48 protein-coding genes, 1 other RNA gene, 3 pseudogenes and 1 other annotated feature (1 of these 53 running past the window's edge) are annotated in these 57,671 nt (G+C 54.5%); of the genes and pseudogenes, 25 read left to right on the forward strand and 27 right to left on the reverse strand.

The window, feature by feature from the left end:
• Positions 1-380: 380 nt before the first annotated feature.
• The 3 genes from clpB to rluD all read right to left on the reverse strand — a co-directional run bounded on the left by clpB (position 381) and on the right by rluD (position 4,792).
• Positions 381-2,954, reverse strand: coding sequence for an ATP-dependent chaperone ClpB (clpB, locus tag AC0TNG_RS02765; protein ID WP_032646889.1), 2,574 nt, complete (start codon positions 2,952-2,954; stop codon positions 381-383).
• Between the two features lie 129 nt (positions 2,955-3,083).
• Positions 3,084-3,815 (reverse strand): purine nucleoside phosphorylase YfiH, encoded by a 732-nt coding sequence (yfiH, locus tag AC0TNG_RS02770; RefSeq protein ID WP_090418264.1) that lies wholly within the window; start codon positions 3,813-3,815, stop codon positions 3,084-3,086.
• Positions 3,812-4,792 carry a 23S rRNA pseudouridine(1911/1915/1917) synthase RluD gene (gene rluD, locus AC0TNG_RS02775; RefSeq protein WP_023308866.1) on the reverse strand — a complete coding sequence of 327 codons (981 nt, stop codon included), beginning with the start codon at positions 4,790-4,792 and terminating at the stop codon, positions 3,812-3,814. The genes yfiH and rluD overlap by 4 nt, the downstream gene beginning before the upstream one ends.
• 131 nt (positions 4,793-4,923) lie before the next feature.
• Here rluD and bamD point away from each other — a divergent pair, with 131 nt between their 5' ends.
• The 4 genes from bamD to pheA all read left to right on the forward strand — a co-directional run bounded on the left by bamD (position 4,924) and on the right by pheA (position 7,698).
• A complete protein-coding gene (bamD, locus tag AC0TNG_RS02780) occupies positions 4,924-5,661 on the forward strand; it encodes an outer membrane protein assembly factor BamD (protein WP_023308867.1) in 738 nt (245 codons plus the stop codon).
• Between the two features lie 268 nt (positions 5,662-5,929).
• On the forward strand, positions 5,930-6,271 hold the full coding sequence (gene raiA / locus AC0TNG_RS02785) for a ribosome-associated translation inhibitor RaiA (RefSeq protein ID WP_003863162.1): 342 nt from the start codon (positions 5,930-5,932) through the stop codon (positions 6,269-6,271).
• Between the two features lie 110 nt (positions 6,272-6,381).
• Positions 6,382-6,507 (forward strand) — a sequence feature (Phe leader region).
• On the forward strand, positions 6,383-6,430 hold the full coding sequence (gene pheL, locus AC0TNG_RS02790) for a pheA operon leader peptide PheL (protein WP_100249759.1): 48 nt from the start codon (positions 6,383-6,385) through the stop codon (positions 6,428-6,430). (Overlaps the previous feature by 48 nt.)
• Before the next feature lie 30 nt (positions 6,508-6,537).
• The gene (gene pheA, locus AC0TNG_RS02795) at positions 6,538-7,698 is read left to right on the forward strand and encodes a bifunctional chorismate mutase/prephenate dehydratase (RefSeq protein ID WP_267217538.1); all 1,161 of its coding nucleotides are present in this window, start codon (positions 6,538-6,540) and stop codon (positions 7,696-7,698) included.
• Here the strand turns inward: pheA and AC0TNG_RS02800 are convergent.
• The 3 genes from AC0TNG_RS02800 to aroF are packed head-to-tail and all read right to left on the reverse strand — an operon-like array spanning position 7,695 to position 10,831.
• The gene (locus AC0TNG_RS02800) at positions 7,695-8,567 is read right to left on the reverse strand and encodes an SMP-30/gluconolactonase/LRE family protein (protein ID WP_061714605.1); all 873 of its coding nucleotides are present in this window, start codon (positions 8,565-8,567) and stop codon (positions 7,695-7,697) included. The genes pheA and AC0TNG_RS02800 overlap by 4 nt on opposite strands.
• 60 nt (positions 8,568-8,627) lie before the next feature.
• Entirely contained in the window at positions 8,628-9,749 is a 1,122-nt protein-coding gene (gene tyrA / locus AC0TNG_RS02805; protein ID WP_024908344.1) for a bifunctional chorismate mutase/prephenate dehydrogenase, read from the reverse strand.
• Between the two features lie 11 nt (positions 9,750-9,760).
• Positions 9,761-10,831, reverse strand: a complete 1,071-nt coding sequence (aroF, locus tag AC0TNG_RS02810; protein ID WP_024908343.1) for a 3-deoxy-7-phosphoheptulonate synthase AroF — start codon at positions 10,829-10,831, stop codon at positions 9,761-9,763.
• A 214-nt stretch (positions 10,832-11,045) separates the two neighbouring features.
• On the opposite strand from aroF, the gene AC0TNG_RS02815 reads away from it, so the two are divergent.
• From AC0TNG_RS02815 to AC0TNG_RS02830, 4 genes are all read left to right on the forward strand, one after another.
• Positions 11,046-11,420, forward strand: coding sequence for a DUF2799 domain-containing protein (locus tag AC0TNG_RS02815; protein WP_024908342.1), 375 nt, complete (start codon positions 11,046-11,048; stop codon positions 11,418-11,420).
• Positions 11,421-11,558: 138 nt separating this feature from the next.
• Positions 11,559-12,110, forward strand: a complete 552-nt coding sequence (yfiR, locus tag AC0TNG_RS02820) for a regulatory sequestration protein YfiR (RefSeq protein WP_473713261.1) — start codon at positions 11,559-11,561, stop codon at positions 12,108-12,110.
• Positions 12,103-13,323: a diguanylate cyclase DgcN/YfiN gene (gene dgcN / locus AC0TNG_RS02825; RefSeq protein WP_024908340.1), complete on the forward strand. Its 1,221-nt coding sequence runs from the start codon at positions 12,103-12,105 to the stop codon at positions 13,321-13,323. The genes yfiR and dgcN overlap by 8 nt, the downstream gene beginning before the upstream one ends.
• Positions 13,324-13,335: 12 nt before the next feature.
• Positions 13,336-13,821, forward strand: coding sequence for an OmpA family protein (locus AC0TNG_RS02830; protein ID WP_473713262.1), 486 nt, complete (start codon positions 13,336-13,338; stop codon positions 13,819-13,821).
• A gap of 2 nt (positions 13,822-13,823) precedes the next feature.
• Here the strand turns inward: AC0TNG_RS02830 and AC0TNG_RS02835 are convergent, their stop codons facing one another.
• From AC0TNG_RS02835 to ffh, 7 genes are all read right to left on the reverse strand, one after another.
• Complete coding sequence (locus AC0TNG_RS02835) at positions 13,824-15,194, reverse strand: PepSY-associated TM helix domain-containing protein (RefSeq protein WP_473713263.1); 1,371 nt, start codon at positions 15,192-15,194, stop codon at positions 13,824-13,826.
• Positions 15,195-15,233: 39 nt separating this feature from the next.
• A complete protein-coding gene (locus AC0TNG_RS02840; protein ID WP_024908337.1) occupies positions 15,234-15,638 on the reverse strand; it encodes a DUF2946 domain-containing protein in 405 nt (134 codons plus the stop codon).
• A gap of 132 nt (positions 15,639-15,770) precedes the next feature.
• A complete protein-coding gene (gene rplS / locus AC0TNG_RS02845; protein WP_002914145.1) occupies positions 15,771-16,118 on the reverse strand; it encodes a 50S ribosomal protein L19 in 348 nt (115 codons plus the stop codon).
• Between the two features lie 43 nt (positions 16,119-16,161).
• A complete protein-coding gene (gene trmD / locus AC0TNG_RS02850) occupies positions 16,162-16,929 on the reverse strand; it encodes a tRNA (guanosine(37)-N1)-methyltransferase TrmD (protein ID WP_014832949.1) in 768 nt (255 codons plus the stop codon).
• Between the two features lie 31 nt (positions 16,930-16,960).
• On the reverse strand, positions 16,961-17,500 hold the full coding sequence (gene rimM, locus AC0TNG_RS02855) for a ribosome maturation factor RimM (protein ID WP_032645319.1): 540 nt from the start codon (positions 17,498-17,500) through the stop codon (positions 16,961-16,963).
• A 15-nt stretch (positions 17,501-17,515) separates the two neighbouring features.
• A complete protein-coding gene (gene rpsP / locus AC0TNG_RS02860) occupies positions 17,516-17,764 on the reverse strand; it encodes a 30S ribosomal protein S16 (protein ID WP_003863133.1) in 249 nt (82 codons plus the stop codon).
• 116 nt (positions 17,765-17,880) lie between these two features.
• A complete protein-coding gene (gene ffh, locus AC0TNG_RS02865) occupies positions 17,881-19,242 on the reverse strand; it encodes a signal recognition particle protein (RefSeq protein WP_014884878.1) in 1,362 nt (453 codons plus the stop codon).
• A gap of 166 nt (positions 19,243-19,408) precedes the next feature.
• On the opposite strand from ffh, the gene AC0TNG_RS02870 reads away from it, so the two are divergent.
• Both AC0TNG_RS02870 and AC0TNG_RS02875 read left to right on the forward strand, forming a co-directional pair.
• Positions 19,409-20,200, forward strand: coding sequence for a cytochrome C assembly family protein (locus tag AC0TNG_RS02870; RefSeq protein ID WP_032623031.1), 792 nt, complete (start codon positions 19,409-19,411; stop codon positions 20,198-20,200).
• An 18-nt stretch (positions 20,201-20,218) separates the two neighbouring features.
• The gene (locus AC0TNG_RS02875) at positions 20,219-21,505 is read left to right on the forward strand and encodes an HlyC/CorC family transporter (RefSeq protein ID WP_032640969.1); all 1,287 of its coding nucleotides are present in this window, start codon (positions 20,219-20,221) and stop codon (positions 21,503-21,505) included.
• Between the two features lie 53 nt (positions 21,506-21,558).
• Here the strand turns inward: AC0TNG_RS02875 and grpE are convergent, their stop codons facing one another.
• Positions 21,559-22,152: a nucleotide exchange factor GrpE gene (gene grpE / locus AC0TNG_RS02880; protein WP_048992685.1), complete on the reverse strand. Its 594-nt coding sequence runs from the start codon at positions 22,150-22,152 to the stop codon at positions 21,559-21,561.
• Between the two features lie 122 nt (positions 22,153-22,274).
• Here grpE and nadK point away from each other — a divergent pair, with 122 nt between their 5' ends.
• The 3 genes from nadK to bamE all read left to right on the forward strand — a co-directional run bounded on the left by nadK (position 22,275) and on the right by bamE (position 25,377).
• On the forward strand, positions 22,275-23,153 hold the full coding sequence (nadK, locus tag AC0TNG_RS02885; protein ID WP_008502500.1) for an NAD(+) kinase: 879 nt from the start codon (positions 22,275-22,277) through the stop codon (positions 23,151-23,153).
• Between the two features lie 85 nt (positions 23,154-23,238).
• On the forward strand, positions 23,239-24,900 hold the full coding sequence (gene recN / locus AC0TNG_RS02890) for a DNA repair protein RecN (RefSeq protein ID WP_473713264.1): 1,662 nt from the start codon (positions 23,239-23,241) through the stop codon (positions 24,898-24,900).
• Between the two features lie 138 nt (positions 24,901-25,038).
• Positions 25,039-25,377 carry an outer membrane protein assembly factor BamE gene (gene bamE, locus AC0TNG_RS02895; protein ID WP_023308883.1) on the forward strand — a complete coding sequence of 113 codons (339 nt, stop codon included), beginning with the start codon at positions 25,039-25,041 and terminating at the stop codon, positions 25,375-25,377.
• 103 nt (positions 25,378-25,480) lie between these two features.
• Here the strand turns inward: bamE and AC0TNG_RS02900 are convergent, their stop codons facing one another.
• Together AC0TNG_RS02900 and AC0TNG_RS02905 are read right to left on the reverse strand one after the other, a co-directional pair.
• On the reverse strand, positions 25,481-25,768 hold the full coding sequence (locus AC0TNG_RS02900; RefSeq protein WP_023308884.1) for an RnfH family protein: 288 nt from the start codon (positions 25,766-25,768) through the stop codon (positions 25,481-25,483).
• On the reverse strand, positions 25,758-26,195 hold the full coding sequence (locus AC0TNG_RS02905; RefSeq protein WP_473713265.1) for a type II toxin-antitoxin system RatA family toxin: 438 nt from the start codon (positions 26,193-26,195) through the stop codon (positions 25,758-25,760). The genes AC0TNG_RS02900 and AC0TNG_RS02905 overlap by 11 nt, the downstream gene beginning before the upstream one ends.
• A gap of 156 nt (positions 26,196-26,351) precedes the next feature.
• Here AC0TNG_RS02905 and smpB point away from each other — a divergent pair, with 156 nt between their 5' ends.
• From smpB to AC0TNG_RS02920, 3 genes and pseudogenes are all read left to right on the forward strand, one after another.
• Positions 26,352-26,834, forward strand: coding sequence for an SsrA-binding protein SmpB (smpB, locus tag AC0TNG_RS02910; RefSeq protein ID WP_473713266.1), 483 nt, complete (start codon positions 26,352-26,354; stop codon positions 26,832-26,834).
• Positions 26,835-26,923: 89 nt separating this feature from the next.
• Positions 26,924-27,287, forward strand: a transfer-messenger RNA (tmRNA) gene (gene ssrA, locus AC0TNG_RS02915).
• 194 nt (positions 27,288-27,481) lie between these two features.
• A pseudogene (locus tag AC0TNG_RS02920) lies at positions 27,482-28,679 on the forward strand (integrase domain-containing protein).
• Positions 28,680-28,826: 147 nt separating this feature from the next.
• Here the strand turns inward: AC0TNG_RS02920 and drt3b are convergent.
• From drt3b to AC0TNG_RS02935, 3 genes and pseudogenes are all read right to left on the reverse strand, one after another.
• A complete protein-coding gene (gene drt3b / locus AC0TNG_RS02925) occupies positions 28,827-30,779 on the reverse strand; it encodes an antiviral reverse transcriptase Drt3b (RefSeq protein WP_473713267.1) in 1,953 nt (650 codons plus the stop codon).
• A complete protein-coding gene (drt3a, locus tag AC0TNG_RS02930) occupies positions 30,772-32,034 on the reverse strand; it encodes an antiviral reverse transcriptase Drt3a (protein ID WP_473713268.1) in 1,263 nt (420 codons plus the stop codon). The genes drt3b and drt3a overlap by 8 nt, the downstream gene beginning before the upstream one ends.
• Before the next feature lie 268 nt (positions 32,035-32,302).
• Positions 32,303-32,878: pseudogene (locus tag AC0TNG_RS02935) on the reverse strand (phage polarity suppression protein).
• A gap of 435 nt (positions 32,879-33,313) precedes the next feature.
• On the opposite strand from AC0TNG_RS02935, the gene AC0TNG_RS02940 reads away from it, so the two are divergent.
• Positions 33,314-34,036, forward strand: coding sequence for a hypothetical protein (locus AC0TNG_RS02940; protein ID WP_473713269.1), 723 nt, complete (start codon positions 33,314-33,316; stop codon positions 34,034-34,036).
• A 2-nt stretch (positions 34,037-34,038) separates the two neighbouring features.
• The gene (locus AC0TNG_RS02945) at positions 34,039-34,506 is read left to right on the forward strand and encodes a hypothetical protein (RefSeq protein ID WP_473713270.1); all 468 of its coding nucleotides are present in this window, start codon (positions 34,039-34,041) and stop codon (positions 34,504-34,506) included.
• A 187-nt stretch (positions 34,507-34,693) separates the two neighbouring features.
• On the opposite strand, the gene AC0TNG_RS02950 is transcribed toward AC0TNG_RS02945, so the two are convergent.
• The 4 genes and pseudogenes from AC0TNG_RS02950 to AC0TNG_RS02965 form a co-directional block, all read right to left on the reverse strand.
• The gene (locus AC0TNG_RS02950) at positions 34,694-35,740 is read right to left on the reverse strand and encodes a bifunctional transcriptional activator/DNA repair enzyme AdaA (protein WP_473713271.1); all 1,047 of its coding nucleotides are present in this window, start codon (positions 35,738-35,740) and stop codon (positions 34,694-34,696) included.
• Positions 35,724-36,501: pseudogene (locus tag AC0TNG_RS02955) on the reverse strand (isocitrate lyase/PEP mutase family protein). The gene AC0TNG_RS02950 and the pseudogene AC0TNG_RS02955 overlap by 17 nt, the downstream one beginning before the upstream one ends.
• A gap of 126 nt (positions 36,502-36,627) precedes the next feature.
• Positions 36,628-37,419: a nucleotidyltransferase domain-containing protein gene (locus AC0TNG_RS02960; protein ID WP_473713272.1), complete on the reverse strand. Its 792-nt coding sequence runs from the start codon at positions 37,417-37,419 to the stop codon at positions 36,628-36,630.
• Positions 37,420-37,724: 305 nt separating this feature from the next.
• A complete protein-coding gene (locus tag AC0TNG_RS02965; RefSeq protein ID WP_024908324.1) occupies positions 37,725-38,039 on the reverse strand; it encodes a hypothetical protein in 315 nt (104 codons plus the stop codon).
• Between the two features lie 399 nt (positions 38,040-38,438).
• Here AC0TNG_RS02965 and AC0TNG_RS02970 point away from each other — a divergent pair, with 399 nt between their 5' ends.
• The 3 genes from AC0TNG_RS02970 to AC0TNG_RS02980 all read left to right on the forward strand — a co-directional run bounded on the left by AC0TNG_RS02970 (position 38,439) and on the right by AC0TNG_RS02980 (position 39,853).
• Positions 38,439-38,795: a hypothetical protein gene (locus AC0TNG_RS02970; protein ID WP_047348115.1), complete on the forward strand. Its 357-nt coding sequence runs from the start codon at positions 38,439-38,441 to the stop codon at positions 38,793-38,795.
• Positions 38,796-38,882: 87 nt separating this feature from the next.
• Positions 38,883-39,227, forward strand: a complete 345-nt coding sequence (locus AC0TNG_RS02975; RefSeq protein WP_024908323.1) for a cupin domain-containing protein — start codon at positions 38,883-38,885, stop codon at positions 39,225-39,227.
• 68 nt (positions 39,228-39,295) lie between these two features.
• Entirely contained in the window at positions 39,296-39,853 is a 558-nt protein-coding gene (locus AC0TNG_RS02980; protein ID WP_032645317.1) for a YceI family protein, read from the forward strand.
• Here AC0TNG_RS02980 and AC0TNG_RS02985 read toward each other — a convergent pair.
• From AC0TNG_RS02985 to AC0TNG_RS02995, 3 genes are read right to left on the reverse strand one after another with little or no spacing between them, the layout of a single operon-like run.
• A complete protein-coding gene (locus AC0TNG_RS02985) occupies positions 39,845-40,636 on the reverse strand; it encodes an anti-sigma factor family protein (protein WP_473713273.1) in 792 nt (263 codons plus the stop codon). The genes AC0TNG_RS02980 and AC0TNG_RS02985 overlap by 9 nt on opposite strands.
• Positions 40,633-41,163 carry a sigma-70 family RNA polymerase sigma factor gene (locus AC0TNG_RS02990; protein ID WP_473713274.1) on the reverse strand — a complete coding sequence of 177 codons (531 nt, stop codon included), beginning with the start codon at positions 41,161-41,163 and terminating at the stop codon, positions 40,633-40,635. Before AC0TNG_RS02990 ends, AC0TNG_RS02985 begins: the two co-directional genes overlap by 4 nt.
• Before the next feature lie 7 nt (positions 41,164-41,170).
• Entirely contained in the window at positions 41,171-41,698 is a 528-nt protein-coding gene (locus AC0TNG_RS02995; protein WP_024908319.1) for a tetratricopeptide repeat protein, read from the reverse strand.
• Positions 41,699-42,454: 756 nt separating this feature from the next.
• Between AC0TNG_RS02995 and AC0TNG_RS03000 the strand changes: the two genes are divergently transcribed.
• The 4 genes from AC0TNG_RS03000 to AC0TNG_RS03015 all read left to right on the forward strand — a co-directional run bounded on the left by AC0TNG_RS03000 (position 42,455) and on the right by AC0TNG_RS03015 (position 57,414).
• Positions 42,455-52,558 carry a BapA/Bap/LapF family large adhesin gene (locus AC0TNG_RS03000; RefSeq protein ID WP_473713275.1) on the forward strand — a complete coding sequence of 3,368 codons (10,104 nt, stop codon included), beginning with the start codon at positions 42,455-42,457 and terminating at the stop codon, positions 52,556-52,558.
• Between the two features lie 80 nt (positions 52,559-52,638).
• Positions 52,639-54,042: a TolC family outer membrane protein gene (locus AC0TNG_RS03005; protein WP_473713276.1), complete on the forward strand. Its 1,404-nt coding sequence runs from the start codon at positions 52,639-52,641 to the stop codon at positions 54,040-54,042.
• Positions 54,039-56,234: a type I secretion system permease/ATPase gene (locus AC0TNG_RS03010; RefSeq protein WP_024908316.1), complete on the forward strand. Its 2,196-nt coding sequence runs from the start codon at positions 54,039-54,041 to the stop codon at positions 56,232-56,234. The genes AC0TNG_RS03005 and AC0TNG_RS03010 overlap by 4 nt, the downstream gene beginning before the upstream one ends.
• Positions 56,235-56,244: 10 nt before the next feature.
• A complete protein-coding gene (locus AC0TNG_RS03015) occupies positions 56,245-57,414 on the forward strand; it encodes a beta-barrel domain-containing protein (RefSeq protein WP_152540067.1) in 1,170 nt (389 codons plus the stop codon).
• A gap of 48 nt (positions 57,415-57,462) precedes the next feature.
• On the opposite strand, the gene AC0TNG_RS03020 is transcribed toward AC0TNG_RS03015, so the two are convergent.
• Positions 57,463-57,671: the final stretch of an AraC family transcriptional regulator gene (locus AC0TNG_RS03020; RefSeq protein WP_473713277.1), read on the reverse strand. Its footprint extends 529 nt past the window's final position; 209 of the gene's 738 nt are visible here — the last part of the coding sequence; its start codon lies beyond the right edge, outside the window; the stop codon is at positions 57,463-57,465.

The raw sequence follows: 57,671 nt of genomic DNA on the forward strand, positions 1-57,671 counted from the left end.
ACTCAGAGACTTGGTATTCATTTATTGTCCGAAGACATTAAGAATCCATGTCACTTTGAGTGCCCACACAGATTGTCTGATAAATTGTTAAAGAGCAGTGCCGCTTCGTTTTCGCTGCGGCGCGGGGTGTGCATATTACGCCTTCCCGCTTCAGAGTCAAGCGTTTATTTTCGCTATTCTCTGCTGACCCGGCGGCGTGTGTGCCGTTGTTCCGTGTCAGTGGAGGCGCATTATAGGGAGTAATTCCGAACCTGCAAGGATAAAGTGAAATTTATTTACTGACTGCTCACTTTCCAGGCAAAACCGACTCCAGACCTCAATTTTCGCCTGGTTTTTAAACAAAAACGAGCCGCAAGCGGCTCGTTTTTGCGTTTTGTGACTTACTGCACTGCCACAATGCGATCGTCGTTGGCTTCCAGACGAATAACTTTGCCTGGAATCAACTCTCCGGAGAGGATCTGCTGCGCCAGTGGGTTTTCGATCTGCTGCTGGATAGCACGTTTCAATGGACGCGCACCGTAAACCGGATCGTAACCATTCTCGCTCAGCAGCTTCAGCGCCTCGTCGGAGATGTGAATTTCATACCCACGCTCTTCCAGACGTTTGTACAGACGCTGCAGCTGGATCTGCGCAATCGACGCAATGTGTTTCTCACCCAGAGGATGGAATACCACCACTTCATCAATACGGTTGATGAACTCAGGACGGAAGTTATGGCTCACCACACCGAGCACCAAATCCTTCATATGGCTGTAGTCCAGTTCACCGAAACGCTCCTGAATCAAATCAGAACCCAGGTTCGAGGTCATGATGACAACCGTATTACGGAAGTCGACCGTTCTCCCCTGCCCGTCGGTCAGACGCCCATCATCCAGCACCTGCAACAGGATGTTGAACACATCCGGGTGTGCTTTTTCCACTTCATCCAGCAGGATGACGGAATAAGGACGACGGCGAACCGCTTCCGTCAGGTAACCGCCTTCTTCATAACCGACATATCCCGGAGGCGCACCGACCAGACGTGAGACGGAGTGTTTCTCCATAAACTCGGACATGTCGATACGCACCATCGCGTCGTCGCTGTCGAACATAAAGTTAGCCAGCGCTTTACACAGCTCGGTTTTACCGACACCGGTCGGCCCCAGGAACAGGAACGAACCGATAGGACGATTAGGATCGGAAAGCCCCGCACGGCTACGGCGAATAGCGTTCGATACCGCCTCAACCGCTTCGTTTTGACCAATCACACGATTGTGGAGATCGTTCTCCATGCGCAGCAGTTTTTCACGCTCGCCTTCCAGCATGCGCGCCACCGGAATACCGGTCCAGCGAGCAAGCACTTCCGCGATTTCTGCATCCGTCACCTTATTACGTAACAGACGCATCGTTTTCCCTTCTGACTGCGTCGCTATCTCAAGCTGTTTTTCCAGCTCAGGAATTTTGCCGTACTGCAGTTCAGACATCCGCGCCAAATCGCCGACACGGCGAGCCTGCTCAATGGCAATTTTTGCCTGTTCGAGTTCAGCTTTGATGGTCTGCGTGCCAGAAAGGGATGCTTTCTCGGCTTTCCACTCTTCTTCCAGCTCAGAATACTGGCGCTCTTTATCGTCCAGTTCTTCATTGAGCATATCGAGGCGTTTCTTACTGGCTTCATCAGACTCTTTCTTCAGCGCCTGCTGTTCCAGCTTGAGCTGAATGATGCGTCGGTCAAGCCGGTCCAGCTCTTCCGGCTTCGAGTCAATTTGCATACGAATGCTCGACGCCGCTTCATCAATCAGGTCGATCGCTTTATCCGGCAGCTGACGGTCAGCAATATAACGATGCGAAAGCGTCGCCGCCGCAACGATGGCCGGGTCAGTGATCTGCACGTGGTGGTGCAGTTCATAGCGCTCTTTCAGACCACGCAGGATCGCGATGGTATCTTCAACGCTTGGTTCAGCAACAAACACTTTCTGGAAACGACGCTCAAGAGCAGCATCTTTCTCAATGTACTGACGATACTCATCCAGCGTAGTGGCACCGACGCAGTGAAGCTCACCGCGCGCCAGCGCAGGTTTCAGCATATTCCCGGCATCCATCGCGCCGTCTGCTTTACCCGCGCCGACCATGGTGTGCAGTTCATCGATAAACAGAATGACGTTGCCTTCCTGCTTCGCCAGGTCGTTAAGCACGCCTTTCAGGCGCTCTTCGAACTCGCCGCGGTATTTCGCACCGGCCACCAGCGCGCCCATGTCCAACGCCAGCACGCGGCGGCCCTTCAGGCCTTCCGGCACTTCACCGTTGACGATACGCTGCGCCAGCCCTTCAACAATGGCGGTTTTACCGACACCCGGTTCACCAATCAGCACCGGGTTGTTCTTGGTACGACGCTGCAGTACCTGAATGGTACGGCGGATTTCTTCATCACGGCCGATAACCGGGTCAAGTTTGCCCTGTTCAGCACGCTCGGTCAGATCGACCGTAAATTTCTTCAAAGCCTGACGTTGGTCTTCGGCTCCCTGATCGTTCACGCTTTCACCTCCGCGCATTTTCTCAATCGCCTGAGTCACATTGGCGGTGGTCGCACCGGCAGATTTCAGCAGGTCGGTCAAGGTACCGCGTGATTCAAGCGCCGCCAGAACAAATAGCTCTGACGAAATAAAGTTGTCCCCACGTTTTTGCGCCAGCTTGTCGCAAAGGTTCAGCACGCGCACCAGATCCTGCGACGGCTGAACGTCGCCGCCGGTCCCTTCGACCTGCGGCAAACGGCTCAGCGCCTGATCGATAGCGGTGCGTAACTGGCCAGCATTAATGCCAGCGGACGTTAATAAAGGACGTACCGATCCCCCTTCCTGATTCAGCAAGGCGCTCATTAAATGAAGAGGTTCGATAAATTGGTTGTCGTGCCCCAGTGCGAGGGACTGGGCATCGGCGAGAGCAAGCTGGAATTTATTAGTAAGACGATCCAGACGCATAACTCCTCCCATAACAGGTCAAATTTGCTACTGGAGATTAAATGAGGTCATCCCTCAATTATTCAAGGTTAATGACCTGAATTATGTGAAAAGAAAACGGCACGTACCGGATCGTCTTGATTCTTTAGGTTATATCAGCCAAATAAAACTTGCCATACGACCAGTGGTCTTGTCGCGGCGATAAGAGAAAAAATCACCCTTTTCGGTGAATGTGCAGCGATCGCCGCCGGAGATCTGCGTTACGCCCACGTTATTCAAACGCTGACGCGCAAGCTGGTAAATATCGGCCAGATATTTATCTCCAGAAGGCAGGAAGGCGTCCACCGCTTGCGGATCTTTATCCATAAAGGCGTCGCGGACCTCTGGGCCCACTTCAAAAGCGCGAGGACCAATGGCCGGGCCAAGCCAGGCCATAATATTGGCGGGCTCATCCTTAAAACAGGCGACGGTTTCTTCCAGCACGCCTTCACACAGTCCACGCCAGCCCGCGTGTGCTGCAGCCACCTCGGTACCTGCACGGTTGCAGAACAGCACTGGCAGACAATCGGCGGTCATTACGGCACAAACGGTTCCCGGAGTATTGCTGTAAGAGGCATCAGCGCGTTTAGAAGCATAGGGTTCTCCCGTCAACTTCAGCACCGCCTTGCCGTGAACCTGTTCCAGCCAGACTGGCTTCGACGGCAAGTTCCCCGCAGCAAACAGACGCCTGCGGTTCTCTTCCACGTGTTCCAGGTTGTCACCACAGTGCGCACCGAGGTTCAATGACTCCCACGCGCCCTGGCTAACACCGCCAGTGCGGGTTGAACTGCAGGCAGCCACGCCAGCAGGCAATGGCCACTCCGGGACAATCAGTTTGGTCATAACCAGTCCACTTGATCCTTATGTTCTTCGAAATCAGCACGCATGGCGTCAATAAGATCCACCATATCCTGAGGGATAGGCGCATGCCACTCCATCTGAATGCCGGTGATAGGATGGTAAAGACGCAGCATCGTCGCGTGCAGCGCCTGACGATCGAATTTACGCAATACGCTGATGAACTCATCCGATGCGCCTTTAGGCGGACGCGGACGGCCACCGTAGACCTGATCGCCCACCAGCGGATGGGTAATGTGGGCCATATGCACACGGATCTGGTGAGTACGCCCGGTTTCCAGACGCAGACGCAGGCGCGTATGAATACGGAAGTGTTCCATAATGCGATAGTGCGTCACCGCCGGTTTACCCATCGGATGCACCGACATATGGGTACGCTTGGTTGGGTGACGGCTGATAGGCTCCTCCACCGTTCCGCCAGAGGTCATATGCCCAATGGCTACCGCTTCATACTCACGGGTGATTTCGCGCAGCTGCAGCGACTCCACCAGACGTGTCTGAGCAGGAACGGTCTTCGCCACCACCATCAAACCCGTGGTGTCTTTATCCAGACGGTGCACGATGCCCGCGCGCGGGACATCCGCGATCGGTGGATAGTAATGGAGAAGTGCGTTAAGTACCGTACCGTCAGGGTTCCCCGCGCCCGGATGAACAACCAGGTCGCGCGGCTTGTTGATCACCAGAATGTCATCATCTTCATAGACGATGTCCAGTGGGATATCCTGCGGCTCGAAGCGGATTTCCTCTTCGATTTCAGCATTGATGGCGACAGCTTCCCCACCTAACACTTTCTCTTTTGGTTTGTCCCAGATCTTGCCGTTTACCAGCACGCGCTGGTCAAGGATCCATTCTTTTATGCGTGAACGCGAATAATCAGGGAACAATTCGGCCAAAGCCTGATCTAAGCGTTGACCGAGCTGATTTTCGGAGACTGTTGCGGTGAGTTCTACTCGTTGTGCCATAAACTGCTTCTTCGTTTAACGTTGGGTTTTACGGCTTTGCCGTTTAATATAGTGTGCTATTGTAGCTGGTCTTAATCGGGAGCAGGAACAGAGTTTCTCCCGGACAAACATTTGAGGAAAGTCAAAACGTCATGACGCGCATGAAATATCTGGTGGCAGCGGCCACGTTGAGCCTGGCTTTGGTGGGCTGCTCCGGTTCAAATGAACAGGTCCCTGACAATCCGCCGAATGAAATCTATGCGACTGCACAACAAAAGTTGCAGGACGGTAACTGGAAACAGGCGATAACGCAACTGGAAGCGTTGGATAATCGCTATCCATTTGGTCCGTATTCGCAGCAGGTACAGTTAGATCTCATCTACGCATACTATAAAAATGCCGATCTGCCGTTGGCTCAGGCAACCATCGATCGTTTCATGCGTCTGAACCCGACTCATCCTAACATCGACTACGTGATGTACATGCGCGGTCTTACCAACATGGCGCTGGACGACAGTGCGCTGCAGGGCTTCTTCGGCGTGGATCGTTCCGACCGTGACCCGCAGCATGCGCGTGATGCCTTCAATGACTTCTCCAAACTGGTGCGCGGCTATCCGAACAGTCAGTACGTGACCGACGCCACCAAGCGTCTGGTGTTCCTGAAAGATCGTCTGGCGAAATATGAATACTCCGTGGCGGAATACTATACCCGCCGTGGCGCATGGGTTGCCGTGGTTAACCGCGTAGAAGGTATGCTGCGAGATTATCCGGATACTCAGGCAACGCGCGACGGCCTGAAGCTGATGGAAAATGCTTACCGTCAGATGCAGATGACCGCTCAGGCTGAAAAAGTGGCGAAAATCATCGCCGCGAACAGCAGCAACACCTGATTTTGCCTCAATGCAAAACGGCAGCCCGAAGGCTGCCGTTTTTTTATTCGTTTCTGAGCGTCGCTGAAGCGCGTTAGCCTCAACACATCCTGTCAACTATGGCCCCAATTTATGCCTTCTACAAGGTAAATCTCACCTCTTCCTGCCCTGCCTCACAAAAAAGATTCCCTGACAAAAACCGACAAAATAACGTGATCTAAATCACACATTTTGACATTAGGTCGGGTATGCTGGAATCACCAAGACGGAAAGACAAGAGGTAAAATTTATGACAATGAACATTACCAGTAAACAAATGGAAATTACTCCGGCAATTCGCCAGCACGTCGCAGACCGTCTCGCCAAACTGGATAAATGGCAAACACATTTGATTAATCCACATATCATCCTGTCCAAGGAGCCGCAGGGTTTCATCGCTGACGCAACTATCAATACTCCAAACGGCCATCTGGTCGCCAGCGCAAAACACGAGGATATGTACACCGCTATTAACGATTTGATCAACAAGCTGGAACGGCAGCTCAATAAAGTGCAACACAAAGGTGAAGCTCGTCGCGCCGCAACATCGGTGAAAGACGCCAGCTTCGCGGAAGAAGTTGAAGAAGAGTAATCCTTTAAATTGAGTGTACCGCCAACGCGCCTTCGGGCGCGTTTTTTGTTTTTTATTGACAGGGTGAAAACAGTACGGGTACTTTAACGGTATCACTCACAGGATGACTTTATGAAACTTACGCCGTTCTTCTTCGCATTCTTTTTTACCTTCCCCTGAACGGGAGGCGTTTCGTCGTGTGATAAAGAATGCGAAGACGAACAACAAGGCCTCCCACACCGGGGGGCCTTTTTTATTGATAACGATAAAATGAGACAGGCAACACTATGACACCGGAAAACCCGTTACTGGATCTGCGCGTAAAAATCAGTGCGCTGGATGAGAAACTGCTGGCGCTGCTGGCCGAACGCCGTACTCTTGCCGTTGAAGTGGGCAAAGCCAAACTGGACTCCCATCGCCCGGTTCGTGATATCGACCGCGAGCGGGATCTGCTGGAGCGTCTGATCCAGCTCGGTAAAGCGCATCACCTCGATGCCCACTACATTACCCGGTTGTTCCAGCTCATCATCGAAGATTCCGTTCTCACCCAGCAAGCGCTACTCCAGCAGCATCTCAATAAAACCAATCCACACTCTGCGCGTATCGCCTTCCTCGGGCCCAAGGGCTCCTATTCTCACCTGGCCGCACGTCAGTATGCCGCACGCCATTTCGAAGAGTTTATTGAGAGCGGCTGTGCGAAGTTTGCCGACATTTTTAACCAGGTCGAAACCGGCCAGGCGGATTACGCCGTGGTGCCGATTGAAAACACCAGCTCCGGCGCCATCAACGACGTCTACGACTTGCTGCAGCACACCAGCCTGTCGCTGGTCGGCGAGCTGACGATTCCTATCGATCACTGCGTGCTGGTCTCCGGCTCAACGGACCTGAACACGATCAAAACGGTCTACAGCCACCCGCAGCCGTTCCAGCAGTGCAGCCAGTTCCTGAACCGCTATCCGAACTGGAAAATTGAGTACACCGAGAGCACCTCGGCGGCGATGGAAAAAGTGGCGCAGGCGAACTCCCCCACCGTCGCGGCGCTCGGCAGCGAAGCGGGCGGCGCGCTGTATGGTTTACAGGTGCTGGAACGCAACCTGGCAAACCAGACACAAAACATTACCCGCTTCGTGGTGCTGGCCCGCAAGGCAATCAATGTGTCTGACCAGGTACCGGCTAAAACCACGCTGCTGATGGCCACCGGCCAGCAGGCCGGTGCGCTGGTTGAAGCCCTGCTGGTACTGCGTAATCACAACCTGATCATGACGAAGCTGGAATCACGTCCGATCCACGGTAACCCGTGGGAAGAGATGTTCTACCTCGATATCCAGGCCAACCTGGAATCTGCGTCCATGCAGAAAGCCCTGCGCGAGCTGGGCGAGATCACACGTTCCATGAAGGTGCTGGGCTGCTACCCGAGCGAAAACGTCGTCCCGGTCGATCCGAGCTAACGTTCGATAAAGCGGCTTTTCTTCATCCCTGCCACGTTAACCGGCAGGGTGAAGATGGCGCCGGAGAGCGGATACTTCGCCACCTCTTCTGCATCCATATTTTCCCGCGTGGTGGTAATAAACAGCGTTTTCATGTCATCGCCGCCAAAGCAGACCATCGTCGGGCAACGTACCGGCATGCGGTATTCTTCCAGTTGCTCCCCTTGCGGTGAAAAACGCGCAATACGCCAGCCGTCAAATAGCGCGCTCCAGTAGCAGCCTTCCACGTCCATCGCCGCGCCGTCCGGAATCCCTTCGCCCTCTTTAAACTGACGAAACACCTCACGCCTGCCGGGTTCGCCCTGCTCATCAAGCGGGGTACGGTAAATCACACCGTTTGGCGTGTCTGAGGTAAACATCCACTGCTTGTCCGGGCTAAACGCTAAGCCGTTATGCCCGTGGATATCGCACTGGATCACCTTCGGCGTCAGGTCGTTGTCGATGCGCATCAGCAGGGCGCCGTTGTAATCTCCCGGCCCCCAGAACGTGCCCGCATAGAACCGGCCCTGATGGTCGGTACCCCCATCGTTAAAACGCGCCAGCTGCGGGTTAGAGGGGTTGTCGCACACCTTGCGCTGCAGAAGGCCATGCTTATCGGCAAGCCAGATGCCATTGCGCATGGCGACGATAAACCCGCCGCGCTCGCGCAGCGCGAAACAGCCCACCTCCTCGTGGAAAGAAAGCACGGTGTGTTCCGCCGTCGGCAGATGGTAGCGGTGGATCTCCCCTTCAAGAATATCGGCCCAGTAGAGCGCGCGCTCTTCTACGCTCCACGTCGGGCATTCAGGCAAATGCCCGGTGTAATTCAACAGCAGCTGCGGTTCGGCCATGACAGTTCCCCAAAATGAAAAAAGCCAGCAATGCTGGCTTTCAGTATATACATCATCGCATTACTGGCGACTGTCATTTGCCTGGCGCAACAGCGTCCGGCTCTCACTCTGGAAGCGCTGCGCGTAATCGCCAAACCAGTGCTCGACCTTGCGGAAGCTGTCGATAAACGCCTGCTTGTCTCCGTGCTCCAGCAGCGTAATGGCTTCCCCAAAGCGCTGATAGTAGCGCTTGATCAGCGCCAGGTTGTTCTCGGAGGACATAATAATGTCCGCGTACAGCTGCGGATCCTGCGCGAACAGGCGGCCGACCATCGCCAGCTCCAGACGATAGATCGGTGAAGAGAGTGCCAGCAGCTGTTCAAGCTGCACGTTCTCTTCCGCCAGATGCAGGCCGTAGGCAAACGTCGCAAAGTGGCGCAGCGCCTGAATGAACGCCATGTTCTGATCGTGCTCGACCGCGCTGATGCGGTGCAGTCGCGCACCCCATACCTGAATCTGCTCCAGGAACCACTGATAGGCTTCCGGCTGACGACCATCGCAGTAAACCACCACCTGCTTAGCCAGGCTGCCGCTGTCCGGGCCAAACATTGGGTGCAGGCCCAGTACCGGGCCGGTATGTGCAGCCAGCATGGCCTGCAGCGGACCATTTTTGACAGAGGCCAGATCCACCAGGATGCAATCTTTCGGCAAAGGAGGCAGCTTTTCGATGATCTGCTCCGTCACGTGGATCGGCACGCTGACGATAACCATCCCGGCATCTTTCATGAGTTCCGGTGCCTGCGCCCAGTCCTCTTTTTCCAGAATGCGCACCTGATAGCCAGACAGCGTCAGCATTTTTTCAAACAGACGCCCCATCTGCCCTGCACCGCCGACAATCACCACCGGACGCAGGGACGGGCAGAGAGTTTTAAAGCCCTTGTCGTTTTCGCTGGAATAGGACTCCCGCATCACGCGACGCAGAACATCTTCTATCAGGTCCGGAGAAACGCCCAGCGCCTGCGCCTCTTTACGACGGGAGGCCAGCATGGAGGCCTCGCGCTCCGGGACGTAAATCGGCAGGCCGTATTTGCTTTTCACCTCACCCACTTCGGCAACCAGCGCCATACGGCGCGCCAGCAGATCCAGCAGCGCCTTATCCACTTCATCAATTTGATCGCGCAGTGCGGTCAATTCAGCAACCATAACTAAACCTCTTAAGCCAGACGCGTCGCCAGCTGGCCGTTCAAATCTTTGTGGATCTCACGCAGCAGCGCATCGGTAGTCTCCCAGCTGATGCAGGCATCCGTCACGGAGACGCCGTGCTTCATGGCACTGCGCGGTTGTTCAGATGACTGATTGCCTTCATGAATATTGCTCTCAATCATCAGACCGATAATCGAACGATTGCCATCTTTGATCTGTGCGACCACGGATTCCGCAACCGCTGGCTGGCGACGGTAATCTTTATTCGAATTACCATGACTGCAATCTACCATCAGTGCCGGGCGCAGTCCCGCCTGCTCCATCTCTTTTTCACACTGCGCCACGTCCGCCGGGCTGTAGTTAGGGGCTTTCCCGCCGCGCAGGATCACATGACCGTCCGGGTTGCCCTGCGTTTGCAGGAGGCATACCTGGCCCGCCTGGTTGATACCGACAAAACGGTGTGGCATAGCGGCAGCACGCATGGCGTTGATCGCCGTCGCCAGGCTGCCATCGGTACCGTTTTTAAAACCAACCGGCATCGACAGGCCCGACGCCATCTCGCGGTGGGTTTGCGATTCCGTGGTACGCGCGCCAATCGCGGACCAGCTGAACAGATCGCCAAGGTATTGCGGGCTGTTCGGATCCAGCGCTTCGGTTGCCAGCGGCAGCCCCATGCTGACCAGCTCCACCAGCAGGCGACGCGCAATCTTCAGGCCTGCTTCCACATCAAACGAGCCATCCATGTGCGGATCGTTAATCAACCCTTTCCAGCCGACGGTAGTACGTGGCTTCTCAAAATAGACGCGCATCACCAGATAGAGGCTATCGCTGACCTCCTCCGCTAATGTTTTAAATCGACGAGCGTACTCAATGGCGGTTTCAGGATCGTGAATGGAGCAAGGACCGCATACCACCAGCAGGCGCGGATCGCGGCCGGCGATAATGTCAGAAATGGTCTGACGCGAGTGCTCAATCTGAGCCTCCTGCGCGACGCTCAGCGGAAATTCTGCTTTCAGTTGATCCGGAGTAATTAAAACCTGTTCGTCAGTGATATGTACGTTGTTCAGCGCGTCTTTTTGCATGATGGCGATCCTGTAAAGCTCGTTTGCGATAGTTGTTTTCCTCAAAGAGGTGAAACCACGATACCATAAAAAGTAAACATTTCAATCCAAAATACGTACACATTAGTTTACACAAGCCAATTTATTGCAAAAATCAGCCGATAAAAACGTAAACTTTAAATTACATACAGATTTTCTTTAGCCAGGCTATGCTGAAGAAAAAAGGAGAATGGCTATGCGTTCAATTGCTCTCGCGCTGTTGTCGCTGTTTTTAACGGGCTGTCAGATCAATCCTTACACCTTCCAGCCCGACTGGACCAGCCCATCCTGGTTTGATGCCGGTAAAGAAGACGCCATGAATGGCCTGCCGGTTAAAGATAACCAGGCCCTGGCCGATAGTTTTAACGACACGCACGTCGATCGTAGTGAATATCTTCGCGGCTATGCCGATGGTCAGAAGAAAGTCTGCGAAGAAGGATTTATTCATGCCTGGGGATTAGCAGGAAAATCTTTCCCTGCCAGCTGCGATACTGCCGAAAACGCGGCAACACTGCGTGCATCATGGCAGAAAGGGATGGATGAAAGTATGCGCTCCAGCAGACTCAATTAAGTCTGTTTTTATCCACCGGAAAATACACAACAGTAGGATTTAGCTTAGGTTGGCCTCATGCTATTTCTGACATAATGACGGATCTGATAAACAATGGTATTCTGCCCGCAACTCTTAAGGACGTCTATTTCCGGAGCGATGTGGCGGATTCTGGTGAGAAATTCATTCTTGATCTCTTTATTCCGACTCACTCTGGTGTTAATGCTGTTCCTTATGGTGGGCCCAACGACGGCAGGCGCACTTACGGAAACGGATAAATCGGTACGCTCAATTGTCTCAGGCATTGTGAGCTATACGCGATGGCCGTCACTTACCGGGCAACCTAAACTCTGCGTCTACGCCACTTCTCGCTATACGCATGCCCTCAGCGGCGACGAAGGGCACAACGAGTTACCTTATACCCCCGTTATTGTACATAACGATCGGGAAGCCCTGGCCGCGACGTGCGATGCGATTTATTTCGGATCTGAATCACCGGCAAAACAACTTGAATTAATAAGTCAATATCAGGGCAGAGCGTTGCTATTAATCTCAGAGCAAAATCCGGAATGTGTAATTGGCAGTGCCTTTTGCCTGATGATCGATCGCGGCCAGGTACGGTTTTCCGTCAACCTGGATGCATTGACGCGCAGTGGCGTAAGAGTCAATCCGGATGTATTAATGCTGGCACGGAATAAGCAGCATGGATAAAGATTTCACTTCAACATCACGTCCGACGTTTAAAAGAACATTGAGGCGAAACAGCATGATAAGCGTCATTATCACCATGACGTTAATATGGCTGTTGCTCTGTTTTGCCTCCGTCGTAACCTTAAAACAATACGCGCAAAAGAATCTCGAATTAACCGGCGCCACAATGAGCCACAGCCTGGAAGCCTCGCTGGTTTTCAACGACTCGCTCGCGGCCAGCGAAACGCTTGCCGCCCTGGGCAAACAGGGGCAGTTTGCCGTGGCCGAGGTGATTAACGCGCATAAAAAGCGGTTCGCCTACTGGTCCTGGAACCCGGAAGATAACAACGACACGCTGGGTGCACTGGTCAGCCGCTGGCTTTTCCCCGTACCGGTTGCGCAGCCCATCATGCATAACGGCTTAACGATCGGCGAAATCCGCCTTACCGCGCGTGACAGTCTGATCAGCCATTTCATCTGGATGTCGTTTGCCGTTCTGACCGGCTGCATTCTCTTTGCCGCCGTCGTCGCGTTCATCATTACCCAGTCTTTGCATCGTGGGATGGTTACGGCCCTGCAGAACATTACCGACGTCGTGCATGACGTACGCACGAACCGCAACTTCTCCCGCCGGGTGAAAGATGGCCGTATCGAAGAATTTCACCAGTTTGGCGAGGACTTCAACAGTCTTCTGGATGAAATGGAAGAGTGGCAGCTCAAGCTGCAGGCGAAAAACGCCCAGTTGTTGCGTACCGCCATGCACGACCCGCTTACCGGTCTTGCCAACCGTGCGGCATTTCGTAACAGCATTGCAGCCTTAATGAACGACCCTTCAGCTAAAACAAACTCGGCCCTGCTCTTCCTCGACGGTGATAATTTTAAGTTTATTAACGACACCTGGGGACACGCGGCAGGAGACTGCGTGCTGATTGAAGTCGCCAGCAGGATGATGGAGTTTGGCGACAAACGTCACCAGGCATACCGGCTTGGCGGTGACGAATTCGCCATGGTGCTGTACGGCGTGCACTCTGAGCTTGAAGTTCAACACATTTGTGCTGCGCTTTCGCAGCAGTTTATCCGTCCGTTTGATCTTCATAACGGACAAAAAGCATCGATGTCACTCAGCATTGGCTTTGCTCTGGCGTGGGAAAATGCTTCCGTGGAAGCATTACTGGAGAGGGCTGACCGCAACATGTACCAGGTTAAAAACCAGCGTACGAAAACAATAAGTTAGAAAGGAAATTCTATGTTAAAACGTTACTTCGCGCCGATAGTACTGGCCTCACTGATTCTGGCAGGCTGTCAGTCGCCGCCGGAAGGCAAATTCACTCCTGAGCAAATTGCGGCGATGAAGTCTTACGGTTTTAACGAACTGAACGGTGACTGGTCACTTGGCATGTCGGACACAATCCTGTTTGATAAAAATGACGCCCGACTGCGCCCGGAAAGTGAAACGCAGATCCAGTCCATGGCCTCTCGCCTGGCGGAAACCGGGCTGAACCACGCGCGAATGGATGGTCACACGGATAACTACGGGGAAGAAAGCTACAACGAAGCGCTGTCGTTAAAACGCGCCAATGCGGTGGCCGATGCCTGGGCTAAGGGTGCAAATATCCCGCGCAGCAATCTCACCACGCGGGGATTAGGTCAAAAATACCCGGTTGCGAGCAACAGTACCCCACAAGGGCGCGCTGAAAACCGCCGCGTCGCAGTGGTTATCAGCACGCCATAGGGTTATTTAGCGGATGATTCGGCGAGCGTCACCCTGGTTGCCGCTCGCCAGCGCAGCCAGTCCACCAGAACAAACAGCGCCAGACTCGCGCCCATGACCGGCAGGGCCAGCCCCAACAGTACGCTGGTTACCACCGTAACGCCTCTTCCCCATCCTGACAGCGCCAGCCAGCTCTGACAAAGCGTTTGTACCGGACTCACTGCCGATTGCGCAGGACGACGGATCCACCACATCCGGTATCCCCAGATAATGAGCACGCACAGGGCAAGAGCAAACACCACGAGCAGCAGCTGATTCACCAGCCCAAATAAGATCCCCATATGGAAATCCACGCCCCAGCGGGTCAGTTTTGCCATTAGCGGGAAATCCTCGAATCGGGTTCTGTCCAGAACCTGCATCGTAGAAGGATCAACCGCAACGGCATCGACCTGGGTCGGCCAGCTGCGATCGATTTCCGTCACGGTCCAGGCACGATCCATCGTTTTCGCCGGGCGGATCTCCAGCCTGTTGGCATCAATCCCCGCTTTACGCGCCGCGCTTAGCACTTTGTCAAACTGCGTAAAATCCATCGCCATTTCCGGCATCATCATCCCACCGTGATGACCGCGATGTTCGGCATGTTCATCCATAACCTCATGTTGGCCGGATAGCGTCGTGTTCACCTGCGGGGTGAGCCAGTTCATCTCTGCCCGCAGCTTATCCACGTTCCCGCCAGCCCACTGGGACCAGGTCAGGCCGGTTGCGGAGAACAGCAGCATTCCACCCAGCAGAACCCAGCCCAGCGTCACGTGCACCCGACGCCGGTTCTGGAAGCGATTGTTGATCCGCCGTTTGGGTCGGGTATAAAACCACAGGGCAACACCGCCCAGCGCGGCAACCCACATCCACGAGGCCGCAAGCTCGCTGTAAAGGCGCCCAATGTCGCCCAGCAGCAGAGAGGTATGCAGGTAATCAATGGTCTGACGCAGGGGTAAAATCCCGCTGGTGCCGTATACCGTCAGATCTCCCAGCACCGCCAGGCTCACCGGATCGATAAAGATAGCCCGGTTCTCCGATGGCCCAAGTTTCGGGTCAGCGAACATCACGCGGGTGGTTTCGCCCTCAACCAGCCCCGGACGCACGGCGTGCAAACGTAAATCTGATCCAACGGTTTTTTCCGCCGCGGCGATTTGTTCTGCCAGAGGCTGCGGCTCGCCCACGGAATCCGCGTGGAGCGCGTGCCGGTAGAGTGCGTTTTCCAGCTGCGGGGTCGCCACATATAGCGTCCCGGTCAGCGCGGCGAAGAAGATAAACGGGCCGACAAACAGCCCGACGTAGAAATGGAGGCGACGCAGCAGGTTTCCCCATGCCGCGCGCGGAGTGCAGGTAGTCATACTTTTCCTTTTTAAGGCAAAAAGTTATCGATTTTGTTTTTAAAGGGAAAAAGCAGACTGTCGCGGCGGCGCGCGGGTATCAGGGTAAAGCCAGGGGAAGAAGTGCCAGTGGTTGACCGCCTGACGCGGCGGCTTAACGCGAAGCCTCTGCAGCACCACGCTGAGCAGGATGATGAGCGCCAGCATCACGCCAGGGACATGCGCTAACAGCACGCAGTAGCCGCACGCTTCAGCATGGTCGACAGGCATCGTGTGCGGCATATCGCCGTGATGCTCGTCCATCGACATCATGCTCATGTCATGATGCATGCCCGGCATGGCGCTCATGGGATCTTTCTGCAACGAGACGGAGATAAGCGGTGCTACCACGATCAGCAGGATCGCGAACAGCGCGGTCAATGCCGCTGCGCGTTTCCGGTCAGGCTGATGCAGTACGTTATCCACTTCCCCTCCATTCAAGAGGCAAGCATTGTAAATGATTTATGACAAAAGGGTTAACGCGAGAGGTGCGATGGGATAAAAAAAGGGCCAGCCTTTCGGCCAGCCCTTTCTAACAGGATGTCGCTTAAGCGAATCTTAGTTCAGACGCTCTTTAATACGAGCAGACTTACCAGTACGCTCACGCAGGTAGTACAGTTTAGCTTTACGTACAGCACCACGACGTTTAACAGCAATGCTGTCAACTACCGGAGAGTGAGTCTGGAAGACACGCTCAACGCCTTCGCCGTTGGAAATTTTACGAACAGTGAATGCAGAGTGCAGACCGCGGTTACGAATAGCGATAACCACGCCCTCGAATGCCTGCAGACGTTTTTTGGAACCTTCAACAACCCATACTTTCACTTCCACGGTGTCACCTGGACGGAAGGAAGGTACGTCCTGCTTCATCTGCTCTTGTTCAAGTTGCTTAATAATGTTGCTCATAATTTAATCTCTTATCCTGGGTAAACTGATATTCGGGAGCGTATTACGCATTCCCATCATGTTCATGCTGCTGGTGCGCGTGTTCAGTTTTGAACTCGGCCAGCAACTTTGCTTGCTCTTCAGTCAGAGCCAGGTTTTCCAGAAGTTCAGGTCTTCTAAGCCAGGTTCGGCCCAGCGACTGCTTCAAACGCCAGCGACGTATCTCGGCATGGTTTCCAGACAGTAACACCGCCGGTACTTCCATCCCTTCTAACACTTCAGGACGAGTATAGTGTGGACAGTCCAGCAACCCGTCAGCAAAGGAATCTTCCGTTGCCGAAGCTTCATGGCCCAGAACCCCCGGAATGAACCGGGCGACGGAGTCAATCAGCGTCATTGCCGGTAACTCACCACCGCTGAGAACGTAATCGCCGATAGACCATTCTTCGTCAATCTCGGTTTGGATTACGCGCTCATCTATCCCTTCGTAGCGCCCACAGACCAGAATCAGCTTTTGATTCGTCGCCAGTTCGCTCACGCCCGCTTGATCAAGCTTGCGTCCCTGAGGTGACAGATAAATCACCTTTGCGCCTTCACCTGCCGCGGCTTTTGCTGTGTGAATGGCGTCCCGTAAGGGTTGCACCATCATTAGCATCCCCGGTCCGCCGCCGTAAGGACGATCGTCCACGGTACGGTGCCGGTCATGAGTAAAGTCACGAGGACTCCAGCTCTGGATGCTCAGCAGGCCATTCTTTACTGCCCGGCCAGTTACCCCGTAATCGGTAATCGCGCGGAACATTTCAGGAAACAGGCTAATTATGCCAATCCACATAGCGCCGTCTTTTACCGTTTATCCGGAGAATTTAAAAACCAGGATCCCAATCTACTTCAATGGTTTGAGTAGTGAGATCGACTTTCTTGATAACCTGTCCATCGAGGAACGGGACCAACCGCTCCTTGATGCCAAATGCATCTTTCAGGTTTGCCTTAATGACGAGAACGTCATTCGACCCGGTTTCCATCATATCGATGACTTTCCCCAGGCTGTAGCCTTCGGTAGTGACTACCTGGCAACCCATAAGGTCTTTCCAGTAGTAGTCGCCCTCTTCCAGCTGTGGCAACTGCGACGAATCCACGACAATTTCACAATTAGTCAGCGCATTCGCGGCATCACGATCGTCAACGCCTTTCAGCTTGATGATGATGTCCTGATTGTGGTGACGCCAGCTTTCCAGCTCGACCTCTTCCCACTTACCGCCTTTCTGGATAAACCAGGGCTGGTAATCAAAAATGCTATCAGCGTCTTCAGTGGAGGAAAACACTCTGAGCCAACCACGGATACCGTAGCAAGAACCCATTTTTCCCAATACGATCGGTTCAACAGGTACTTTATTGCTCATCATGACCACCGTGACAGATTAAGCTGCTTTGTTTGCTGCTTTGATCAGCGTAGCAACGCGATCGGAAACAGTAGCGCCCTGGCCAACCCAGTGAGCGATACGATCCAGATCCAGACGAGTTTCTTCTTCTGCGCCAGCGGCCAGTGGGTTGAAGAAACCAACGCGCTCGATGAAGCGACCGTTGCGTGCATTACGGCTGTCAGTCACAACAACCTGGTAGAACGGACGCTTTTTAGCGCCGTGACGTGCTAAACGAATAGTTACCATAACATCCTCTTGTGTGAATAAAACAACCGGGCCCCATCGAGGAACGGAGCCCGGGTGTCATATTAAAAGCCCGAAAATTTTACTCATTTTCGGGCAAAAAGCAATCTCAAAAGCGATTAACGCCCTGGAAAACCGGGAGGCATCATCCCTTTCATGCCGCGCATCATCTTCGCCATGCCGCCTTTCTTCATTTTCTTCATCATGCGCTGCATGTCGTCGAACTGTTTCAGAAGGCGGTTAACGTCCTGCACCTGCATGCCGCAACCGGCTGCGATACGGCGTTTACGGGAACCTTTGATGATATCCGGGTTTGCGCGTTCTTTGAGGGTCATCGAGTTGATGATCGCCTCCATACGCACCAGCACCTTGTCATCCATCTGCGCTTTCACGTTGTCAGGGATCTGGCCCATGCCCGGCAGTTTGCCCATCAGGCTGGCCATGCCGCCCATGTTTTTCATCTGACGCAGCTGCTCAAGGAAGTCGGTGAGATCGAAACCGTCACCTTTTTTCAGCTTGCTGGCCAGCTTCTCGGCCTGCGCGCGGTCAACCTTGCTCTCGATATCTTCGATCAGCGACAGCACGTCGCCCATGCCGAGAATACGGGAGGCAATACGGTCCGGGTGGAACGGCTCCAGCGCTTCGGTTTTCTCGCCCACGCCGAGGAATTTAATCGGCTTACCGGTGATGTGACGAATAGAGAGCGCCGCACCGCCGCGGGCGTCACCGTCCACTTTGGTCAGCACCACGCCGGTTAACGGCAGCGCTTCGTTAAACGCTTTCGCGGTATTCGCCGCATCCTGACCGGTCATGGCGTCGACAACGAACAGGGTCTCTACCGGGTTGATAGAGGCATGCACCTGCTTGATCTCGTCCATCATCGCTTCGTCGACGTGCAGACGACCGGCGGTATCCACCAGCAGCACGTCATAGAATTTCAGCTTCGCCTCTTTCAGCGCGGCGTTAACGATGTCGACAGGCTTCTGCGCCACGTCGGACGGGAAGAAATCCACGCCAACCTGCTCTGCCAGGGTTTCCAGCTGTTTGATCGCCGCCGGGCGATAGACGTCCGCAGAGACCACCAGCACTTTCTTCTTGTGCTTTTCACGCAGGAACTTACCCAGCTTACCGACGCTGGTGGTTTTACCCGCACCCTGCAGGCCCGCCATCAGCACCACGGCCGGTGGCTGAGCCGCCAGGTTAAGCACCTGGTTCTCTTCGCCCATCGCCGAAACCAGTTCATTACGAACGATTTTGACGAACTCCTGACCCGGGGTCAGACTCTTGTTAACTTCATGACCAACCGCCTTCTCTTTTACGCGGTTGATAAAATCACGAACAACCGGCAACGCGACGTCTGCTTCCAGCAGCGCCATGCGCACTTCGCGCAGCGTTTCCTTGATGTTCTCTTCAGTAAGGCGTCCGCGGCCGCTGATGTTGCGCAGCGTGCGCGACAAACGATCGGTTAAATTATCAAACATTGTCTCTCGCCTGAGTAGAAACGTTGGGCCGCCATGGGCGACACATACACAGAATTTTGCCGGAGTATAACATGAAGGCGCCTTTGTTGTTATGCAACGGTTGGAGCAGGCGTCACGTAACGTTATACTGCTTCTCTTTCTTATTAAGACAACTGTCGATGCCTATATGCCTGTTTTCGCACTGATCGCCCTTGTTGCCTACTCTGTCAGCCTCGCGCTGATTATTCCCGGACTGCTGCAAAAAAACAGCGGCTGGCGGCGCATGGCTATTCTCTCGGCGGTGATCGCACTGATTAGCCACGCCTTTGCGCTGGAATCACGCATCATTCCCGGCGACGGCAGCGTGCAAAACCTGAGCGTCCTCAACGTCGGCTCGCTGGTCAGCCTGATGATCTGTACGGTGATGACCATCGTCGCGTCTAAAAATCGCGGCTGGCTGCTGCTGCCGATTGTCTACACCTTCGCGCTGATCAATCTGGCCCTCGCCACCTTTATGCCTAATGAGTTTATTACGCATCTGGAGGCTACCCCGGGGATGCTGGTGCATATCGGCCTGTCGCTCTTTGCCTACGCGACGCTGATCATCGCCGCGCTTTACGCCATGCAGCTCGCCTGGATTGACTACCAGCTGAAAAACAAAAAGCTGGCCTTTAACCATGAAATGCCGCCGCTGATGGTCATTGAGCGCAAGATGTTCCACATCACCCAGGTGGGGGTGGTGCTGCTGACGCTGACGCTCTGCACGGGCCTGTTTTACATGAAGAACCTGTTCAGCGTGGAGAATATCGATAAAGCGGTGCTCTCCATCATCGCGTGGTTTGTCTATATTGTCCTGTTATGGGGCCATTATCATGAAGGCTGGCGCGGTCGTCGCGTGGTCTGGTTCAACGTCGCGGGTGCGGGCATTCTCACCCTTGCCTATTTTGGCAGCCGCTTCATACAGCAATTTGCTGGCTAAGAAACAAAGGAGTTCCCCCTGGAACACATCTCTACCACCACGCTGATCGTTACGCTGATCGTCATGGTGGTCATCTCCGCCTATTTCTCCGGCTCGGAAACCGGCATGATGACCTTAAACCGCTACCGGTTACGGCATCGTGCTAAACAGGGTAACCGTGCCGCACGTCGCGTTGAAAAACTGCTCCGCAAGCCGGATCGCCTGATAAGCCTGGTGCTCATCGGCAACAACCTCGTCAACATTCTGGCCTCTGCCCTCGGCACCATCGTCGGGATGCGCCTGTACGGTAACGCCGGGGTGGCGATTGCCACCGGCGTGCTGACGTTCGTGGTGCTGGTGTTTGCCGAAGTGCTGCCGAAAACCATCGCCGCGCTTTACCCTGAGAAAGTCGCCTACCCGAGCAGCTTCCTGCTGGCACCGCTGCTGATCCTGATGATGCCGCTGGTCTGGCTGCTGAACATGGTGACGCGCGTACTGATGCGGATGGTGGGGATCAAAGCCGACGTCACCATCAGCAGCGCGCTCAGCAAAGAAGAGCTTCGCACCATCGTGCATGAATCCCGCTCGCAGATCTCCCGACGCAATCAGGACATGCTCCTGTCGGTGCTGGATCTGGAAAAGGTGAGCGTAAACGACATCATGGTGCCGCGTAACGAAATCGTCGGTATCGACATCAATGACGACTGGAAAGCCATCGTTCGCCAGCTGACGCACTCCCCGCACGGGCGCATTGTGCTCTATCGCGACTCGCTGGATGACGCCATCAGCATGCTGCGCGTGCGCGAAGCCTACCGTCTGATGACCGAGAAAAAAGAGTTCACCAAAGAGGTGATGCTGCGCGCCGCCGACGAAATTTACTACGTACCGGAAGGAACCCCCCTCAGCACGCAGCTGGTGAAATTCCAGCGTAACAAGAAGAAGGTTGGCCTGGTGGTCAATGAGTACGGCGATATTCAGGGGCTGGTGACGGTCGAAGATATTCTGGAAGAGATTGTCGGGGACTTTACCACCTCAATGTCGCCTTCCCTCGCGGAAGAGGTTACCCCGCAAAACGACGGATCGGTGCTGATTGACGGCAGCGCGAACATTCGCGAACTCAACAAAGCCTTTAACTGGCATTTGCCGGAAGATGAGGCTCGCACCATTAACGGGATGATTCTGGAAGCGCTGGAAGAGATCCCGGCGGCGGGCACGCGGGTGCGCATTGAGCAGTACGATATTGATATCCTGGACGTACAGGACAATATGATTAAGCAGGTGAAAGTTCTGCCTGTTAAACCCCTGCGCGAAAGTATCGCGGAGTAAGGCTGTAGGCCGGGTGAGGCGAACGTCGCCACCCGGCACTACGGATGGCTAAATTACGCTTTCGCTTTCGCCACGGTCACCATCGCCGCGCGAATGGTACGGCCGTTCAGGGTGTAACCTTTCTGCATTACGCCCAGCACTTTACCGGCTTCCACCTCTTCGGACTCCACCATCGCAATCGCCTGGTGAACGTTTGGATCCAGCGGAACGTCGGTATCGGCAATCACTTCCACGCCAAACTTACGCACCACGTCGAGCATGGATTTCAGCGTCAGTTCGATACCTTCGATCATTGCGGCGTTGTCCGGATTCGCTTTGTCAGCCACTTCCAGCGCACGATCGAGGCTATCGATCACCGGCAGCAGTTCGTTGACGAATTTCTCCAGCGCAAATTTATGCGCCTTCTCAACGTCCTGCTCGGTACGGCGACGCAGGTTTTCCATTTCCGCCTTGATGCGCAGAATACCATCGCGTTCGCGATTCTGTGCTTCTACCAATTGGGCTTCCAGATTCGCAATTTTTTCATCGCGCGGGTCCACCTGCTCAGCAGATGCGTCTGGCTCTACAGCCTCAACTTCATCGTGCTGTTCCGTGATAATTTCTTCAGGGGCTTGCCCCTCAGGCGTTTTCTGTTCTTTACTACTCATGAATTTCTCCGCGTTTTTCTGCATTCATCTCGCTAACTTCGCTTATTATGGGGATCAGTTTCCGGGATTCAAGGGAACAAGACAGATTGTCATCATTCATCAGGCACAAGGACCTCCAGAAAATGAATAATCATTTCAGGTGTATTGGGATCGTCGGGCATCCGCGTCACCCTACCGCACTAACGACACATGAAATGTTGTATCGCTGGTTGTGTAGCAAAGGCTATGAAGTGATGGTCGAGCAGCAGATTGCTCAGGAGCTGCAGCTGAAGAGCGTCAAAACCGGCACGCTGGCGGAAATAGGCCAACAGGCCGATCTCGCCGTGGTGGTGGGCGGCGACGGCAACATGCTCGGCGCGGCCCGCACGCTGGCGCGCTATGACATTAAGGTCATCGGCATCAACCGTGGCAATCTCGGTTTTTTAACCGACCTCGACCCGGACAATGCGCAGCAGCAGCTGGCCGACGTGCTGGAAGGCCACTATATCAGTGAAAAACGCTTTTTACTGGAAGCGCAGGTGTGCCAGCAGGACTGCCAGAAGCGCATCAGCACCGCGATTAACGAGGTAGTCCTTCACCCCGGTAAAGTGGCGCACATGATCGAGTTCGAAGTCTATATCGACGAAATCTTTGCCTTCTCCCAGCGTTCTGACGGGCTGATTATCTCCACCCCGACCGGCTCAACCGCCTACTCGCTTTCTGCCGGCGGCCCGATCCTGACCCCCTCTCTGGACGCCATTACCCTGGTGCCGATGTTCCCGCACACGCTCTCCGCCCGCCCGCTGGTCATCAACGGCGACAGCACGATCCGTCTGCGCTTCTCACACCGCCGTAACGACCTGGAGATCAGCTGCGACAGCCAGATAGCGCTGCCGATCCAGGAAGGTGAAGATGTGCTTATTCGCCGGTGTGATTACCACCTGAATCTGATTCATCCGAAAGATTACAGCTATTTCAATACATTAAGCTCGAAGCTTGGCTGGTCAAAAAAATTGTTCTGATTCTGCATCCAGTACTTTACTGTATATAAAACCAGTTTATACTGTATGGAAACACAGTTATGGTTTTTCATACAGGAAAACAATTATGCTGGCACAACTGACCATCAGCAACTTTGCCATTGTTCGTGAGCTTGAGATCGATTTCCACAGCGGCATGACGGCGATCACCGGGGAAACCGGTGCAGGTAAATCCATTGCCATTGATGCCCTCGGCTTGTGCCTTGGCGGCCGCGCAGAGGGCGATATGGTGCGCATGGGCGCCAACCGTGCCGACCTGTGCGCCCGTTTCTCCCTGAAAGACACCCCTGCCGCCCAGCGCTGGCTGGAACAGAACCAGCTTGAAGATGGACGTGAGTGTTTACTCCGCCGCGTCATCAGCAGCGACGGTCGTTCCCGCGGTTTTATCAACGGCACGGCGGTCCCCCTTTCCCAGCTCCGTGAACTCGGCCAGTTGCTTATCCAGATCCACGGTCAACATGCGCATCAGCAACTCGTCAAACCCGAACAGCAGAAAGCGCTGCTGGATGGCTATGCGGGTGAGTACGCGCTTACTCAGCTTATGGCGGAACACTATCGCCAGTGGCATCAAAGCTGCCGCGAGCTCGCCCAGCACCAGCAGCAAAGCCAGGAGCGCGCCGCACGTGCGGAGCTGCTGGCGTACCAGCTTAAAGAGCTGAACGAATTCAACCCACAGCCGGGTGAGTTTGAGCAAATCGACGAAGAGTACAAACGCCTGGCGAACAGCGGTCACCTGCTCTCAACCAGCCAGAATGCGCTTAACCTGCTGGCGGATGGCGAAGACGTGAACCTGCAAGGACAGCTGTATAACATCCGCCAGCTGATTACCGAACTGGTCGGCATGGACAGCAAACTTTCAGGCGTCCTGGATATGCTGGAAGAAGCGGCTATTCAGATCTCCGAAGCCAGTGACGAACTGCGCCACTACTGTGAACGTCTGGATCTCGACCCGAACCGTCTGTTTGAGCTGGAGCAACGTATCTCCCGTCAGATTTCACTGGCGCGCAAGCACCACGTCACGCCGGAAGAGCTGCCGGGCTACTATCAGTCTCTGCTGGAAGAGCAGCAGCAGCTTGACGATCAGGCTGATTCGCAGGAAACCCTCTCTCTGGCGGTGAACCTGCACCATGAACAGGCCCTGGCGACAGCGCAAAAGCTGCATGAAATCCGTCAGCGTTACGCCCAAGAGCTAAGCCAGCACATCACCGACAGCATGCACACGCTGGCGATGCCGCACGGTGTATTCACCATTGATGTCCGCTTTGAAGAGAATCACCTGACGGCGGAAGGTGCGGACCGCATCGAGTTCCGCGTCACTACCAACCCGGGGCAGCCGCTGCAGGCTATCTCCAAAGTGGCCTCCGGCGGTGAACTGTCGCGTATTGCGCTGGCAATTCAGGTGATTACCGCGCGTAAAATGGACACCCCGGCGCTGATTTTCGATGAAGTGGATGTCGGCATCAGCGGCCCAACGGCGGCGGTGGTGGGTAAACTGCTGCGCCAGCTCGGCGAATCAACGCAGGTGATGTGTGTCACCCACCTGCCGCAGGTCGCGGGCTGTGGTCATCATCACTTTATCGTCAGTAAAGAAACCGACGGTGAAATGACTGAAACACACATGAAGCCGCTGGATAAACGTGCACGCCTGCAGGAGCTGGCACGCCTGCTCGGCGGCAGCGAAGTCACGCGTAACACGCTCGCGAACGCGAAAGAACTGCTGGCGGCATAAACTTTTTCGGGATCTCAGGGTCATACAGAACAACAAAAACGCCGCCAGACCGGTTTCAAAGTGGGGCAAGGTCTATTATCATCGGCATATTACATATGAGCCGCGTTCTGCTCGGGCCCGAAAAGGAATCAAATCACTATGCGTTGTAAAATGCTGACCGCTGCTGCAGCGGTTCTTCTGATGTTGACCGCAGGCTGTTCCACTCTGGAGAAAGTGGTTTACCGTCCTGACATCAACCAGGGGAACTACCTTACCCCTAACGATGTGTCCAAAATCCGCGTGGGGATGACACAACAGCAGGTCGCTTATACACTGGGAACCCCGATGATGTCCGATCCGTTCGGCACTAACACCTGGTTCTATGTATTCCGTCAGAAGCCGGGCCACGAAGATGCGACCCAGCAGACCCTGACGCTGACCTTCAGCAGCGCCGGTGTGTTGACCAACATCGACAACAAGCCTGCCCTGACCAAATAATCAGAAGTCAGAAATGCAAAAAGGTGCTCATTGAGCACCTTTTTTGTATTTCTTTTATCCCCTCGCCCCTTTGGGGAGAGGATCAGGGTGAGGGGAAAACACGCTACTTACCCGCCTTCTCCGCACGCTGACGACGCAGCTCTTTCGGGTCGGCAATCAGCGGACGATAAATCTCTACCCGGTCGCCCTCTTTCAGCACATCACCCAGCTTCACCGGACGGCTGTAAATCCCGACCTTATTTTTCGCCAGGTCGATATCGCTGCGAAGCTCAAGGATGCCGGACGCGCGGATAGCCGCCTCAACGGTTGCCCCCTCTTCCAGCGTCACGCGCTGCAGGTACTGCTTCTCCGGCAGCGCGTACACCACTTCTACAGCAATCTTATGCGACACTGTAAACCTCTTTGGCGCGGGTGGTGAACGCCTGAACCATATTGGAAGCCAGCTCTTTAAAGATGCGGCCAAACGCCAGCTCAATCAGCTTATTGGTAAATTCAAAATCCAGCTGGAACTCAATGCGGCAGGCGTCAGCGCTCAGCGGCGTAAACTTCCAGCCTCCCATCAGGGTTTTAAACGGACCATCTACCAGATGCATCAAAATACTCTGATTGCTGGTCAGCGTATTGCGGGTGGTGAACGTCTTGCTGATCCCCGCTTTGGAGACATCCATCGCCGCGGTCATCTGCGTCGGGCCGGACTCCAGAACGCGGCTCCCGGTGCATCCCGGAATAAATTCTGGATAAGACTGAACATCGTTCACTAACTGATACATTTGTTCCGCGCTGTAAGGCACAAGCGCAGTACGGCTAATCTGAGGCATAGCATTTCCCATGGTCACACAACGGACAAATAATAACATTTATCACCTGTTAAAAAAACGCTAAGCCTCATCTCGTGCTAAGATAGCGCGTTAGACCTCACAGGACGCAATGAGGTGACTTTTTGAAATCAGATTACCGACGGCTTTACGACACTTATGACGAAGAAAAAAGCACATAAACTAGGCTCGGCGACCATTGCGCTCAACAAGCGTGCTCGCTACGAGTATTTCATTGAAGAAGAATTCGAAGCTGGCCTTGCGTTGCAGGGCTGGGAAGTAAAATCGCTGCGCGCCGGGAAAGCCAACATCGGCGATAGCTACGTGATCCTGAAAGATGGCGAAGCCTTCCTGTTCGGCGCGAACTTTACGCCGCTGACCGTCGCCTCTTCACACTACGTGTGTGACCCTACGCGCACCCGCAAGCTGCTGCTGAACAAGCGTGAGCTGGAATCCCTCTACGGACGCATTAACCGTGAAGGTTTCACCGTGGTCGCCCTGTCGCTGTACTGGAAAAACGCCTGGTGCAAAGTGAAAATTGGCGTCGCGAAGGGTAAAAAACAGCACGACAAACGTACTGACCTGAAAGAGCGCGAATGGCAGCTCGACAAAGCGCGCATCATGAAAAACGCAGGACGTTGATTCTGCACACTTATTGTACTATTCAATAAGTTAGCGTTCCGGGCTGGTATCCAGGAAGTGAAATCTGGTATACTTAGTTCAACACTATTGGGGCTGATTCTGGATTCGACGGGATTTGCGAAACCCAAGGTGCATGCCGAGGGGCGGTTTGCCTCGTTAAAAGCCGCAAAAAAATAGTCGCAAACGACGAAAACTACGCTTTAGCAGCTTAATAACCTGCTCTGAGCCCTCTCTCCCTAGCTTCCGCTCTTAAGACGGGGATCAAAGAGAGGTCAAACCCAAAAGAGATCGCGTGGAAGCCCTGCCTGGGGTTGAAGCGTTAAAACTAATCAGGCTAGTTCGTTAGTGGCGTGTCTGTCCGCAGCTGGCGTGCGAATGTAAAGACAAACTAAGCATGTAGTACCGAGGATGTAGAAATTTCGGACGCGGGTTCAACTCCCGCCAGCTCCACCAAAATTCTCCATCGGTGATTACCAGAGTCGACTGATGAAGTCCTGAAAGCCCGCACGGCGCAAGCCCTGCGGGCTTTTTTGTGTCTGTCGTAGTCCGAGAACATCCGGTTAAATCCAGAGAAAATTGGTACACGTTTAGGTACACGCTATACTGTGGTCCATTAAACGTGTACCAATTATGGAAGGGATCCAGACATGGCGCGCATTACACGCCCCCTCACTAACAACGAAATCCTCAAAGCAAAACCCCGCGAAAAAGACTTCACCCTGCATGATGGTGATGGCCTGTTCTTACTCGTAAAAACCTCCGGCAAAAAACTCTGGCGCTTCCGTTATCAACGACCGGGAAGCAGCAGCCGCACAAATTTGAGTCTCGGCTCATACCCTGCCCTTACACTCGCAGCAGCTCGTCAGATACGCGACCAGCACTTAACCATGCTCGCGCTAGATATGGATCCACAACAGCAATAAGAGCATGCATCAGAAAAGCGTCAGATAGAGCTTGATAGCATTTTCTCAACTGTGGCCACCAACTGGTTCAAAATGAAGAGCAAAAGCGTCACTGAAGGCTATGCAAAAGATATTTGGCGATCTTTAGACAAGGACGAGTTCCCTGCAATAGGCACGATACCTGTTCAGGAGATTAAGGCCAGAACAATTGTTGAAGCATTAGAGCCAATCAAAGCGCGTGGTGCTCTGGAGACTGTTCGTCGTCTGGTACAGCGTATTAATGAGATTATGATTTACGCGGCAAATACCGGCTTGATTGACGCAAACCCAACTTCAGGAGTTGGAATGGCTTTTGAGAGGCCTAAAAAGCAAAATATGCCTACGCTTAGACCAGAAGAATTACCAAGTCTGATGCGTTCTTTGGTTATGTCAAAATCTGTCTGTTCCTACTCGCTGTCTAATTGAGTGGCAACTCCTAACCCTTGTACGCCCTTCTGAAGCCTCCGGTACCAGGTGGGAAGAGATCGATCTCGACTCAAAACTCTGGACAATCCCCGCCGAAAGGATGAAAGCGAAGCGTGAACATTTAATTCCTCTATCTCCTCAGGCGCTTTATATTCTTGAGATCATGGCACCAATCAGTAAGCACCGTGTTCATGTTTTTCCAAGTAGAAATGACCCTAAGAAAGCTATGAATAGCCAGACGGCTAATGCTGCACTAAAAAGAGTTGGCTGGAATGGGAATCTAGTTGCTCATGGCTTACGCTCGATAGCTAGCACGACGCTTAATGAAGAAGGATTTAATCCAGACGTCATTGAAGCAGCACTAGCTCATTCTGATAAGAATGAGGTACGAAGAGCATACAACCGCTCTGTCTATTTGCAACAAAGAGTAGAGCTGATGCTGTGGTGGGGGAGTTTTGTAGAAAATAAAAGAGGTTGAAGCAACCTCATCCCTTAGTGTGTGCATTTCTGCTCTTGAGCGTCATAAGGTAGGCCAGGTTACATGTAACTTACCTACCGTAATCAGCCCTAGTATATCGAAAAATCGTGTAGGGCATATTGGTTGCTTCAACAACAAATTAGCAATTCAATAGGCTTTTTTCAATTGTTTTTTTTCTAAGAAATTCAAAAGATCTACATTACTCCAGTCCACAAACCAAGGATTCGCTACAGAATAACTGATAAAACTATCTATTTTTTCATTGTTAGGAGTAGCTTCTTGCAATTCTTTTAAAGTTGATTTCAACCATATTTTTTTCCATTTTAAATCAATATACGGGCAAGACATAACATCCAAAAAGAGCATTGCCTTTTCACTATAATCCAAAATACTATCACTTGACATTAACTTGGAGTTAATAATGCTAATAATTTTACTTTTAAGTGTATTATAAACTTTCTTATCCTTTACGACATATAGACAGGACACTATATCAAAATAAGAATCAACTTCACTAAAAATGCTCTCAATTAACTGTTTTGATAAATATCGTTCTTGATCTAGCTCACCTATAACATACATAATATTATATGCCTCAAGGCTAATTAGATTATCTATGGCTACTTTGCTAGTATTAGCAGATTTAAGAAAGTCTTCAATTTCAAAATAAACATATGATGCTATAAGCTCACTGTATGATGGTACTTTAGCCTTAAAATATCTGAGAGCCACGATAAGTATTGAAGCCAATTTATATGATGAACTAACAGAAGGAGCAACTCTGAAAAAGAACAATGAAATATGGAGCAAAACATACATTGCATTGTATATATCTTTATCTTCGACTTGATTAACTGAAGAAGTTAATCTTTTAACTCTTTCAAAAATCGCCGAAATAATATAAGAAGCAACCTCACCATATCCCGTATTATTTTCAGCACATATTATTTTCACCTCATCTATAAATTTGTTAGCTAACTTCCTATTATTATGTATTGGCTTTGTGATTAATTTCCTTTCATCATCATACCCAAGAAAAGATTCAATAAATAAATTCATTCTTTGATTGACGTGATGTATAATTTGTGTTTTTGCTGTGATAAAAGGTCGAGTATTTTTTGTTACTTTACCCAAATTTATATGCATGTTATATTCATTCAGTTTATCAGTGTAAATCTTATATATAATTTCGGCATTAGCTTCATTTTTAGCAAAAATAAAAACATCATCAACATAACGGCGAATATCATAATCGATACCCTTGCGTATCGATGGCTCGATATTATTTAATTTAAACTGAACATTTAAATCTATTTTTTGAAATATAACCTCAGCAAATATTCGACTGATCTCTGGACCGATAATTACACCATGGGTCTCGTTAAAGTTGCAACGTTGCATTAATTTATCAAAAGCATCACCAAAGTTTAATGATTTATTAGCTAACATCCCTTTAGTAAAAGTCTTGGTTTTTGCAGCCCAAGAAATTGAATGAGTATAGATACTGTCAAAACATTTTGAAACATCTAATGTATATAGCGTATTATATTTACGCTCAAGGTCAATAAACTCATTAGACATAAAGAACTTATACAGGCGATCATATCCGTGATAGCCAAAATATGAAGAAGCATGCCGAGTTAATAGTTCATTTTTGTCGGTATCAACAGGCCCTCTCTTATATAAATTCTTGTCTTCCAATAAGTTCTTATAATAATATGTACTTGCAACCTTCACCGGTCGCCGAATAGAAAAATCACTACGGGAACAAAAATTGATCATCATTTGATTAAAATGGAGATAAAAATCTCGCATTTCAATCTGAGATATGGGGTGTGGAAAGGCTAAACGTCGAAACTCCGTCTCATTTTTATTAATTTTAAAAACATAGGGAATCGTATACCTACCTTTCTTCTTTTCCCCAAGAATTATTCTTTGAATCAATACTTTAGCAGTATCATTGGCCGTTGTATATTTAACTACATTGTTATAAAAACCATCATTGGACACTATTATAGGTGTTTCATAGGGTATAGTTTCAGTAACTAAAACCCTATTAAAATCTTTTTTGTTAACTCTTACTTCCTTTTTTTTAGACATATTTCCAACACCTTTGAATTTTCATCATCTTTGAAGCTGAATAATGAAAAAAATGACGTTTTTCATGGCCTCTAACAAAACTAATCTTAAGTAATCGATATTTTTTGCATTGGTTTAAGTTCGCATGAAAATCAAAGAAAACCTTACCACCAGATGATAATACAGCCTTTCTTAAAAACACATCAAGTTCAGCAAGGCGCTTAGAAGATTTAGCATCAATAAGAGGATAATTAAAATGAATGCCCGACAACCGTTTTAATACTCTATCTGAATCTAAAACACTAAAGTTTGTGGACAGGAATTTTAGTCTTTCACATAGCAACTCAAAATCATTGGTTTTATTAAAATCAATAATCGAATAAATCACTCTACTTTTTACTTTATTAGCCTTTGCATGTGCAAGATCAATTTCAATTACCCTATAGAATCCTCTTATATTGCACTCTTCAATTTTATCTCCCACGCTAAAATCGTACCCTAAATATTCAAAGGATAACAATTTCTTGGAGGGTGCAGTGTTTGTTTTTTTGGAAGATTTTGGAATTAAATCGCTAATATAATATTTCTTCCCTTCATTAAATCGCAATCCATTTGGAAGAATTGATTTTACATTCTCAATAAAAGCATCACTATCTTCGTAACCACTAGTGACAATAACTATATCATCTACATACCTAGCATAATAAAAAACAGAGTGGTTATCTTTCACTTGATTATCGAAATCATACATTAGTAACTCTGCCAAGTATGCACTGATTGACAATCCTCTTGGTATTCCTTGCCCACCATTCAGATAGAATGAATAAAGAAATTCCTTTAGAATCTGCTTTGTTTTAAGCTCTAACCGCTCCAATCCATCTATTTTATTAAATATATAGTTTTTATCGAAAGATTCATAAAATGAAAATATATCCAATCTGTATATTTTATACTGTGAACACTCTGATAAAAAAACCTTTAATGTATCAACAATCTTTGTTCGAGAAGATAATCTTAATTGATATAGCTTAGATAAATTTTTTTTAATTTTCCTCAAGACCAATACATCAGCTAACTCATCGGCCCAATATACTGTTTTCCCTCTTAAAACGGATGAGCGTAAATTATAACCCAAGAACCCATCCTTATATCTTTCGATAGCCGAGTTAATAGTCTTTTCTCGAACACTGTCTAGACTTAATGCTCTATTTTTATGGAAATCCTCAGGCTTGAAACATCGTGAGAGTGTGCGCGGATTGAAAGACTGATCATACATACAATCGTCCTGACTTAAGTTTATATTATCTTAATATTGCCTCCGTGAAGAATTCCTTTCAAGCCTTTTGGCGCGCAATACTCTCCCCGCCACGCCTGCCCGCTTAAGGGGGCGCTTTTAATGCAGGCGCATGACCGGCCTCAGAGCGCGCCAGTGCTGGCGCTGGCGGGGAATTCAGTGTCGTTAAAACGCATGCAAAACCATGCACCTATGCATGCATAGCTTTTATACGTAATAATGGAGGGATTTTCGGGGATTTCTAAGCGGACTACTGCACGGCCAGTTCTGCACGACGGCGGGTATAATTCAGGTTCTGTGCAGGCGTGAATTTTTCACGACTATCATCGCGGGAAGCCGCGTCAGGCCTGAATCCGATGGCCGTTAAAATGTCATTATCCTGCTCCGAATAATTAATTTTTTCACCGGCGACCAGCCAGAGCTGTAGCGCCTCCCTCAGATAGTCGAGTGAGTGCTGCATGGCGCAGTGCTGAACGGCGGGGTGTTGCCCGGAATAATTCATCAGTTCAAGGGCAAGGGCGGCGGCCACCTCCGCGCCGTGCGCCTGCATAAAATCATTTAATCGGTCGCAGATGCTGATGCGCTGCACCTCCTCATGCGAGCGGATATAACGCCCGGCAGCCTGATTAATTTCCCACTTTTTCACGTCAATAATTTCACGCAGCGTTTGCAGGCTCCGGTCGCTGTGCCCGCTGCCGGCAAGCTGTTCGCAGTATATCTGTTCGGCCTGCGTCAGCTAATTCCTACGTTGTAGCCAGGCGGAATTATTTGTCTGACAGGCCTCAAAGGATTTCCGTAGTCTCAGTGTGGTCCCGTAAGTTTTCAGTTATGCCTGATCGTGTTAACGCATCTGCGCGGTAGCGGTGGCTCCCGGTGCAGGCATGTGGATAACCGGCTCAATCGCCGGTGAACGAGTAATCCCTTAAGTGGATTAAAGTGCGCGGAACGTGCAGTAAAACATGCTTATGCCACATTTCAATAAGCCATCTTTAGCCTGCTTTTCGAAAAGAACATAAAATCGGCCCACAACCAAAGAGCGTTGAACCATCAAAGTAATCCCCATTAACAACAATCTCTATTCTTTTTAAAAGACAAATCGTTCATAACGAAGCCCCCTAACGCACCTCATATAACATTGAAAGAAAAAGGAAAAATATAAAACTTAAAGCTTGCCTAATAAATATTAAAAAGACGTTTTGCCGATAATGTGCTAGAAATTTGTTCAACGCATCTCAGAGCCAATGATAGGAACAATGAGAATATGGATACGACGTTGCTGAGCGCATTAGATACCGATGGACGCGACAAATTCGAAAGCGCGATGAATGCCTTACAAGGCGATGTTTCCGCTGCGGCCACGAGGTTGTCGGTCGACCCCCGCTTACGCCTTGAGTACTCAAAAAGAATCAAAGAAATGTCCGCAGACTTACGCGCAAAGGCCAATGCTGGTGTGATCTCCTGGGACAAAGCGGCACGAGAGGCTCAGGAAACGAGAAATTTGATCATGGAGATGGTGCGATCTCGCAGCACTCCACTCGGACGGGCAATGGCCGAACGTATAAAAAGCGAGGGTAAGACGCTTAATGAGTTGGTAGCAAAAAAAGCGAAAGCTTTATTCGGCCCGCAGGCAAATTTTAACAGCCTTTCGGAAGTACAAAAAAATCAGATATATGCAGGTATCGTTGAATCCGCAGGCAAGTCTAACCCACAAGTAAACATGAAAATGATGCAGCTCTCGCGCGTTGGAAGGGGGTTAATTGTTCTTTCGATTGCGATTTCTGTTTACGAAATTTATGCCGCTGATGATAAGGTTTCTGAATCAGGCAGACAGATAGCGATTAATGGTGCAGGTATTGCCGGTGCTGCCGCAGGTGGTGCAATGGCGGGATTAATGTGTGGGCCTGGCGCACCTGTTTGCGTGCTCATCGGTGGCTTCGTCGGCGGCGCGCTTGCCGCATGGGAAATGGGACGTTTGTGGAATTGATTATGCAACAGGTTAATTCAATAACATTGGTTAAGGTTAGTGTAGCTACCGATGTATCCCAGGCTCAATCTGACGTTGTGCTCAATGGTAAAAGCACCGGCATTATTGTACCGGGGCAAGTGCTTGAAGCAGCGGTCCAGGTTAATGAGCAGCGTTACATCCTGTTTCTGACGGATGACATTATTTTTGAAGAATCCCTGACAATTGTCCTTATTGACGTTCATGACGGGCTTAAAGAAATTGTTCGCTTGGGCAATGAGTACTCGACAGGAACTTTTGCGGATCTCCAGGTCACTGACGATAGCATGGATTTCAGGTTTATTGGGGATTATATCTGGACACTGAAAGTATCCGATTCACCTCGCTTACGGCTTCCTTTCGTTTCCGATCCCAAAGGGGTTAAACGGGAGTCTGGTCTGAAAAAGTACATAACGATATCTGCCGCACCGGCGTCGGAAAACGTAAGCTGAAGTCACTATTTATCAGAATGAAAAGGCTTTCCGCTGAGCTGGATAAATGCTCCTGAGAAGTATGCAGACTTCGCATCCGATGAAGTCCTGAAAGCCCGCACGGCGCAAGCCCTGCGGGCTTTTTTGTACCCTCAATATGTCCCGCGAAGTTCATAAAATTTCCCGGCGACACAGCAAGATCACACCATTAAACATTATTTCTCTCATGCTCAATGAGCCATTCTTTGCGTGAAATCCCCCCTCCATAACCTGTCATCGCGCCATCTTTTCCAATTATCCTGTGACAGGGAGTCACAATCGCAATCCGGTTGGCACCGTTAGCGGCAGCGACGGCGCGCACAGCATTTGGCTTATTAAGCCGTAGTGAAATGGCCTGATAGTGTGAGGTCTGTCCATAGGGAACAGCACGCAACGCATGCCAGACGGATTGTTGAAAATCACTACCCGGGGCATCTAAAGCGAGATCAAACTGTCGGCGCGTTCCGGCAAAATACTCGCCGATCTCTTTTACTGTCTGCCGGGTATGGCTGTTTTCGCCGGTGACGATTCTGGCGTTAAATAAACGCTGTATATCGCGGAATTCTGTTTCTAACATCCGGCGATCGGTAAACTCCAGCAGACAGACTCCCCGCTCTGTCGCGCAGACAAACATCGGTCCAAGCGTCGTGGTGAACCGGTGAATGACTATCACCTGGGTTGCCTGAGTCGGCGCTGCGCCAGTAAGCCGCTTGTAGGTGTAACCAAACCCGCTCAGGGATTCATAGCCATTGTCCAGCGCAACGTCAGTCGCCGCTCGTCCGCTTTTCAGCTCCTGCAAGGCAACGTTCACCCGCTGCATTCGCTGAAAAGCCTGAAAAGTGATGCCGTGATGTTGCAGGAACCAGCGTCTTACCCGCTCCGGGCTGATTCCATGCTGACGAAGCTCCGCGTCTGCTACACGGGATTTAATATCGCGCCTGACAAGCGCAAGCGCCTGCTCAACGAATAATGGCGCGCTGTGCGCATTTTCAGCGGGCCTGCAGACCTTACAGGGACGAAAGCCGTCCGCCAGGGCAGATTTGGCATCTTTATAAAATTCGACATTTTCGCGTTTGGGCTTTCGCGCCCGGCATACCGAAATGCAGAATACGCCAGTGGTTTTGACGCCAACAAAAAACACGCCAGTATATTCTGAAGAACGTTCAAGTAATGCCTGATACCAGATATCGCATAAATTCTTATCGGTTATTTTCATCACTAAAAAGTCCTTCAAACGTCTGACGAGCTCGGATCGCATGCATGACATCAGTCAGCGTTAACTGCATCGCTGAATGAACAAAATTGCCCATTGAAATGCGGCTTGCCCCGGCCCGTTTCAGCCTGTCGAATGACGGTAGATCGGGCATACACATGACATTCAGGGGCAATCCCGTTGCCTCTGCTATGAGGCTGATGTCTTTCTCTGACGTCAGGCAGGGAACAAAAAGGCCGTCGGCACCTGCAGCTTTATAGCGTTGACCCCGTAATATCGTCTCCTGCAACGCGTCTTCATGCCCGAGCAGGTAAGTGTCAGTCCGGATATTCAGAAACAGACGATAATCTTCCCTTCTCAGCATATTGCACACTGCTCTCAGTGTTACGGGAAAAATCAGAGGCATCGTCAAGCTGACGAACCCCGTTTATGACTTGGCTGTCTTCGAGGTTCACGCCTGCGACGCCTGTCTGAGCAAGGCGCCTCAGATTGGCTGCTATCTCTTCGGCTGAATCACCATACCCTGCTTCCATGTCAACGCTCAATGGCAGGTTGCTGACAGCCCGGATCCGGGTGACCATATAAAATAACTCATCAAACGGCATTCCCTGGCCGTCGTCATATCCCGGTGTGGACGCTATAGCTGCACTGGACGTTCCCAGAACCTGGTAGCCTGCTTTTTGCGCTGCGACAGCACTGGCGGCATCCCAGACGTTGCCGATAAGAAGAGGCTCATGCTGATAGTGGCGTTCTGCAAAGTTCATATCCTCTCGATAGATTGAAAATGAATCTAAGCACTCAGTAAGAACCTCACAACCGAAATTCAGACGACCATTTTTTAGCAAAAGTCGTCTGAACATGGGGAGCGGAACAGACCAAACCTTTTAAGGTCAGGTTCTGGCTTCGAGCATGGCAAGAACCGCCCAACGTGCCGCATCGTCTGCGATATTTTCCGGCAGCGCATCAGCACGCAGCGTGATATAAGCATCAACAGCCTTTCTGAGGGCCATGCTGACGGAATCACGATCGTGCGTAGCCAGCGTGGAAGCCAACAGGTCATCAGGATCAATGCTGAGGAATTCGATGCGGCGCACCCCACGTTGCGGTAGATTTGCTCGACGGTACAGCATAGGTCCCAGCACTTGCTCCCGGAAGAATGCCAGCATGCCTATCGCTTCAAAGAGTTCTCCCCTTCCCAGTTTCACCACCGCGTAATGAAGCCAGATCCAGGCTCGGGACTCAAACCACTCCGGCGTCATATCAGGCCAGTGAGCGCTAAATTTTGCCAGTTGGCGCTCCAGAGCGGTGTTATCACGGGTAAATAACACCACGGGCTCCTCAACGCGCTGAGTGAGCATTTCCAGGGTGACAAATTTCAGATCGACATGAAGGAGTTCGGGACCATACAGGCAGATAAGCAGACGAGGCTCTCCCACATGTTCCCCGGTGAAAGCATGGAGCAGGTGACCCAGTGTTCCGGCGAACACAATACACTGAGCCATGATTTCGTCATAGTAGAGAGGGTCTACCACAACGACAAAATCAAGATCGGAATATTTATCAAACCCGCCATGAACAAGCGAGCCGCCGGCGAGAAGGGAGTGAATCCGCGAATCAGCCTGAAATTTAAGCTTAAGTTGCTCTGCAAAACTTCTGTGTAAATCGGGTAACGTACTAAGCATACTTTTTCCTGTTCACAAAAAAGACAAAGCATTACAGGGTATCGCGCAGTGAACAGGCAGGCCAGATATTTTTTGCAGGAACAATAATGTCCTAAGAGGGTTCTCCCGATGCGTTATATTGCCCTGTAAATTCGGAGAAATTTCTGACCATCGTCGATTACTCGGATATCTGACTAACATAGTCGTACCAGTAAAGGCAACAAAGCAGTCCTTATGAGATTATATGGACTCTATGAGTCGGCCAAAACTCACCATGAAAATCATTGGATATGGCATAAACGCAAAAATTGTTTTTGACTTGCTGTCTATTGATAATAATCCTGCTTAAAACGCCAGGCTTTATACGTTAATTTGAGGGGGGTCATCCAACAGAAGATACCAAAGATAAACACTACAGCAATGCCTGATGAAATGATATTTTCTCGCGAAGCGAAGCAAACCGCCAGTATGAACAGAACCGTAAGTACGACTGAAAATATAACAGTCCCTTTAAACCGATTTGAAAGCGCAGGAAGCAAAATATCCAGCGTCGAACGCTGAGTATCCACGTAGCGTTTAAGCTTTTGCAGCTCTTCTTTTGTGAAACCAGATCTAAGCAACGCTTCTTCCGTTATCGCCATGCTATTCCCCTCCTTCTAATCAAAGCTACTATATCTTGATCTTTAAAACATAACGACCTACCGGCTGGTTGTTTATGTTGTACTCCCCTGGCTTTGACAAACATCAACACCCTCTCCCCCCGCCTGTGCAAAATTACCCACATCACCCAGCGCTACGGATTAGCCGCCCCAACCCGGAAGGAACCCCAACATGTACAAACCCATAACCGTCATAATCTTCGTTCTCCTGGCCCTCGCCGCCCTTGTTGAAATAGGCTTTTTGTCCTTTGGATAATCCTCAGGCGAAATCCCCCTCATCAGGGCACATTGATCTCATTACAGTTTTTTCCTAAAGCCATCCCGCTTCGCCTGTGCCATGCTGAATCACGCTCATAACCGATAACGTTAAATGAGGATATTATGAAAAAAACAATTATCGCATTATCTGCCGTTCTGCTGGCTTCCCCAGTATTTGCTGCGACCACACATGCAACTGACGATACCGTCGCGGCGGCGAACGCAAACGCCAACGAGGCAAAGCAAAAACTGCACGAAGAGCAGAATAAAGGTGAAGAGCTGAAGCTGAAACAGAAGCATGCTGCGGAAGGTAAAAGCGAAAGCTTTGGCAGCAAGGTCAGCGAAGATTCCCAGAAAGCCTGGCATAAAACCAAACAAGGCACCGAGAAAGGGTGGGATGCCACCAAAGAAGGCGCAGAGAAAGGCTGGAACAAAACCAAAGAAGGTGCCAGCGAACTGGAAAAGAAAGTCACTGAGTAATCCCTTCGAAAGGCCGCATACGCGGCCTTTTTTATTCCCTCCCACCCTGCTTCCTGAAGGCTAAACTTGTTTCAGGAGGGCACCGTCATGAGCCACAAAGAAACCGCACCAGAAACCCAGGGCGTTACCGTTGAACTGCTTTCCATCGTCGATCTGGGCCCGGAGATCGCAGGCATGGACGGTCGACAGCTTCGCATGCGCAGGGTGACGCTCGCCCCCGGCGCGGTCTTTGGTCCAGTGCACGATCATATCGATCGCCCCGGTACCGTTTTTATCCTTGAGGGGACCATCACCGATCATCGTAACGGTATCGCCACCGATTACGGTCCCGGCGTCGGGTGGCCGGAAGACCATAATACGGTCCACTGGCTGGAAAATCGGGGCCCGATCGCCGCCGTCGAAATCTCGGTGGATATCGTTAAAACACCCTGACGCACAAAAGTCGAATAGATCCCGGGGGTGACGCGTTTACTCCCTGCCCCCTTAAAAGAGATCCTGAGATGCTGCGACGCCTGGTGATAGTGCTGATTTTGTTTTGTCCGTGGGCGTTAGCTGCCCCAAAAAGCTACATTATCGACACCGATAACACCGCCATTCGGCTATCGTGGCATGCCTTCGGCGGCATCCTCTCCTGGGCGACGTTCAGCGGCGTGACGGGCGCCGTGACGCTCAACCCGGAAAACGACGTCGACGATCATATTCACGTCACCATTCCCGTAGCAACTCTGGTGGCATCAAACAAGCTGCTTACCTGGCAGCTGAAAAGCGATATGTTTTTTGATTCTGAGCACTACCCGACTATCGAGTTCATCAGCTCTCGCGTGGTCGCCTTGGGTGACGGACGGTTCAGGGTGTTCGGCACGCTGACCGTGCGTAACATTGCCCGCCCGGTGCTCCTGGAGGCCGTGGTGAAAGACCCGCATGCGCAAGTCCTCACCCTGGATGCCACCACGGCGATCTCGCGCGCGTCCTACGGGATGGATAAGTTTGCGCTGGTCGTGGACGATCGTATTGCCATCGCCATTGCGATTAAGACAAACGACGTGCCGTCATCCTGAAATGAGCCGCTGTAGCTGCTCCGCATTTCCCCGCAGGTGAGACGGCGGATTACGACCAATCAGGACAAACTGGTAGCCCGCCTCCTGCCACCACGCCAGGTTCATGCTGTGCCGCTGCTCCTGGCGCAGAGAGGCCCTGGTCTTCTCGTCAACAGGAGAAATACAGAGCGCCATCGGGCCGTAGTCGGCGTTGATCCAGGCAATCTGCGCGATAGAGGTGGTTTCATAGCGCAGCATTCGCACCATCTTCAACTCTGCCCCCTGCAGGACTAGCTGCGACATGTGCAGCTTTATGCCGATATCCTGCGCTGCCCGTTCCAGCCCGCGCTGCAGGACCGGCGTTGCGCTGTCCATATCCAGCAGCGTCTCGACGCTGTACAGGGACATATATTGCGCTTCGAGGTCGCGAATATGGGCATTCTCATCCGCTGGCGCGGAAGTGGGCCGCAGCAGGTAGCCCAGCCCGGAGCCGACCATCAAAAAGCTGACCGATGCGGCAATTAGCGACCGCCTGCTGACGCCAGGCGGCGTGGAGGACTGTGGTTCGGGAATAGCAGCCAGACGCGCCTGCATTGTCTCCAGAGGCGCGTCATCCAGCAGGGAGGCAAACGCCCCGGCGTAATCCTGGCTGCTTTTCATCAGCTCGTTGGTTCGCCCGGCGAGGCGTTCATCACGTTTCAACTGTTCTTCAAAATGCTGCGCGTCGGCGCGGCACATCTCGCCATCTATCCATGCCACGATAGCGTCGTCGTTATAGGGCGGTGCAAAACGATGCGCGTTCAATAGCGTTTCTCCTTTACCGGAGGCAGTGCGTCAGCGGATCTGGCAAGCCGAGCCCGTGCCGTTGCCAGCCGGCTCATCACGGTACCGATCGGCACCGCCAGCGTGTCCGCCGCCTCCTGGTAGGTAAAGCCTTCGACATAAACCAAAAATACCGCGTTGCGCTGGGCTTCAGGCAGCGTGTTGACGCGCTGCATCACCTTAAGGTAATGCAGACGCGTCTCATCCTGTTCGCGGGTGTCCGGCGCCAGGAGCTCGTCGCTGGCCACAAATCCCTGCCCCTGACGCACGTGTCGAGCCCGAAGCTCAGAGATCCAGATGGAGTGCAGTATCGCGAACAGCCACCTGTCGATGCGTGTGCCCGGCATATACTGGCTACTCCTTTCAAGCGCACGCACGCAGGTGGACTGAACCAGCTCTTCGGCGATATCCCTGTTTCGCGACAGCACCAGCCCATAGCGCCAGAGACGCGACAGATGTGCGGCTAACTGTTGACGAACCTCACTGGTAGCGATGGGCTTTCCCTCCACGAGAAAATCAGGATTCCGGATGTCCGTTAATGGCGGCCTGCAGGTCACGGTACTCCTCACAGGACTGGCCACAAATACCGGCAATGACCTTCAGCTGTTCTTTCGCGAGGTCAGGACGTCCTTTTACCATCCACGCTTCACCGAGATATTCCCGGGCTTTGGCATAATCCGGGGCGATAGCCAGCGCACGCTGATAGTAACCAATGCCTTCGTCCGTACGGCCAAGTTTGCGCGTGGCGAACCCGCGATAGTTCCACGCTTCAGCCGTATTGCCATTTTTCAGCGAATCAAGCAGATTCAGCGCCGCCTGGTACTCTCCTTTCTTCGCGAGATGGTACGCATAGTTGGTTTTGTCCTGGTCGCTGAGGCTGCTGCTCTTGTCCGGCACGCATTTCTGAGTAGCGCTGTCATACACCTGTCCGGCAGGACAGTCGGGCGTTTTGCTCTCGGTACTATTATTGCCCATCGCCAGCGCCAGTGGGGACAGCAGGGAAAAAATCAGCACCGGGATCAAACGAAACGAGGTCGTGTTCATATAAAGCTCCAGGGTGAGTGGGGAGTGACGTCAGTAAACGTCCGACTGATGAGTTTTATTCATTCTCCCCGTAAATTTTTTGCTGTCGCGAAATCATGCTGACGTTGTAGCCCAATGAAAATAAATCAGGTTATTCATCCTCACCTTAACGTTATTATTTCGCGTGATAGCAGAGTTTTCACCTCACATAAGAATATATTTTATAGTGCAAGTGACATAATATATTTTATATCAAAAACGTTACCTTAACTTAAATGAACATTAAGCAAACCTAAAGAATATCGTTTTACATTATATTCAAAACATTCCCTACCAATTATCGCAGTGCGTAAACCACGCTAAGAAAAAACATTACACACTAAAATTAAAGTCATATAAAACAAAGGATTGCACCAACATAATTATTGACAACATCAATATACCAATGCCTTCCACCTTGTTTTCGCACTTATTTGCGAAAGCTTAATTTGCACAACCCATGTTTTCTGTCTATATCAATTTTATATCCTCAAAAATAATTCCTCTATTAATTACAGGGTTTTACAAAACATAAAACACGAATAAAACGGTTCTCTTTCATAAAAAATTAGATTCGCTCTGATGTTGCCACTCTGAATCCTGGCGGGCATCGTGCGCGCTAAAAAAACGGTCAGTGCTGCGTTATAACAGCGACTGCGCCGGGGGCGCCCTTTACCTTCTGCAGAGATGGCTCGTCTTGCTCGCCGTTTATGACACATCTGCTGGAGTAATAACTAAATGAGCCAAATCTCTGTTATCTCGAAACTTACTGGCGTAGAAACGAAAATGGAAGGCACACAGGTCACGCTGAGCCATTCCTCCATCGTTGAGCTTCATGTCGAGCGAGCGAGTGTCTCCCACTTCGCGCGAAGTGGTAACGATCTGCTGGTTACGCTGCACTCCGGCGAGGTGATCACTGTAAAAAATTTCTACGTCACGGACGCGCAGGGCGTGAGCCAGCTGGTACTGCAGGACAGCAACGGCGCATTATGGTGGATTGAAGATCCAGCCGGGGCCGCGACGTACGAATCTATCGCGTCTACGAACGTACTGCTTGCGGCGTCAGGAAGTGATGCCGGTGGTGCCGCCTTCTGGCCATGGGCCCTCGGCGGCATTGTCGCTGCAGGCGGTATCGCGGCTGCGGCAAGTACCGGCGGCGGTGGTGGAGATGGCGGTAATAACAATAGTACCAACCCCAACATCCCCGTCGATCCTGCCGATCCGGACACAACGCCGCCGAATGCACCTTCCGGTATTAAGTTCTCTTCAGATGGCAAGACCGTTACCGGTACCGCCGAACCGGGCAGCACTATCACGCTGAAAGACGCGAACGGCAATGTCGTTGGCACCGGAAAAACGGGCAGCGACGGCAATTTTACCGTCTCCCTCGGAACACCGCTGACCAACGGCGAGCAGGTGACTGCCACCGCGACGGATAACGCCGGGAATACCAGCCCGGGCACAACGCTCAACGCGCCGGACATAACCGCGCCCGATGCGCCAACGATTGGCAGTGTAATCGACGATATTGCCCCGCAGACGGGGACGGTGTCCAACGGCGGCAGCACCAACGATCAGCGCCCACAGCTTACCGGCACCGGCGAGGCGGGCTCGACCGTGACGATTTATGACGGCGGAGTCGCTATTGGTACGGCAATCGTCGCCAGCAACGGCACCTGGACCTTTACCCCGTCAGTTGACCTGAGTGAAAGCACTCACCAGATTACCGTGAAGGCAACCGACGCCGCCGGCAACACCGGGCCAGCCTCACCGGTGTTTACTCTTACGGTGGATCTTACTCCGCCGGACGCCCCGACCGCGATTGTGCTGACCGACGATACAGGTCTTATCAGGGGGACCATTACGTCGGGCGCGCCTACGGATGCTTCACTGCCGCTCCTGGCGGGAACGGGCGAGCCAGGTGGAACCATCACCATTTATGATAACGGCGTGGCGATTGGCACAACGACGGTGCAGCCCAACGGTACCTGGAGCGTTACGCCAAACGCTCCGCTGCCGGACGGGACACACTCCATAACCGTCACTGAAACCGATGCGGCCGGAAACCAGAGTACGGCATCAGCACCTGTCACCTTTACTGTGGATACTACCCCGCCGTCAGCCCCTGGAAACCTCGTCGTTTCGAATGATGGCGGCACCATCAGCGGCATCGCGGAAGCAGGCAGCACGGTGACCATCCGTGAAGGCGATGTCACCCTCGGTACCGTTGTTGCCGATAGCCAGGGTAACTTCAGCCTGCCGCTGACCCCACCGAAGCTCAACGGCGAAATCCTGACCGCTGACGCCACCGACGCCGCAGGCAACACGGGACCCGCAACCGCCGCCGCGTCACCGGATACTACCCCACCGCAGGCACCAATTATCGTGTCTGTGATTGATGACGTGCAGGCCACCACAGGCCCCGTGGGCCCGAACGGGATTACCAACGACCGGGCGCCGACCGTGAACGGAACGGGCGAGGCGGGTTCGACCATCACGATTTATAACGGCAGCGATGTCCTCGGTACGACGGTTGTTCCCTCCTCTGGCCAGTGGAGCTTTACGCCGCCCACACCGCTGACCGATGGCACGTACGTGCTGACGGCAACGGCGACGGATCCCGCCGGTAACCCGAGCGGAATATCAACCGCGTGGACAATTAATGTCGACGGGACGGCACCTGACGCCCCGGTGATTTCACAAGTCGTGGACGATGTGCCCGGTGGAATTGTTGGCTTACTCGGCCCAAATGCCACGACCAACGACGCCACCCCGACGCTCAGCGGTACCGCCGAAGCAAACGCGACGATCAGCCTGCGCGTGGACGGTGTTGAAATTGGCACAACCGTTGCCGATGGTCTCGGCGCATGGACCTTTACGCCGTCCTCGCCAATCGGTGAGGGTCCGCACGCCCTGACCGCCGTCTCGACCGACGCGGCAGGTAACACCAGCGGCGTCTCCAACACCTGGACGCTGACAATTGACAGCGTCGCGCCTGCTGCCCCGGTTATTACCCAGGTGCTGGATGATGTGCCGGAGCGCCTCGGCGCGCTCAACCCCAACGACAGCACCAACGACACCACGCCGACGCTCAACGGCACGGCTGAACCAGGCTCGACGGTCACCATCCGCCTGGATGGCACCGTTCTTGGCACGGCCCCGGTCGACAACAACGGCGTGTGGACCTATACCCCCACCGTGCCGCTTGGGGAGGGGCCTCATACCTTTACCGTTGTCGCCACCGATGCGGCGGGCAACACCAGCCAGCCGTCAAGCGGCTTCACCCTGACCGTCGATACCACACCGCCAACGGCTGCCACCATTGCCACCGTGACCGATGACGTCGGCGGCGTTCAGGGCCCGCTCACCAGCGGCGATACCACCGACGACACCCAGCCGCTGCTGCAGGGCTCCGCTCCGGCGGATGCGGTGATCACCGTCTATGACGGCACAACCTTGCTCGGCACCGCTTCCCTCGACGGCAGCGGCGGCTGGAGCTTTACGCCGGTCACCCCGCTCACCGACGGCCCGCATTCCCTGACGGTTCACGCCACGGATGCCGCCGGCAATACCACTATCTCCAGCCCGTTTGTATTGACGGTGGATACCGTCGCACCTGCCACGCCGGATATCCCGGCAATTACCGTCAATCCTGACGGCGGCACAACGCAAACGCCGCTGAACCCGGGAGAAATCACCCGCGACACCACGCCGACCCTGAGCGGTACCGGCACGGCGGGCGATACCGTGACGATCTACGGCAACGGCGTCAAAATCGGCGACGCTGTCGTGGACAGTGCCGGCAACTGGTCCTGGACGCCGCCATCCCCGCTGCCCGGCGGCACCTATGACATCACCCTGACCGTCACCAACGTGGACGGCACGGGCAACGAAAGCGCCCCGTCGCAGCCGGTCACCATCACCATTGACACCGACCCGCCGGCTACGCCTGCAGCACCGGTCATTACTGACAGCGTCACCCAGATCACCGGTCCCGTTCCCGATGGCGGCACCACCAACGATCCGCGCCCGGTCCTGAGCGGCACCGGTACGCCGAACGACGTTATCAACATCACTGACACGGTCAACGGCGGCACGCCAACTATCGTTGGTACCGTCACGGTAGACAGCAACGGCAACTGGAGCTGGCGCCCTGGCAGCGACATTGCGGAGGGCAGCCACGTCTATACCGCCACCGCCACCGATGAGGCGGGCAACGTCTCTGACCCGTCGCCAGCGATTACGATCACCGTAGATACCGTGGCGCCGGATACGCCAGTGATTGGCGCCGTGGGCGGCGAGCCGAACGGGGGCTACATCACGGATACCACGCCGACAGTGGGCGGAACCGGCGTTAACGGTGAGACAGTGATCGTCTACAATAACGGCGTCGAGCTGGGCCGTGTCGTGGTCGCTAACGGAGAATGGAGCCTGACGCTTCCAGTGCAAACGGACGGCCCGCTGAACATTACCGTTGCGGGCGTGGATACGGCGGGCAACGTCAGCGCGCCGAGTGCGGTCTTTACCGTCACGCTCGATACCGCTGCGCCTGAGATTCCGCAAATTAATGCCGTTTCAGACAGCCAGCTCACCAACAACGTGCTCTACACCCGCGACGGCACGCCGACCCTCACCGGGACCAGCGAACCCGGCACCACCGTTATCGTCTCCATCGACGGTACCCCGTCGGGCGTGCCGGTCACGATACAGCCGGACGGCAGCTGGAGCTGGACGGCAGGCACAACGCTGTCGGATGGCCCGCACACCTTCACCGTCTCTGCTACCGACCCTGCGGGTAACGCCTCCGGAAACTCGACGCCGCTGAGCGTGACGGTGGACACCGCCGCACCTGCCGACCCGACCAACATGTCCCTGGCACAGGAGGGGACCCCGTTGACCGGTAATGCCGAAGCGGGAACCACCGTTACCGTGAAAGACAGCGGTGGGACCGTCATTGGTACCGGCGTTGCTGCCAGCGACGGCAGCTTCTCCATTGCGCTGAGCCCGGCGCAGCTGGATCCGACCACGCTGACCGTAAGCGCTACCGATGCCGCAGGAAATGCCAGCCCTGGCGCGTCCTTTATCGTTACCGATTCACCGCTCGACCTGCCGCAGGTGCCCGTCATCACGGCGATCAACGATGACGTCGCCCCAATCACGGGCGATGTGAAAGACAAAACCACCAACGACACCACCCCTACCCTTACCGGCACGGCTCAGGCGGGGAGCCTGATCACCATCTACCTGGACGGTAGCGCGACGCCATTGACGACAGTCACTGCCGACGGCAGCGGCAACTGGAGCTATACGCCAGCCGCGCTTGGCGAGGGGCTACACACCTTTGAGGTGACCGCGACCCTCAACGGCCTGACCAGCGGCCGCTCTCCGGCGGCCAGCGTTACCGTTGACCTCACCGCACCGGGCACGCCGACCATCGGCGCCGTAATTGACGACGTCGGCCCAGGCACCGGTCCGCTGACCAGCGGGCAGACCACCAACGACAACCAGCCGACCCTCACCGGCACCGGCGCAGCAGGCGATACCATCTCCATCTACAACAACGGCGTGCTGCTGGACAGCGTGGTGATCGGCAATACCGGCACCTGGAGCTACACCACGCCGCCTCTGGCAGAGGGGAATAACGTCCTGACCATCCGCGAGACAGACCCGGCGGGGAATCAGAGCGGTCCTTCTGCGGGCTTCACCGTCGTGGTGGACTCCGTTTCCGCCACGCCGGTCATCACCAACGTTACGGACAATGTCGGTAACGCTGCCACCACGGTGGTCAGCGGCAGCGAAACGAATGACGCCACGCCAACCCTTACAGGGACAGCGGACGCAAACAGCGTGGTCACCATTTTCGACGGCGGCACGCAGATCGCCGTGGTGACGGCTGATAGCAACGGCGCATGGACGTTTACCCCTGACACCGCGCTCGGCGAAGGCTCGCACAGCTTCACGGTTCGGGCGACCGATCCGCAGGGTAACGTCAGCGCGGTCTCAGCCCCCTGGAGCGTGGTGGTTGACCTGACGGCACCGACGGTTCCGACGCTGGATACGGTAAACGACAACGTCCCTGGCGGCGTCACGGGCAACCTCACCAGCGGCCAGGTGACCAACGACAGCACCCCAACCATCAGCGGTACCGGGCAGGCGGGCAGCACTATTCACATCATGAATAACGGCACGCAGATTGGTACTGCAACCGTTGACGGAGGCGGGAACTGGTCCTTTACGCCGACCACGCCGCTGGGCGACGGCAGCTACGCCCTTCGCGTCTATGCAACGGATGCGGCAGGCAACGCCTCGGCTAACTCATCAGTGTTCGCCTTTACCGTTGATACCACAGCCCCTGGCGTACCGGTGGTGACCAGCGTAATTGACGATGTCGCGCCCGTCACCGGGACGCTCACGTCGGGCAACACGACCAACGACGCGCGTCCGACCTTCAACGGCACGGGCGACGTGGGTGCCACAGTGCACGTGATCGTTGATGGCAGCGAAATTGGCACGGCGGTGGTGAATGCCCAGGGCAACTGGACCTTCACCCCGGGCACCGATCTGGGCGACGGGCCGCACGCAATAACCTTCAACGCCACCGACGTGGCAGGCAATACCGGCAGCACGACGACGCCGTTTAACCTGACGGTGGATACGGGCGTACCGTCGGCGCCGGTCATTTCGACCGCGGGTGACAACGTGGGCAGCATTCAAACCCCGCTCTCTTCCGGGCAGAGCACCGACGATACCACGCCGACGCTGAACGGCACCGCGACCGCCAACGCCACGGTCACCGTTTATGAGAACGGGCAGCCGGTCGGCACCGTTCAGGCGGACGGTACCGGGGCATGGAGCTTTACGCCGTCAGCGCCGCTGGCCAGCGGCAGCCATACCTGGACCGCCACGGTCACCGATGCAGCGGGTAACGTCAGCCCGACCTCGCCGGACTTTACCCTGATTATTGATACCGCGGCACCGAACGCGCCGGTTATCAGCCAGGCGATAGACGACGTGGGCAGCATCACCGGCCCGCTCACGTCCGGGCAGACAACCGACGACACCGTACCGCGCCTTGTCGGGACCAGTGAACCGTTTGCCACCGTGAAGATCTATGAGGGAACCACGCTTGTCGGAACGGGCACCGCGGATAGCGGCGGGAATTGGAGTATCTTGCTCACCACCACGCTGGCGAGTGGTCCGCACAGCTTTACCGCGCAGGCCACGGATGCGGCAGGCAACACCAGCGTGTCCTCCACCAGCTTCAGCCTCACTGTCGACACCACGCCGCCTGCGCTGCCGGTGCTGACCAGTATCGTGGATGACGTGGGCAATGCGGCGACGCCGATTGCCAACGGCGGGATCACCAACGACGCGCAGCCAACGCTCAGCGGCACGGCGGAAGCGGGTTCCACGGTGAAAATCTTTGATAACGGCGTGCAAATCGGCAGCGTGACGGCGACCGGTGGGGCGTGGAGCTTTACGCCATCTCCGGCGCTAAGCAACGGCGCGCACACGTTGACCTTTACCGCTACCGATGCGGTAGGCAACGCCAGCGCGCCCACCACCGGGTATGTGATTAACGTCGATACCCTCCCGCCAGCCGCGCCGGTCATCAGTTCGGTCATTGATGATGTCGGCAGCGTCACCGGGCCGGTGACCGGTACGAATCCGACCAACGACATGCGCCCAACGCTGAGCGGGACAGCCGAAGCGAATGCCACGGTGCGGATCTACGATGGCATCACGCTGGTGGGTACGGTGACCGCCGATGGCAGCGGCAACTGGACCCTGCCGCAAACTACCACCGCGCTGGCGGAAGGCACGCATAACCTCACCGCCACGGCCACCGATGCGGCGGGCAACACCAGCGTGGCGTCCGCCGTGACGACGATTATCGTCGATACGATCGCGCCAACGGCACCGACCGGGACCTTCAACGCTGACGGTAGCGTCCTGACCGGGACTGCGGAAGCAGGCAGCACCGTCGCTATCCGCCTTGCGGACGGCTCGACGGTGACCGCCACTGCGGGCAGCAACGGCACCTACAGCTACACCTTCATTAACAAACAGACCGAAGGCCAGACGCTGCAGATCACCGCCACCGACGCCGCTGGCAACGCCTCGCTGCCGGGCTCTGCCCTTGCGCCGGTGGTGCCGCTCTCCGCCAGCAATAACGTCGAAGAGCTGAACCTCAGCACCACGGCAACCGTGACCAACAGCCAGTACAGCGATTACGGCTTCCTGCTGGTCGGCGCCGTCGGCAACGTCCTGACGCTGCTGGGCAACGATACCGCCCAGGTGAACTTCACGGTGGGCAGCGGCGGCAGCGCGGATATCGTGGTCAACGCCAACGCCACGGGGGCGGTGCTCTCTCTGCTCAATACCCTGGAGCTGGTGGTTCAGCATTACGTCAACGGCGCCTGGACCACCGTGGTGGATACCGGCCAACCGCAGTTTGCCGATCTGCTGACCCTCGGCGCAACCGGCGTCTCACTGAACCTGACCGGGCTGGCTGACGGCAACTATCGCGTGCTCAGCTACAACACCAACCTGCTGGCGACCGGCTCCTACACCAGCCTCGACGTGGCGGTGAAAGAGACCGGTCCGGGTACGGTCACCGGTGAAACCAGCCTCAACGGCAACGTGATCCTCGATACGGATCCAACCGCCGGCAGCGACAACGCGCCAGCAGGGACCACTATCTCCGCGGTCACTAACGCCCAGGGCGCCACCACCAGCGTGAACGCCGACGGCACGGTGATTCAGGGCCAGTACGGTACGCTGACCATTAACCGCGACGGCAGCTACACCTACAGCCTGACCGACACCAGCGCCGCGGTCATTGGCCGCACGGAGAGCTTCACCTACACCATCACCCATAACGGCGTCAGCGCGTCGGCACAGCTGGTGCTGTCCCTGGGTGCCGGTACGGTAGTCAACGGTATTGTCGCCGTTGACGACACCAACGCCCTGACCTTCGACACCAGCGTGCACGAAATTAATAACGGCGCCTCGTCTCAGAACGGTTTTACCCTGGTGGGCATTAATCTCGGCAACACGCTGGGGCTTAACCTGCTGGACGACATGACCAACCCGATTATCTACAACGTGGAGGAAGGCACGACCCGCACCATGACCATCCAGGCCTCGGTGGGCGGCGTGGCGCTGGCGTCGGTGTTCGATCTGTACGTCTATAAGTTCAACAACGCGACCCAGACCTTCGAGCAGGTTCGCGTCGAATCGGGCTGGCTGCGCGCCCCGCTGCTGGGGGGAACGTCACCGCAGCTGACGCTGAACCTGCCCGCCGGGGAGTATCTGTTCCTGCTGAATACCGCGTCCGGGATCGCCGTCCTGACGGGCTACACGCTGAGCGTCCTGCAGGATCATGTCTACAGCGTGGCGAGTATCAGCGAGACAACCACGGGCGACGTGCTGGCGAATGACCCGGTGCCAGCGGGCACGCTGGTTACGGAAGTGAACGGCGTGGCGGTCAACAGCAGCGGCACCACCACCATTCAGGGGGAATACGGCACGCTGACCATCAATTCGTCCGGTCAGTACACCTATACCCTGAGAAGCGGCGTGGGGGCGGACCATATCAGCACGCCGGATACCTTCGTTTACACCGTTACCGCGCCTGACGGCTCGAAGGATACGGCATCGCTCAACATCACCCCAACCGCGCAGGCGATGAATGCGGTGAACGATGTCAGCGCCACGATGGACCTCACCTCGGTGCATCACACGTCGGTCTACTCGGATACCACCGTGGGCGTCGCCAGCTGGACGACGGCCCTGTTCTCATCAACCCAGGGCAGCGGCAGCGGAACCTTCGTGGTCGACCCAAACACCGCGCTGCACAACGCGTCGCTGCACTTTAGCGTGGCCTCGGGGCTGGCGCTGGGCGGACTGACGGTGAACTGGTCCATCAGCGACGGCTCGGGCGTCATCCGCAGCGGCTCCTTCAGCGGCGGCTCGCTGCTGGGCGGCAGTATCGACGTTCCGTTGACCGGGCTGGATCTCAACGCCGGGACCTATACGCTGAACTTTACCGGCAGCGTCCCGGGGCTCAGCGTGGGGACCATCACCATCACGCCAAGCGTGAACGGCACCACTTACTCGCTGAGTGATTTTGACGTCACAGGCAGCCACACCGTCAACGGCAACATCTTTGACGGTACCGACTCTGGCGGCGTGCTGGATCAGCTCCACTCGGTGGATACCCGTCTGAGCGTGACCGGTTACAACGGCGTGGCCACCACGCTGGATCCGTATACCGGCAGCGCAACGGTGAACATCACCGGCCATTACGGCATCCTGGCGATCGGCGCTGACGGTCATTACACCTATACCCTCAACAGCGGGGTATCGCTCTCAACCATGACCTCGAAGGAGACCTTCAACTACACCCTGACCGATGCCAACGGCAACACGGACAGCGCCACGCTAACCATCAATATGGCGCCGCAGTTCATCAGCTCGGAGCATAACGACGCCATCACCGGTACGGCCTACGGCGATACGCTGATTTACCAGGTGCTGAACAGTACGGTGGGGAATGCCACGGCGGGTAACACCAGCAGCGCCGGAGGCGATCACTGGACCGGGTTCTCGCTGGCGCAGGGAGACAAGATCGACATTGGCGATCTGCTGGTGGGCTGGGACGGTAATACCGCCTCGTTGGGGAATTATATCCATGTCACACAAAGCGGTAGCAACACTGTGATCTCCATCGACCGTGATGGTGCGGGGTCCACCTACACTAATACCACGCTCGTTACGCTTGATAACGTTCAGACCACCTACGACGAGCTTGTTAACCAGCAACACATCATTACCTGATAGCACCTGCAAGAGATGACCCGGGCGCACAGCGCCCGGGCATAACAATAAAGCTTTACTTATTTTATTAGGGACATGACATGGGAATGAAGATGCCTTACTGGTGGCTCTTGTGCTGCCTGATATCTGTGCCCGCTTTCTGTGCAAATCCGGCAGCAACCATCAATACCCGACAGCTTCGCGAAACGCAGGAACTCCCCTCACTCAACGGGCGCGTGGCCCCGGTAGCAGGCAACGCCGCTCCAGGTTCATTGCAGCTTGGCGAGGCCGTCAACCGCGCCGTTACCTGGCACCCGGCCATCAGCGAAGCCGTGGGCAAACTCTACCAGCAGAGCGAAGAGGTGGACGTCGCGAAATCAAAATACTATCCGCAGATTAATGCCGGCGTGGACAACGGTTATTCCCACGACGGCGATCAGAACGGCTTTACGCCGTCGCTGGTGCTTTCTCTCTCACAAATGCTCTACGACTTTGGCAAAGTGGCCAGCCAGGTGCGCGCCGAAAGCGCTGGCGTTGCCCAGCAGCAGGCCAACGTGCTGGTGAGTATCGACACCATCGCCCACGATACCGCCGTTGCCATGGTACAGGTGCAAACCTGGCAGCAGATGGTCGACACCGCCAAAGAGCAGCTTGAAGCCCTCTCTTCCATCGGCACGCTGACCCGCCAGCGTAACGACGAGGGCGCCACGTCGCTCTCTGACGTGGTGCAGACCGATGCGCGTATCGAAGGCGCTCGCGCCCAGCTGATGCAGTACCAGGCCAGCCTGGACAGCGCCCGCGCCACGCTGATGAGCTTTCTCGGCTGGAACAGCCTGAACGCGATCAGCAACGACTTTCCGCAAAAGCTGGCCCGCAGCTGCGATGTCGCCGAGCCGGACGACCGTCTGGTTCCCGCCGTTCTCGCTGCCTGGGCGCAGGCTAACGTCGCCCAGGCTAACCTCGACTACGCCGATGCGCAGATGACGCCAACCGTCTCACTGGAGCCGGAGGTGCGTCACTACATGAACGACCGCTATGCAGGCAGCGAAACGCGGGATCGCACCCAGTATTCCGCATGGGTGAAAGTGCAGATGCCGCTCTATCAGGGCGGCGGCCTCACCGCCCGGCGTAACGCTGCCGGACACGCGGTGGAGGCGGCGCAGTCCACCATTCAGCGCACGCGCCTTGATGTCCGCCAGAAACTGCTGGAAGCCCGTAGCCAGGTGATGAGCCTGCAAAGCACGCTGCAAATCCAGGGCCGCCAGGAAGCCCTCAGCGCCCGCACCCGTGAGCTGTACCAGCAGCAATATCTTGACCTCGGCTCGCGCCCGCTGCTCGACGTGCTCAACGCCGAACAGGAGGTCTATCAGGCGCGCTTCACCCAGCAGCAGACCCTCGGTCAGCTGCACCAGCTGCAGCTCAACTGCCTGTATAACACCGGGCAGCTGCGTCATGCGTTCGATCTTGATAACCGCACCATCCAGACCGTGGAGATCCAGCCATGAAGCAGCGTGATATCCCGCAAGGTGAAAACATGACGGATGAGGCGCTGGCGCAGTGGGCGCAGGCCTTTGGCTTTATCGCCACCCGCTACCGCGTCGCCTGCTCGCCCGGCGCGCTGATCGCAGGCGCACCGTGGCTGAAAGGCAAACCGATGGTACCCGCCCTCACCCAGCTGGCGCGTGAGGCGGGACTGTCGTTTCAACTGCTCACCGCTGACCAGCAGTCGATCAACAGCTGGCGTCTGCCGGTGGTGGTGGCGCTGAATGACGGCCGGGTCGGTGCGATCGAGCACTTCGACGGCGATGACACGCTGGAAGTCAGTTTTTTCGGCGATGAGACCTACACCAACCGGCTGTCGATGACGGCGATGCTGCCCGCTATCCGCCACGTTATTGCCCTGCGTCCGCTCGCCGCGCTGAAGGACAGCCGCGTGGACGCCTATATTTCAAAATACCGGCCGGACTGGCTCTACCGGCTGGTGATGCGCGATCTCCGCCCCTACAGCTGGGTAATGCTGGCCGCGCTGTTTATCAACGTGCTGTCGCTTTCCGGGATCGTCTTTTCCATGCAGGTCTATGACCGGGTGATCCCCGCCCAGTCCTACCCGACGCTGTACGTCCTGACCATCGGGGTGCTGATTGCCACCCTGTTTGGCTTTGTGCTGCGCGTGGCGCGCGGTCACATTATGGATCTGCTGGGCAAGCGCTCGGATATGCGCGTCTCGGATCGCGTATTCGGCCACGCGCTGCGGCTGCGCAACAGTGCGATCCCCCGATCCACCGGGAGCTTTATCTCACAGCTGCGCGAGCTGGAGCAGATCCGCGAGATGGTCACCTCGTCCACCATCTCGACGATTGTCGACCTGCCCTTCTTTTTACTGTTCGTGGTGGTGCTGGCGATCATCGCCCCGCAGCTGGCGTGGATCGCCCCGGTCGCGGCGGTGATCATGGTCCTGCCCGGCCTGCTGCTGCAGAAGAAGCTGGCGGAGCTGGCGAAACAGTCGGCTCATGAATCGACCCTGCGCAACGCGGTGCTGGTGGAGAGCGTGCAGGGGCTGGAGGACATCAAGCTGATGCAGGCGGAAAACCGCTTTTTGCAGCAGTGGAACAGCTATATCCAGATCACCGCCGAATCCGGCCTGCGCACCCGCGAGCTGACGCAGAACCTGATTAGCTGGGGGATGACCATCCAGAGCCTGGTTTACGCCGGAGTGATTGTGGTCGGCGCGCCGATGGTGATCGACGGCACCCTGACTACCGGCTCGGTGGTCGCCGCGTCGATGCTGGCCTCCCGCATGATCGCCCCGATGGCGACGCTGTGCGGCGTGCTGGCGCGCTGGCAGCAGGTCAAAGCGGCAAAAGAGGGGCTGGACAGCATCATGCAGCTTCCCACCGAAAACCAGCGCGAGGAGACGCCGATCCGCCAGGACGTGCTGCGCGGTCACTACCTGTTCGAGCAGGCGCAGTTCCGCTATCAGCCGGACGATCCGCGCATGGCGCTGCGCATTAACCGGCTGGAGATCCGCCCGGGTGAGAAAGTGGCGATCCTCGGGCGCAACGGCGCGGGCAAATCGACCCTGCTGCAGGCCATGGCGGGCGGGATGGATCTGGCAGCCGGCGAGCTGCGACTTGATAACTTCAGCCTGCCGCATCTCGACGTTGCCGACGTCCGGCGCAACGTCGGCTTTATGACCCAGAATGCGCGTCTGTTTTACGGCACCCTGCGCGAAAACATTACCCTCGGCATGCCGCGCGCTACCGACGAAGAGATCTTTGAGGCGCTGGAGCTGACCGGTGCGGCGGGCTTCGTGCAGAAGCTGCCCAAAGGGCTGGACTACCCGATCATGGAAAACGGCGTGGGGTTATCCGGCGGGCAGCGCCAGTCGATTCTGCTGGCGCGAATGCTCCTGCGCGATCCGAATATTGTGCTGATGGATGAACCCACCGCGTCACTCGACGAGCACACCGAGCGGGAATTTATCCAGCGCCTGGGCGACTGGCTCGGGCACCGCACCCTGATTGTCGCTACGCATCGCGTACCGGTTCTGGAACTGGTGGAGCGTGTAGTGGTGTTGAAAGAGGGGATGCTGGTGATGGACGCGCCAAAAGCCCAGGCGCTGAACAACAGCCGTATGCAGCAACAGCAGCAGGCAGCAACCGGACGGGAGTGGAAAAATGAAAATCAGTCAGCGTGACGTGGCGGCAATGGACGATCTGGATAATGCCCTCGACTCCGAAAGCGGCTACACCGGCGCGCGTCGGATCGTGATCTTCTCGCTGCTGATGTTTGTGGTGCTGGGCGTCTGGGCGTGGTTTGGCATGCTGGATGAGGTATCAACCGGCTCGGGTAAAGTGATCCCCAGCTCGCGCGAGCAGGTTTTACAGTCGCTGGACGGCGGGATCCTCACCGAGCTGAACGTCCACGAGGGGGATCAGGTGCAGGCCGGGCAGGTGCTGGCGCGGCTTGATCCTACCCGTTCCGAATCGAACGTCGGCGAAAGCGCGGCGCGCTACCGGGCTTCACTGGCCTCCAGCGCCCGCCTGTACGCCGAGGTGAACGATCTCCCGCTGAAGTTCCCCCCTTCGCTGGCAAAATGGCCGGATCTGATTGCCGACGAAACGCGGCTCTACAACTCCCGCCGCGCGCAGCTGGAGGATACCCAGCGGGAGCTGCGCGCCGCGTTAGATCTCGCCAATAAAGAGCTGGCCATCACCCAGCGGCTGGTCAAAACCGGCGCCGCCAGCCACGTGGAGGTGCTGCGCCTGCAGCGGCAGAAAAGCGATCTGGAGCTGAAGCTCACCGACGTGCGCTCGCAGTATTACGTCCAGGCGCGCGAGGCGCTCTCCAAGGCCAACGCGGAGGTGGATATGGTTTCGGCGATCCTCAAGGGCCGTCAGGATTCCGTCACCCGTCTGACGGTAAAATCCCCGGTGCGCGGGATCGTCAAAAACATCAAGGTCACCACCATCGGCGGCGTGATCCCGCCCAACGGCGAGCTGATGGAAATTGTGCCGGTAGACGATCACCTGCTGATTGAAACCCGCCTGTCGCCGCGCGACATCGCCTTTATCCACCCGAACCAGGAGGCGCTGGTGAAGATCACCGCCTACGATTACGCCATTTACGGCGGGCTGCACGGGGTGGTGGAGACGATTTCTCCGGATACCATTCAGGATGAGGCCAAGCCGGAGGTGTTTTACTACCGGGTGTTCATTCGCACCAGCCAGGATTACCTGGTCAATAAGGCGGGCAGGCATTTCTCGATTGTGCCGGGGATGATTGCCACGGTGGACATTAAGACCGGCGAGAAAACGGTGCTGGATTATCTGATTAAGCCGTTTAACCGGGCGAAAGAAGCGCTGAGGGAGCGGTAGTCAATCGCCGGGTGGCGGCTTCGCCTTACCCGGCCTACATTGTAAAGCTCAGCGGGACGTGGGGAGGGCATCAGACCGCAACATCGCCCACTGCCCCGGTGTTTTACCGGTCCATGCTCTGAAAACCTCAATAAATGCGCTGACGCTGCTGTAGCCGCAGGACAGCGCAATCCACCCTACCGGCTTCCCTGCCGCCAGCCACTCCATTGCCTGCATGACGCGCGCCAGCTGCCGCCAGTTAACAAAGTTCATTCCGG

It is taken from the genome of Enterobacter sp. PL_is514, assembly GCF_055816715.1.

Excerpts from the sequence above, each read along its gene's own strand:
- clpB (WP_032646889.1), bottom strand. The coding sequence starts at position 2,954 with ATGCGTCTGGATCGTCTTACTAATAAATTCCAGCTTGCTCTCGCCGAT.
- yfiH (WP_090418264.1), bottom strand. The coding sequence starts at position 3,815 with ATGACCAAACTGATTGTCCCGGAGTGGCCATTGCCTGCTGGCGTGGCT.
- rluD (WP_023308866.1), bottom strand. The coding sequence starts at position 4,792 with ATGGCACAACGAGTAGAACTCACCGCAACAGTCTCCGAAAATCAGCTC.
- bamD (WP_023308867.1), top strand. The coding sequence starts at position 4,924 with ATGACGCGCATGAAATATCTGGTGGCAGCGGCCACGTTGAGCCTGGCT.
- raiA (WP_003863162.1), top strand. The coding sequence starts at position 5,930 with ATGACAATGAACATTACCAGTAAACAAATGGAAATTACTCCGGCAATT.
- pheA (WP_267217538.1), top strand. The coding sequence starts at position 6,538 with ATGACACCGGAAAACCCGTTACTGGATCTGCGCGTAAAAATCAGTGCG.
- AC0TNG_RS02800 (WP_061714605.1), bottom strand. The coding sequence starts at position 8,567 with ATGGCCGAACCGCAGCTGCTGTTGAATTACACCGGGCATTTGCCTGAA.
- tyrA (WP_024908344.1), bottom strand. The coding sequence starts at position 9,749 with ATGGTTGCTGAATTGACCGCACTGCGCGATCAAATTGATGAAGTGGAT.
- aroF (WP_024908343.1), bottom strand. The coding sequence starts at position 10,831 with ATGCAAAAAGACGCGCTGAACAACGTACATATCACTGACGAACAGGTT.
- AC0TNG_RS02815 (WP_024908342.1), top strand. The coding sequence starts at position 11,046 with ATGCGTTCAATTGCTCTCGCGCTGTTGTCGCTGTTTTTAACGGGCTGT.
- yfiR (WP_473713261.1), top strand. The coding sequence starts at position 11,559 with ATGTGGCGGATTCTGGTGAGAAATTCATTCTTGATCTCTTTATTCCGA.
- dgcN (WP_024908340.1), top strand. The coding sequence starts at position 12,103 with ATGGATAAAGATTTCACTTCAACATCACGTCCGACGTTTAAAAGAACA.
- AC0TNG_RS02830 (WP_473713262.1), top strand. The coding sequence starts at position 13,336 with ATGTTAAAACGTTACTTCGCGCCGATAGTACTGGCCTCACTGATTCTG.
- AC0TNG_RS02835 (WP_473713263.1), bottom strand. The coding sequence starts at position 15,194 with ATGACTACCTGCACTCCGCGCGCGGCATGGGGAAACCTGCTGCGTCGC.
- rplS (WP_002914145.1), bottom strand. The coding sequence starts at position 16,118 with ATGAGCAACATTATTAAGCAACTTGAACAAGAGCAGATGAAGCAGGAC.
- trmD (WP_014832949.1), bottom strand. The coding sequence starts at position 16,929 with ATGTGGATTGGCATAATTAGCCTGTTTCCTGAAATGTTCCGCGCGATT.
- rimM (WP_032645319.1), bottom strand. The coding sequence starts at position 17,500 with ATGATGAGCAATAAAGTACCTGTTGAACCGATCGTATTGGGAAAAATG.
- rpsP (WP_003863133.1), bottom strand. The coding sequence starts at position 17,764 with ATGGTAACTATTCGTTTAGCACGTCACGGCGCTAAAAAGCGTCCGTTC.
- ffh (WP_014884878.1), bottom strand. The coding sequence starts at position 19,242 with ATGTTTGATAATTTAACCGATCGTTTGTCGCGCACGCTGCGCAACATC.
- AC0TNG_RS02870 (WP_032623031.1), top strand. The coding sequence starts at position 19,409 with ATGCCTGTTTTCGCACTGATCGCCCTTGTTGCCTACTCTGTCAGCCTC.
- grpE (WP_048992685.1), bottom strand. The coding sequence starts at position 22,152 with ATGAGTAGTAAAGAACAGAAAACGCCTGAGGGGCAAGCCCCTGAAGAA.
- nadK (WP_008502500.1), top strand. The coding sequence starts at position 22,275 with ATGAATAATCATTTCAGGTGTATTGGGATCGTCGGGCATCCGCGTCAC.
- recN (WP_473713264.1), top strand. The coding sequence starts at position 23,239 with ATGCTGGCACAACTGACCATCAGCAACTTTGCCATTGTTCGTGAGCTT.
- bamE (WP_023308883.1), top strand. The coding sequence starts at position 25,039 with ATGCGTTGTAAAATGCTGACCGCTGCTGCAGCGGTTCTTCTGATGTTG.
- AC0TNG_RS02905 (WP_473713265.1), bottom strand. The coding sequence starts at position 26,195 with ATGCCTCAGATTAGCCGTACTGCGCTTGTGCCTTACAGCGCGGAACAA.
- smpB (WP_473713266.1), top strand. The coding sequence starts at position 26,352 with ATGACGAAGAAAAAAGCACATAAACTAGGCTCGGCGACCATTGCGCTC.
- drt3b (WP_473713267.1), bottom strand. The coding sequence starts at position 30,779 with ATGTCTAAAAAAAAGGAAGTAAGAGTTAACAAAAAAGATTTTAATAGG.
- drt3a (WP_473713268.1), bottom strand. The coding sequence starts at position 32,034 with ATGTATGATCAGTCTTTCAATCCGCGCACACTCTCACGATGTTTCAAG.
- AC0TNG_RS02940 (WP_473713269.1), top strand. The coding sequence starts at position 33,314 with ATGGATACGACGTTGCTGAGCGCATTAGATACCGATGGACGCGACAAA.
- AC0TNG_RS02945 (WP_473713270.1), top strand. The coding sequence starts at position 34,039 with ATGCAACAGGTTAATTCAATAACATTGGTTAAGGTTAGTGTAGCTACC.
- AC0TNG_RS02950 (WP_473713271.1), bottom strand. The coding sequence starts at position 35,740 with ATGAAAATAACCGATAAGAATTTATGCGATATCTGGTATCAGGCATTA.
- AC0TNG_RS02960 (WP_473713272.1), bottom strand. The coding sequence starts at position 37,419 with ATGCTTAGTACGTTACCCGATTTACACAGAAGTTTTGCAGAGCAACTT.
- AC0TNG_RS02965 (WP_024908324.1), bottom strand. The coding sequence starts at position 38,039 with ATGGCGATAACGGAAGAAGCGTTGCTTAGATCTGGTTTCACAAAAGAA.
- AC0TNG_RS02970 (WP_047348115.1), top strand. The coding sequence starts at position 38,439 with ATGAAAAAAACAATTATCGCATTATCTGCCGTTCTGCTGGCTTCCCCA.
- AC0TNG_RS02975 (WP_024908323.1), top strand. The coding sequence starts at position 38,883 with ATGAGCCACAAAGAAACCGCACCAGAAACCCAGGGCGTTACCGTTGAA.
- AC0TNG_RS02980 (WP_032645317.1), top strand. The coding sequence starts at position 39,296 with ATGCTGCGACGCCTGGTGATAGTGCTGATTTTGTTTTGTCCGTGGGCG.
- AC0TNG_RS02995 (WP_024908319.1), bottom strand. The coding sequence starts at position 41,698 with ATGAACACGACCTCGTTTCGTTTGATCCCGGTGCTGATTTTTTCCCTG.
- AC0TNG_RS03000 (WP_473713275.1), top strand. The coding sequence starts at position 42,455 with ATGAGCCAAATCTCTGTTATCTCGAAACTTACTGGCGTAGAAACGAAA.
- AC0TNG_RS03005 (WP_473713276.1), top strand. The coding sequence starts at position 52,639 with ATGGGAATGAAGATGCCTTACTGGTGGCTCTTGTGCTGCCTGATATCT.
- AC0TNG_RS03010 (WP_024908316.1), top strand. The coding sequence starts at position 54,039 with ATGAAGCAGCGTGATATCCCGCAAGGTGAAAACATGACGGATGAGGCG.
- AC0TNG_RS03015 (WP_152540067.1), top strand. The coding sequence starts at position 56,245 with ATGGACGATCTGGATAATGCCCTCGACTCCGAAAGCGGCTACACCGGC.